Source organism: Gordonia polyisoprenivorans NBRC 16320 = JCM 10675 (genome assembly GCF_000241325.1).
Taxonomy (GTDB): domain Bacteria; phylum Actinomycetota; class Actinomycetes; order Mycobacteriales; family Mycobacteriaceae; genus Gordonia; species Gordonia polyisoprenivorans.
This window is the reverse complement of sequence record NZ_BAEI01000085.1, coordinates 1-57,671: the sequence shown is the minus strand read 5'-3', so window position 1 is coordinate 57,671 and position 57,671 is coordinate 1. Positions and strand designations below refer to the sequence as shown.

General features: G+C 67.6%; 51 protein-coding genes and 2 pseudogenes (1 of these 53 running past the window's edge). 33 read left to right on the top strand and 20 right to left on the bottom strand.

Annotation, left to right across the window (positions count from 1 at the left end):
* On the top strand, window positions 1-505 hold the 3' portion of the coding sequence (locus GOPIP_RS23225) for an ABC transporter ATP-binding protein (protein ID WP_006372276.1). 305 nt of this gene lie to the left of the window's left edge; the window shows 505 of its 810 coding nt (coding positions 306-810); its start codon lies beyond the left edge, outside the window; it ends in the stop codon at window positions 503-505.
* Here the strand turns inward: GOPIP_RS23225 and trhA are convergent.
* Window positions 472-1,137 (bottom strand): PAQR family membrane homeostasis protein TrhA, encoded by a 666-nt coding sequence (trhA, locus tag GOPIP_RS23220; protein ID WP_170320240.1) that lies wholly within the window; start codon window positions 1,135-1,137, stop codon window positions 472-474. The genes GOPIP_RS23225 and trhA overlap by 34 nt on opposite strands.
* 122 nt (window positions 1,138-1,259) lie before the next feature.
* Between trhA and GOPIP_RS23215 the strand changes: the two genes are divergently transcribed.
* Window positions 1,260-2,069 carry an isoprenyl transferase gene (locus tag GOPIP_RS23215; protein WP_006372274.1) on the top strand — a complete coding sequence of 270 codons (810 nt, stop codon included), beginning with the start codon at window positions 1,260-1,262 and terminating at the stop codon, window positions 2,067-2,069.
* Here GOPIP_RS23215 and pdxR read toward each other — a convergent pair.
* Window positions 2,028-3,562, bottom strand: a pseudogene (gene pdxR, locus GOPIP_RS23210) (MocR-like pyridoxine biosynthesis transcription factor PdxR). The gene GOPIP_RS23215 and the pseudogene pdxR sit on opposite strands and share 42 nt — an antisense overlap.
* 83 nt (window positions 3,563-3,645) lie before the next feature.
* Here pdxR and GOPIP_RS23205 point away from each other — a divergent pair.
* Both GOPIP_RS23205 and GOPIP_RS23200 read left to right on the top strand, forming a co-directional pair.
* Window positions 3,646-4,410, top strand: coding sequence for an SDR family oxidoreductase (locus tag GOPIP_RS23205; protein WP_006372271.1), 765 nt, complete (start codon window positions 3,646-3,648; stop codon window positions 4,408-4,410).
* Window positions 4,407-4,886 carry a carboxymuconolactone decarboxylase family protein gene (locus GOPIP_RS23200; protein WP_006372270.1) on the top strand — a complete coding sequence of 160 codons (480 nt, stop codon included), beginning with the start codon at window positions 4,407-4,409 and terminating at the stop codon, window positions 4,884-4,886. The genes GOPIP_RS23205 and GOPIP_RS23200 overlap by 4 nt, the downstream gene beginning before the upstream one ends.
* A 17-nt stretch (window positions 4,887-4,903) precedes the next feature.
* On the opposite strand, the gene GOPIP_RS23195 is transcribed toward GOPIP_RS23200, so the two are convergent.
* Window positions 4,904-5,356: a MarR family winged helix-turn-helix transcriptional regulator gene (locus tag GOPIP_RS23195; RefSeq protein WP_035728779.1), complete on the bottom strand. Its 453-nt coding sequence runs from the start codon at window positions 5,354-5,356 to the stop codon at window positions 4,904-4,906.
* Between the two features lie 58 nt (window positions 5,357-5,414).
* Between GOPIP_RS23195 and GOPIP_RS23190 the strand changes: the two genes are divergently transcribed.
* Complete coding sequence (locus tag GOPIP_RS23190; protein WP_014359437.1) at window positions 5,415-5,783, top strand: cupin domain-containing protein; 369 nt, start codon at window positions 5,415-5,417, stop codon at window positions 5,781-5,783.
* A 15-nt stretch (window positions 5,784-5,798) separates the two neighbouring features.
* Here GOPIP_RS23190 and coaA read toward each other — a convergent pair whose 3' ends face one another.
* Window positions 5,799-6,740, bottom strand: a complete 942-nt coding sequence (coaA, locus tag GOPIP_RS23185) for a type I pantothenate kinase (protein WP_006372267.1) — start codon at window positions 6,738-6,740, stop codon at window positions 5,799-5,801.
* A gap of 156 nt (window positions 6,741-6,896) precedes the next feature.
* Here coaA and GOPIP_RS23180 point away from each other — a divergent pair.
* The 4 genes and pseudogenes from GOPIP_RS23180 (at window position 6,897) to phoH2 (ending at window position 12,272) form a co-directional block, all read left to right on the top strand.
* A pseudogene (locus tag GOPIP_RS23180) lies at window positions 6,897-8,147 on the top strand (DUF885 domain-containing protein).
* A gap of 76 nt (window positions 8,148-8,223) precedes the next feature.
* Complete coding sequence (gene glyA, locus GOPIP_RS23175) at window positions 8,224-9,555, top strand: serine hydroxymethyltransferase (RefSeq protein WP_014359439.1); 1,332 nt, start codon at window positions 8,224-8,226, stop codon at window positions 9,553-9,555.
* 82 nt (window positions 9,556-9,637) lie between these two features.
* The gene (locus GOPIP_RS23170; protein ID WP_006372264.1) at window positions 9,638-10,510 is read left to right on the top strand and encodes an acyl-ACP desaturase; all 873 of its coding nucleotides are present in this window, start codon (window positions 9,638-9,640) and stop codon (window positions 10,508-10,510) included.
* 454 nt (window positions 10,511-10,964) lie between these two features.
* Window positions 10,965-12,272: an RNA 5'-3' helicase PhoH2 gene (phoH2, locus tag GOPIP_RS23165; RefSeq protein ID WP_006372263.1), complete on the top strand. Its 1,308-nt coding sequence runs from the start codon at window positions 10,965-10,967 to the stop codon at window positions 12,270-12,272.
* Window positions 12,273-12,329: 57 nt separating this feature from the next.
* On the opposite strand, the gene GOPIP_RS23160 is transcribed toward phoH2, so the two are convergent.
* Window positions 12,330-13,754: an NAD(P)/FAD-dependent oxidoreductase gene (locus GOPIP_RS23160; protein ID WP_006372262.1), complete on the bottom strand. Its 1,425-nt coding sequence runs from the start codon at window positions 13,752-13,754 to the stop codon at window positions 12,330-12,332.
* A gap of 132 nt (window positions 13,755-13,886) precedes the next feature.
* On the opposite strand from GOPIP_RS23160, the gene GOPIP_RS23155 reads away from it, so the two are divergent.
* From GOPIP_RS23155 to GOPIP_RS23125, 7 genes are all read left to right on the top strand, one after another.
* Complete coding sequence (locus GOPIP_RS23155) at window positions 13,887-15,002, top strand: ABC transporter ATP-binding protein (RefSeq protein ID WP_006372261.1); 1,116 nt, start codon at window positions 13,887-13,889, stop codon at window positions 15,000-15,002.
* Window positions 14,999-16,180 carry a polyamine ABC transporter substrate-binding protein gene (locus tag GOPIP_RS23150; RefSeq protein WP_006372260.1) on the top strand — a complete coding sequence of 394 codons (1,182 nt, stop codon included), beginning with the start codon at window positions 14,999-15,001 and terminating at the stop codon, window positions 16,178-16,180. The genes GOPIP_RS23155 and GOPIP_RS23150 overlap by 4 nt, the downstream gene beginning before the upstream one ends.
* Entirely contained in the window at window positions 16,177-18,033 is a 1,857-nt protein-coding gene (locus GOPIP_RS23145; protein ID WP_006372259.1) for an ABC transporter permease subunit, read from the top strand. The genes GOPIP_RS23150 and GOPIP_RS23145 overlap by 4 nt, the downstream gene beginning before the upstream one ends.
* 55 nt (window positions 18,034-18,088) lie before the next feature.
* Window positions 18,089-18,910, top strand: coding sequence for an SDR family oxidoreductase (locus GOPIP_RS23140; RefSeq protein ID WP_006372258.1), 822 nt, complete (start codon window positions 18,089-18,091; stop codon window positions 18,908-18,910).
* 57 nt (window positions 18,911-18,967) lie between these two features.
* Entirely contained in the window at window positions 18,968-20,236 is a 1,269-nt protein-coding gene (locus GOPIP_RS23135; RefSeq protein ID WP_006372257.1) for an acyl-CoA dehydrogenase family protein, read from the top strand.
* A 59-nt stretch (window positions 20,237-20,295) separates the two neighbouring features.
* Complete coding sequence (locus GOPIP_RS23130) at window positions 20,296-21,354, top strand: phosphotransferase family protein (protein WP_006372256.1); 1,059 nt, start codon at window positions 20,296-20,298, stop codon at window positions 21,352-21,354.
* A 112-nt stretch (window positions 21,355-21,466) separates the two neighbouring features.
* Window positions 21,467-22,156 (top strand): TetR/AcrR family transcriptional regulator, encoded by a 690-nt coding sequence (locus GOPIP_RS23125; protein WP_020674412.1) that lies wholly within the window; start codon window positions 21,467-21,469, stop codon window positions 22,154-22,156.
* 6 nt (window positions 22,157-22,162) lie between these two features.
* Here GOPIP_RS23125 and GOPIP_RS23120 read toward each other — a convergent pair whose 3' ends face one another.
* From GOPIP_RS23120 to GOPIP_RS23110, 3 genes are all read right to left on the bottom strand, one after another.
* A complete protein-coding gene (locus GOPIP_RS23120) occupies window positions 22,163-23,413 on the bottom strand; it encodes an MCE family protein (RefSeq protein ID WP_006372254.1) in 1,251 nt (416 codons plus the stop codon).
* Between the two features lie 148 nt (window positions 23,414-23,561).
* Complete coding sequence (locus GOPIP_RS23115; protein ID WP_006372253.1) at window positions 23,562-25,079, bottom strand: class I adenylate-forming enzyme family protein; 1,518 nt, start codon at window positions 25,077-25,079, stop codon at window positions 23,562-23,564.
* Between the two features lie 10 nt (window positions 25,080-25,089).
* Window positions 25,090-26,049 carry a phosphotriesterase family protein gene (locus tag GOPIP_RS23110; RefSeq protein ID WP_006372252.1) on the bottom strand — a complete coding sequence of 320 codons (960 nt, stop codon included), beginning with the start codon at window positions 26,047-26,049 and terminating at the stop codon, window positions 25,090-25,092.
* Between the two features lie 194 nt (window positions 26,050-26,243).
* Between GOPIP_RS23110 and GOPIP_RS23105 the strand changes: the two genes are divergently transcribed.
* Complete coding sequence (locus GOPIP_RS23105) at window positions 26,244-27,242, top strand: L,D-transpeptidase family protein (protein ID WP_035728778.1); 999 nt, start codon at window positions 26,244-26,246, stop codon at window positions 27,240-27,242.
* An 86-nt stretch (window positions 27,243-27,328) separates the two neighbouring features.
* On the opposite strand, the gene GOPIP_RS23100 is transcribed toward GOPIP_RS23105, so the two are convergent.
* Both GOPIP_RS23100 and GOPIP_RS23095 read right to left on the bottom strand, forming a co-directional pair.
* On the bottom strand, window positions 27,329-28,063 hold the full coding sequence (locus GOPIP_RS23100) for a PIG-L deacetylase family protein (RefSeq protein WP_006372250.1): 735 nt from the start codon (window positions 28,061-28,063) through the stop codon (window positions 27,329-27,331).
* A gap of 42 nt (window positions 28,064-28,105) precedes the next feature.
* Window positions 28,106-29,506, bottom strand: a complete 1,401-nt coding sequence (locus tag GOPIP_RS23095) for a class II fumarate hydratase (protein WP_006372249.1) — start codon at window positions 29,504-29,506, stop codon at window positions 28,106-28,108.
* A 222-nt stretch (window positions 29,507-29,728) separates the two neighbouring features.
* Between GOPIP_RS23095 and GOPIP_RS23090 the strand changes: the two genes are divergently transcribed.
* A complete protein-coding gene (locus GOPIP_RS23090) occupies window positions 29,729-30,679 on the top strand; it encodes a type IV toxin-antitoxin system AbiEi family antitoxin domain-containing protein (RefSeq protein ID WP_006372248.1) in 951 nt (316 codons plus the stop codon).
* A 42-nt stretch (window positions 30,680-30,721) separates the two neighbouring features.
* Here GOPIP_RS23090 and GOPIP_RS23085 read toward each other — a convergent pair whose 3' ends face one another.
* Entirely contained in the window at window positions 30,722-32,422 is a 1,701-nt protein-coding gene (locus tag GOPIP_RS23085; RefSeq protein ID WP_006372247.1) for a fumarate hydratase, read from the bottom strand.
* A 22-nt stretch (window positions 32,423-32,444) separates the two neighbouring features.
* A complete protein-coding gene (locus tag GOPIP_RS23080) occupies window positions 32,445-33,308 on the bottom strand; it encodes a LysR family transcriptional regulator (RefSeq protein WP_006372246.1) in 864 nt (287 codons plus the stop codon).
* A gap of 70 nt (window positions 33,309-33,378) precedes the next feature.
* Between GOPIP_RS23080 and GOPIP_RS23075 the strand changes: the two genes are divergently transcribed.
* Complete coding sequence (locus GOPIP_RS23075) at window positions 33,379-33,747, top strand: nuclear transport factor 2 family protein (RefSeq protein WP_020171757.1); 369 nt, start codon at window positions 33,379-33,381, stop codon at window positions 33,745-33,747.
* A 47-nt stretch (window positions 33,748-33,794) separates the two neighbouring features.
* On the opposite strand, the gene GOPIP_RS23070 is transcribed toward GOPIP_RS23075, so the two are convergent.
* Together GOPIP_RS23070 and glpX are read right to left on the bottom strand one after the other, a co-directional pair.
* On the bottom strand, window positions 33,795-33,980 hold the full coding sequence (locus GOPIP_RS23070) for a hypothetical protein (RefSeq protein ID WP_006372244.1): 186 nt from the start codon (window positions 33,978-33,980) through the stop codon (window positions 33,795-33,797).
* 30 nt (window positions 33,981-34,010) lie between these two features.
* Window positions 34,011-35,006 (bottom strand): class II fructose-bisphosphatase, encoded by a 996-nt coding sequence (gene glpX, locus GOPIP_RS23065; protein ID WP_014359458.1) that lies wholly within the window; start codon window positions 35,004-35,006, stop codon window positions 34,011-34,013.
* 168 nt (window positions 35,007-35,174) lie between these two features.
* Between glpX and GOPIP_RS23060 the strand changes: the two genes are divergently transcribed.
* Window positions 35,175-35,747, top strand: coding sequence for a DUF4245 domain-containing protein (locus GOPIP_RS23060; protein WP_006372242.1), 573 nt, complete (start codon window positions 35,175-35,177; stop codon window positions 35,745-35,747).
* A gap of 11 nt (window positions 35,748-35,758) precedes the next feature.
* On the opposite strand, the gene GOPIP_RS23055 is transcribed toward GOPIP_RS23060, so the two are convergent.
* The 4 genes from GOPIP_RS23055 to GOPIP_RS23040 are packed head-to-tail and all read right to left on the bottom strand — an operon-like array spanning window position 35,759 to window position 38,561.
* Complete coding sequence (locus GOPIP_RS23055; RefSeq protein WP_006372241.1) at window positions 35,759-36,241, bottom strand: GNAT family N-acetyltransferase; 483 nt, start codon at window positions 36,239-36,241, stop codon at window positions 35,759-35,761.
* A 30-nt stretch (window positions 36,242-36,271) separates the two neighbouring features.
* Window positions 36,272-36,583 carry an exodeoxyribonuclease VII small subunit gene (locus tag GOPIP_RS23050; protein ID WP_006372240.1) on the bottom strand — a complete coding sequence of 104 codons (312 nt, stop codon included), beginning with the start codon at window positions 36,581-36,583 and terminating at the stop codon, window positions 36,272-36,274.
* Complete coding sequence (xseA, locus tag GOPIP_RS23045) at window positions 36,580-37,872, bottom strand: exodeoxyribonuclease VII large subunit (protein ID WP_006372239.1); 1,293 nt, start codon at window positions 37,870-37,872, stop codon at window positions 36,580-36,582. Before xseA ends, GOPIP_RS23050 begins: the two co-directional genes overlap by 4 nt.
* Window positions 37,869-38,561, bottom strand: a complete 693-nt coding sequence (locus GOPIP_RS23040) for a lipid droplet-associated protein (RefSeq protein ID WP_006372238.1) — start codon at window positions 38,559-38,561, stop codon at window positions 37,869-37,871. Before GOPIP_RS23040 ends, xseA begins: the two co-directional genes overlap by 4 nt.
* Before the next feature lie 52 nt (window positions 38,562-38,613).
* Here GOPIP_RS23040 and GOPIP_RS23035 point away from each other — a divergent pair, with 52 nt between their 5' ends.
* The gene (locus GOPIP_RS23035) at window positions 38,614-39,567 is read left to right on the top strand and encodes a 4-hydroxy-3-methylbut-2-enyl diphosphate reductase (protein ID WP_014359464.1); all 954 of its coding nucleotides are present in this window, start codon (window positions 38,614-38,616) and stop codon (window positions 39,565-39,567) included.
* Window positions 39,568-39,600: 33 nt separating this feature from the next.
* Here the strand turns inward: GOPIP_RS23035 and mycP are convergent, their stop codons facing one another.
* Together mycP and eccD are read right to left on the bottom strand one after the other, a co-directional pair.
* Window positions 39,601-40,965 (bottom strand): type VII secretion-associated serine protease mycosin, encoded by a 1,365-nt coding sequence (gene mycP, locus GOPIP_RS23030; RefSeq protein ID WP_006372236.1) that lies wholly within the window; start codon window positions 40,963-40,965, stop codon window positions 39,601-39,603.
* Window positions 40,966-41,036: 71 nt separating this feature from the next.
* Window positions 41,037-42,569: a type VII secretion integral membrane protein EccD gene (eccD, locus tag GOPIP_RS23025; RefSeq protein WP_006372235.1), complete on the bottom strand. Its 1,533-nt coding sequence runs from the start codon at window positions 42,567-42,569 to the stop codon at window positions 41,037-41,039.
* 162 nt (window positions 42,570-42,731) lie between these two features.
* Between eccD and GOPIP_RS23020 the strand changes: the two genes are divergently transcribed.
* The 12 genes from GOPIP_RS23020 to GOPIP_RS22965 all read left to right on the top strand — a co-directional run.
* On the top strand, window positions 42,732-46,964 hold the full coding sequence (locus GOPIP_RS23020) for a type VII secretion protein EccC (protein ID WP_020171754.1): 4,233 nt from the start codon (window positions 42,732-42,734) through the stop codon (window positions 46,962-46,964).
* A gap of 5 nt (window positions 46,965-46,969) precedes the next feature.
* Window positions 46,970-48,295 carry a type VII secretion-associated protein gene (locus GOPIP_RS23015; protein WP_006372233.1) on the top strand — a complete coding sequence of 442 codons (1,326 nt, stop codon included), beginning with the start codon at window positions 46,970-46,972 and terminating at the stop codon, window positions 48,293-48,295.
* A 221-nt stretch (window positions 48,296-48,516) separates the two neighbouring features.
* Window positions 48,517-48,960, top strand: coding sequence for a 50S ribosomal protein L13 (gene rplM / locus GOPIP_RS23010; protein ID WP_006372232.1), 444 nt, complete (start codon window positions 48,517-48,519; stop codon window positions 48,958-48,960).
* A complete protein-coding gene (gene rpsI / locus GOPIP_RS23005) occupies window positions 48,957-49,553 on the top strand; it encodes a 30S ribosomal protein S9 (protein ID WP_006372231.1) in 597 nt (198 codons plus the stop codon). Before rplM ends, rpsI begins: the two co-directional genes overlap by 4 nt.
* A 1-nt stretch (window position 49,554) precedes the next feature.
* Window positions 49,555-50,883, top strand: coding sequence for a phosphoglucosamine mutase (glmM, locus tag GOPIP_RS23000; protein ID WP_006372230.1), 1,329 nt, complete (start codon window positions 49,555-49,557; stop codon window positions 50,881-50,883).
* 13 nt (window positions 50,884-50,896) lie between these two features.
* Entirely contained in the window at window positions 50,897-51,592 is a 696-nt protein-coding gene (locus GOPIP_RS22995) for an HAD family hydrolase (RefSeq protein ID WP_006372229.1), read from the top strand.
* A 169-nt stretch (window positions 51,593-51,761) separates the two neighbouring features.
* Complete coding sequence (locus tag GOPIP_RS22990) at window positions 51,762-52,136, top strand: hypothetical protein (RefSeq protein ID WP_006372228.1); 375 nt, start codon at window positions 51,762-51,764, stop codon at window positions 52,134-52,136.
* Window positions 52,129-53,172 carry a hypothetical protein gene (locus GOPIP_RS22985; protein ID WP_006372227.1) on the top strand — a complete coding sequence of 348 codons (1,044 nt, stop codon included), beginning with the start codon at window positions 52,129-52,131 and terminating at the stop codon, window positions 53,170-53,172. The genes GOPIP_RS22990 and GOPIP_RS22985 overlap by 8 nt, the downstream gene beginning before the upstream one ends.
* Complete coding sequence (locus GOPIP_RS22980) at window positions 53,169-53,429, top strand: hypothetical protein (RefSeq protein ID WP_006372226.1); 261 nt, start codon at window positions 53,169-53,171, stop codon at window positions 53,427-53,429. The genes GOPIP_RS22985 and GOPIP_RS22980 overlap by 4 nt, the downstream gene beginning before the upstream one ends.
* 10 nt (window positions 53,430-53,439) lie before the next feature.
* Window positions 53,440-54,381: a dienelactone hydrolase family protein gene (locus tag GOPIP_RS22975; protein ID WP_006372225.1), complete on the top strand. Its 942-nt coding sequence runs from the start codon at window positions 53,440-53,442 to the stop codon at window positions 54,379-54,381.
* 6 nt (window positions 54,382-54,387) lie between these two features.
* Window positions 54,388-56,250 (top strand): glutamine--fructose-6-phosphate transaminase (isomerizing), encoded by a 1,863-nt coding sequence (gene glmS, locus GOPIP_RS22970; RefSeq protein ID WP_006372224.1) that lies wholly within the window; start codon window positions 54,388-54,390, stop codon window positions 56,248-56,250.
* Between the two features lie 15 nt (window positions 56,251-56,265).
* On the top strand, window positions 56,266-57,671 hold a 1,406-nt coding region (locus GOPIP_RS22965), incomplete at its 3' end, for a bifunctional ADP-dependent NAD(P)H-hydrate dehydratase/NAD(P)H-hydrate epimerase (RefSeq protein WP_006372223.1).

Below are 57,671 nucleotides of genomic sequence, written 5' to 3'. Positions count from 1 at the left end.
CCCGCACGGTTCGATGTTCGGTGGCGATGACGCCGAGGTCATCATCGATCAGGCGCTGGCGAGGACGGGGTTGACCGACAAGGCCGACCGCCGGTGGCACACCTTGTCCGGTGGCGAACGGCAGCGTGCGCAGATCGCACGCGCACTTGCGCAGGAACCCGCCGAACTCCTGCTGGACGAGCCCACGAATCATCTCGACATCGCACACCAGCTCGACCTGCTCGATCTCGTCGCCCGTCTACCGGTGACCAGCTACATCGCGTTGCACGATCTCAATCTCGCGGCCATGTTCTGCACCCGCGTCCTCGTTCTCGACCACGGACGGATGGTGGCATTCGGCGCCCCGGCCGAGGTACTGACGGCCGAACTCGTCGCCGCGGTGTATGGCGTCGATGTGCAGGTGAGTACCGGCGACGACGGCGTCGTGCACGTGCGGTACCTGCGTGCGCTCGCCACCGGAGACCGGGCCGATCAGGCAGCCAGCACCAACCACACCGCGATGTAGTGCAGCAGCGCCGCGATCGCGGTGCACACGTGGAAGACCTCGTGGTGACCGAAGGTCGCCGGCCACGGGTTGGGACGTCGTAGCGCATAGAGGATGCCGCCGACGGTGTAGAAGATCCCACCGAGGGCGAGTAACACCATGACGGTGACCCCCGCGTGGGTCACCAGGCTCGGGGCGACGGCGACGATGACCCAACCGAGCAGAACGTAGAGCGCCACGCCGAGCCAGCGTGGTGCCGCGGGCCAGACGATCTTCAGCACCACCCCGGCGACGGCACCGATCCACACGATCCCGAGCACCCACCATCGCAGCGGGGACGGCAGGGCGACCACACAGAACGGTGTGTACGTGCCGGCGATGAACAGGAAGATCATCGAATGGTCGGCGCGCTTCATGCGGATCTGGGCGCGGACGGTCTTCCAGTGCACGCGGTGATAGGTCGCCGACACGCCGAAGAGACCGACGATGGTGATCGCATAGATCGCACACGCCGTCGATGCGGCGGCGCCGCGCAGGAGTGCAGCGCCGATCACCACGGCGATACCGCAGGCCGCGGCCACGAAGGCCGCGTACTGATGGATCACGCCCCGCAACCTCGGCCGATCGGCCACTGGGGTGGTCAGTACGGTCATCACAGGAACCTACGGTACCGTAACTTACGCGGTCTGCATGACGATGTGGCGATCGCCTCCCGGGCGTCCCGACGCCGACGACCGCACACGCCCGCGACCGGGCGCGGCTAATCTGGGTCGCGATGAAACTGCTTCCCGATCGCCTGCGCGGCCCGATGCTCACCGTGTACGAGCGACGTCTGGTCCAGCTGATGGACACCACCCGCCTGCCGCGCCACGTCGCGATCATCTGCGATGGAAACCGGCGGTGGGCCCGCGAAGCCGGTTTCGAGGACGTCAGCCACGGCCACCGGGTCGGTGCGCGCCGGATAGCCGACATGCTCGGATGGTGTGCCGAGCTGGGAATCGAGACGGTCACCATCTACCTACTGTCGACGGAGAACCTGCAGCGTGAATCCGAGGAACTCGACGCGCTGATGGAGATCGTGCCCGACATCGTCGACGAGATTTCCCGGCCCGCCGACGACGCCGACCCCGAGGCACCGGCCGGCGACTGGCAGGTGCGCATCGTCGGCACGCTCGATCAGCTGCCGGAGGCGGTCGCGCAGCGGCTGCGCAGTGCCTCCGAACGCACCCGGGGCCGCGACGGCATGAACGTCAACGTTGCCGTCGGCTACGGCGGGCGTCAGGAGATCGTCGACGCCGTGCGCGCGCTGCTCGCGGAGTGCAAAGCCCACGGCGGGACGCCCGAGCAGATGATCGACGCGGTCACGGTGGAGGCCATCGACCGCAACCTCTACACCAAGGGGCAGCCCGATCCGGATCTGGTCATCCGCACGTCCGGAGAGCAGCGGCTCTCCGGATTCCTGCTGTGGCAGAGCGCGTATTCGGAGATCTGGTTCACCGACGCGTACTGGCCGGAGTTCCGCCGGGTGGACTTCCTGCGCGCACTACGCGATTACGCAGCCCGGAATCGGCGATTCGGTAAGTAGCTCCGGGCACTTCGTCGGTAAGCGGTACTCGGTGATCAGGGTGGCGAGGGCGTCGACGTCGCGGACGAAGGTCGAGTTGGCCGGACTCGCGAATCCGACGACCAGCCCGCCCTGAGCGACGCCGTTCTCGTCGACGGGCGGATCGGCGTCGGGGTGGCGCATGGCGTCGAGGCCGCCGAAGGCGAAACCCCGTGCGTGACAGTCCCGCAGGAGTCGGTGCTCGACGTCGACCGGCAGCGGGATCACCGCATGCAGGCCGGCCGCGATGCCGGACACCTCGATCCCATGGGCGGCGAGCCGGGCGATGAGGTGATCGCGCCGCGCGCGATAGAACTGACGGCTGCGCCGGATGTGGGTGTCGTAGGTGCCGGCCGCGATCATGTCGGCGAGCACGAGCTGATCGACGATCGAGGCGTCCGGCTCGCGAACCCCCTTGGCCCACATGACCGACGACACCAGCCGCGGTGGCAGGACGAGCCAGCCGATCCGCACCGCGGGCGAGAGGCTCTTGCTCACCGATCCGGTCTGGATCACCGAGTCGGGTGCGAGACCCTGCAGCGCTCCCACCGGGTCACGGTCGTAGCGCAACTCGCCGTCGTAGTCGTCTTCGACGATCACCGCGTCGGTACGCGTGGCCCACTTGACGACCTCCGCGCGCCGATCCGGTGCCAGTGCCACGCCGAACGGATACTGATGACTCGGCGTCAGCACGACGGCGTCGACGCCGGAGTCGGCCAGACGCGACACGTCGGCACCCCGGGCATCGACGGGTAGCGGCGAGGTGCCGACACCGCGCCGGGCGATGACCTCCCGATGGAACGGCAGGCCGTGGCTTTCGACAGCCACTTTCCTCCCGAACACGGTGCGCGACAACAGATCCAGCGACCCACTGACCGAGGTGGTCAACACGATGCAGTCCGGGCTGGTCCGGACGCCGCGGGCACGGGCGAGGTAGGCGGCCAGTTCGGTGCGCAGTGTCTCGCTGCCGTTGGGTGCCGACGGCGCGAAGACGGAGTCGGAGGCGCCGTTCAGTACACGTCGTGTCGAGGCAGCCCACGCCGACCGCGGAAACAGCGACGGATTCGGTTGCCCGAGAGCGAAATCGTGGTCTGCAGTGGGCAGGGTGACCGTTGGTGGCGCCAGACTGCCGGCTGCGGATGTATCCCGCCGGCCACTCGTGTGCCCGAGCCCTGACGCGCGGTGAGGCGGCCCTCGGCAACGAGTTCGGCGTACACGGCCGCCACCGTGCCGCGGGCGAGTCCGAGATCGGCGGCCAGCGACCGGTACGGCGGCACCATGGTTCCCGGGGGTAGCCGACCATCGGAGATGGCGTCGCGCAGGGCGTCGGCGAGAGCGCGGCGTCGCATGGCTCCGCGTCCTCGTGCCGTCGTCGACGGGTCCGGCTGGAGATCGAGGAACAGGTCGGTGCCCAGGCGTGCCGCCACACGCTCCCACGGGTCGCCCTCGGTCGAATTGACCTTCTTTTCGGCCATCGGATTGGACCTCTTTTCCGGTGCAATTACTCCCTACCGTAGGTGACACGACACTCGAGATGTGAAACCGGAGGAGGCAAGGGATGCGGACAGTCGTGTTCGGGGCGAGCGGTGAGATCGGACGCCACCTGGGCGAAACGTTGCAGGGCAGAGGGATCGAGGTGGTCGCCGCGCAGAGGTCGGCCGGTGTCGATGCGTACACCGGCGACGGCGTGGCGCAGGCGTGCGCAGGTGCCGATGTCATCGTCGATTGTGTCAACGTCACGACCACTCGTGCCAAGGTCGCCGTCGACTTCTTCGGCACGGCTGCGCGGCGGATCGCCGAGGGGGCGGTCACCGCCGGGGTGGGCCGTGTTGTCTGCCTGTCGATCATCAATGCCGCCGATCCGGCGGTCAACGCGAAGTTCGGCTACTACCAGGGCAAGGGTGAGCAGGAGCGGGTCTACCGCGAGTTGCTCGGGCCCGAGGTGCTGAGGGTGGTGCACTCGGCCCAATGGTTCGAACTCGCCGAGCAACTGCTCGGGCGCATGAGTCTGGGGCCGGTGGCGATGGTGCCGCGCATGAGGTGTCGGCCGTTGGCTGCTGCCGACGCCGCCGACGCCGTGGCTGATGCGGCGCTCGAACCCGCACGCGGCGATGTCGAGGTGGCCGGGCCGGAGGTACTGGACTTCGCCGATCTGGCGAAAGATGTTGCTCGTCAAGACGGTTCCCCACGATGGGTGATTCCGGTGCGTATCGGGGGTCCGGCGCTTCGGACGAACGGGTTGTTGCCGCGCGACGGGTTCGTGCAGACCGACACAACCGTCGAGACCTGGCTCGCCCGGCGCGGTGAGCGGGTGTCGCGATGAGCCCGGTGACGCCTGATGGCGTGCGTTATTGGTTGCCGACGGCCAACCCCGGTGTCTACAAGGCGCTCGTCGCCCTTCAGCGCGCCTCGGCGGATGGGCTCGATCGAGAGCTGGTGGAACTCATGAAGATCCGCGCTTCGCAACTCAACGGGTGCGCGTACTGTCTACACATGCATCTCTCCGATGCGCTCGGTCTGGGCATGGATCCGATCACCCTCGGGATGGTCGGGGTGTGGCGTGAATGTCTTTCGATGTTCGACGAGAAGTCCAGAGCGGCATTGGAGTTGACCGAATACGTTACTCGAATCGGCGACGACGGGGTGCCCGATGAGGTCTACGAGCGGGTGCGTTCGGTGTTCGGTGACGAGGCCTTCGGTCAGGTGCTCGCATCGATCGCCATGATCAATGTCTGGAACCGGATTGCCCTCACCGGGGGCTATCCCGCCGGTCTCGACGAGCGCACAGTGCATTCCTGAGTTTTCGTCGACACGAGTCACCACAGGGGGCGGGGAGTGGCGTCCGCGCCGAGCCGCTGCAATGCGCCGACGACCGTCGCCATCGCGTCGTGCCCGATGTCGCGCTCGAGGTCGGCGGCGACGTCGGCGGCGCTCTGCGCGGCCAGCCGGGTCACCGCCCGACCGCGTCGGGTGAGTTCGACCAGCCGCGCCCGCCGATCGGTCGGATGCGGCCCGCGTGTGACATAGCCCTGATCCTCCAGCGTTTCCACGATCGCGGCGGCCGATTGCTTGGTGACCCCGAGATGTGCGGCGATCTCGTTGACCGTCGCCCCGGCGGAGGCGATCCGCGCAAACACCAGTCCGTGCACCGGACGCAGGCCCGGGTGTCCGTGGGCCACGATCCGGGAGTTGATGTGTTCGGTGACCGCCGACTGTGCGCGCATCAGCAAGAACGGAAGGTCGGCCATCGGGGGACCCGGGGTTGACATGTGGACAGTCTAGCTGTCTTATAAAGACAGTTTAACTGTCTGATGAGGAGTGGTTGTCATGTCTGTCGTCGTTCGACCGGTGGTTCACGGAATGCATGGTGCGCGGTTCGAGTCCTTTGTGGCGCCGTCGCGCGGTAGTGCCGAATTATGTGCGTGGCGAACGGTTCTGGAATCCGAACAGATCGGCACGGCGCATCGGGTGGATCGCGAGGAGGTCTTTCTGGTGTTGACCGGGGGGCCGGAGTGCGAGCTTGATGGTCGGCGGCACACCTTGGCGGCGGGGTCGGTCGTCCACGTGCCAGCCGGATCGCGAGTGCGGCTGGACAATCCGGGATCGGCGGAGGCGACGGTGTGGGTCACCGCACCGGCCGGCCTGACCGCGGTCACCGACTCCGGGGAGACGATCACTCCGCCCTGGGCTCGCTAGGGAGTGTCCGCGGGTTCACAACTTGCGCAGGCGAACCCGATTGATCGAGTGGTCGGCGTCCTTGCGGAGTACCAGGCTCGCTCGGGGGCGGGTCGGCAAGATGTTCTCGCGCAGGTTGGGCAGGTTGATGGAGGTCCAGATGTCGCGCGCGGCGATCATTGCCTGATCGTCGGTCAACGACGCGTAGTGGTGGAAGTGCGAATTGGGGTCGGCGAACGATGTCGACCGCATCTGCAGGAACCGGGAGATATACCATTTCTCGATGTCGTCGGTCTTGGCATCGACGTAGATCGAGAAGTCGAACAGGTCCGACACCATCAGGGTGGGGCCGGTCTGTAAGACGTTGAGCCCCTCCAGGATCAGGATGTCGGGCTGGCGGATGTAGTGGCGGACATCGGGAACGATGTCGTAGGTGAGGTGTGAATAGACCGGCGCGGTGACCTCCCGGGCGCCCGATTTCACCTCGGTGACAAAGCGCAACAGCGCCCGACGGTCATACGACTCGGGAAAACCCTTGCGGTGCATGATGGCCCGACGTTCCAACTCCGCGGTCGGCAGCAAGAAGCCGTCGGTGGTGACGAGATCGACCTTGGGGTGCGACTCCCAGCGTGCGAGTAGCGCCGCGAGCACACGCGCGGTCGTGGACTTGCCCACCGCGACACTGCCCGCGATGCCGATCACGAACGGGACCTGCTTTTCTCCGTGGCGGTCGCCGAGGAAGGTCGAGGTCGCGGCGAACAGTCGTTGTCGCGCGGCCACCTGCAGATGGATGAGTCGCGACAACGGCAGGTAGACCTCGGCGACCTCGGTCAGGTCGATCTGTTCGCCGAGGCCGACGAGCTGATCGAGTTCGTCGGAGGTCAACACCATCGGCATCGATTCACGCAGTTCACGCCACTGTTTGCGGTCGAGTTCCATGTACAGGCTCGGATCGCGATCGCTGGAGTGGCGTGCCATCAGCGCAGCACCGGATCCGTGACGGTCGCTGCATGGGTGCTCGACATGCCACCCACCCTATAAGCACCGCAGAATCGGCGGTGTCGGTGCCCTATCGGGACGAACGCGACATGACGGCGTGGCCGTTACGCGATGTGGTGGGTAGCGTGTCCGACTATGTCTCCTGCCCAGGCGAGCACCTCATCGTCCGACGTGGTCACCGCATACCTCCGGCTCGGGCTGGCCTTCGATCGCCTCGAGGAGTGATTCGTCGACGCCTACACCGGCGACCCGAACCTGCGTGCCGCGGTGGGCAATGCACCGGCACCGCAACCCGCCGAGCTCGCCGACGTCGCACGGGGACTGCTCGCCGATCTACCCGGCGACCTCGATCCGGACCGTGCCGCCTTCGTCGGCGCCCACCTGCGCGCGCTGGAGTGTTCGGCCCGCAAATTCGCCGGCGACGACATCGGTTTCGTCGACGAGGTGCGCGCGTACTTCGACGTCGACATCGAGCCGGAGGACCCGGCGATCTATCGGGCGGCGCACGCCGAACTCGCTGCGGTCCTCGGTGTTCCGGGAAGTTCGGGGGAAGCGCTGGCGGCGGCCTATGCCCGCCATCGGCGTGCCGACGAGATCCCGCCGGAGCGGGTCGACGAGTGCGTGCGTGCCTTCAGCGGCGCACTGCGTGAGCGGGTGCGCGCCACCTATCCGCTGCCCGACTCCGAGATCGTCGACTTCGAGGTGGTCACCGACAAGCCGTGGTCGGGATTCAACTACTACCTCGGCGACTATCGCTCCCGAGTGGCGATCAACGTCGATCTGACACAACACATGTCGAACCTGCCGCACCTGATCGCCCACGAGTCCTATCCGGGTCATCACACCGAACACTGCCGCAAGGAGCAGCGACTCGTCGGTGGGGGACAGCAGGAGCAGACGATCTTTCTCGTGAACACCCCGCAATGCCTCATGGCCGAGGGTTTGGCCGACCACGCCCTGCACGCGATCGTCGGGCCCGAGTGGGGTGTGTGGGCGCAGGAGATCTACGCCGATCTCGGCCTCCGGTTCGACGGGCAGCACGCACAACAGGTGAGCCGAGCGACCGCCGGGCTGCTCGGCGTGCGCCAGGACGCCGCGCTGATGCTGCACGATCAGCACCGTGACGCCGACACCGTCGCCGAATTCTTGCAGCGCTGGCTCCTCGCGCCGCCCGAACGGGCGCGGCAGATGCTGCGCTTTCTCACCTCGCCGTTGTGGCGCGCCTACATCTCCACCTACGTCGAGGGCTACCGTCTGCTGGAACGCTGGCTCGACTCCGATGCCCCCGGTATCGGCGGTGCCGATCGTGCCGCGCGCTTCGGGCGGCTGCTCGACGAGCCATTGATCCCGGCGTCGTTGCGAGCCGAACTCGGCGCGACCGCCTGACCTCGTCCCGGAGGTCCGCAGCGGAGGGTCCGGGGAGGATTCGGTCAGCGGGCGCCGGGCCCATAGACTTGCGGGCATGACCGAGAACGCCTCGTCCGCACAGTCCGTGAACTCGACGTCGGTGAACGCGATGTCGCTGGTCGACGTCGACCCCGACGTCGCCGCCGCGATGAACGGTGAGTTGAGCCGGCAGCGCGACACCCTCGAGATGATCGCGTCGGAGAACTTCGTCCCGCGCGCGGTCCTGCAGGCGCAGGGCAGCGTCCTGACGAACAAGTACGCCGAGGGATATCCGGGTCGGCGCTACTACGGCGGTTGCGAGTACGTCGACGTCGTCGAGGACATCGCGCGTGACCGGGCCAAGGCGCTCTTCGGAGCCGACTTCGCCAATGTGCAGCCGCATTCGGGCGCGCAGGCCAACGCCGCGGTGTTGATGGCGTTGATGAATCCGGGTGAGACCCTGCTGGGTCTCGACCTCGCACACGGCGGGCACCTGACCCACGGGATGCGACTGAACTTCTCCGGCAAGCTCTACGAGAACGCCTTTTACGGCGTGAGCAAAGAGGACTTCCGCATCGACATGGACGAGGTGCGCAAGATCGCCCTCGACACCCGCCCGAAGGTGATCGTCGCCGGGTGGTCGGCCTATCCGCGCACCCTCGACTTCGACGCGTTCCGCTCGATCGCCGACGAGGTCGGCGCCTACCTGTGGACCGACATGGCCCACTTCGCCGGCCTGGTCGCCGCCGGGCTGCACCCCAACCCGGTACCCGCCTCCGACGTCGTCTCCTCGACGGTGCACAAGACCCTCGGCGGACCGCGCTCGGGCATCATCCTGGCCAAGCAGGAATGGGCCAAGAAGCTCAACTCGGCGGTGTTCCCCGGTCAGCAGGGTGGTCCGCTCATGCACGTCATCGCCGGTAAGGCGGTCGCACTGAAGATCGCGGGCACCGAAGAGTTCGCCGAGCGGCAGCGTCGCACCCTGTCCGGCGCGAAGATCCTCGCCGACCGTCTCACCGGCGCCGACGTCGCCAAGGCCGGTGTCTCGGTCCTCACCGGCGGCACGGACGTGCACCTGGTGCTCGTCGACCTGCGCAACAGCCCGCTCGACGGCCAGCAGGCCGAGGATCTGCTGCACGAGGTCGGCATCACCGTGAACCGCAACGCGGTGCCCTTCGATCCGCGCCCGCCGATGGTCACCTCGGGACTGCGCATCGGTACCCCCGCGCTGGCCACCCGCGGGTTCGGCGACGAGCAGTTCACCGAGGTCGCCGACATCATCGCTACCGCGCTGGCCGCCGGGACCGGCGCCGACACCTCGGCGTTGCGGGCACGCGTGTCGCGTCTCGCGCTGGACTTCCCCCTCTACGACGGGCTCGAGTCGTGGGGGCTGATGAGCCGCATCTGATCGGCCGTCGCGGCGGGCGGCGCGCCACGCAGGCGATGTCCGGATTGCCCCCGATGGTTACGCATCCGTATCCTCTTACGCGATGAACGCACTCACCGAAGACGACCTGATCATTGCGCTCGAGAAGGCGCTTCCGGAGATCGCCGAGGATCACGCCGCGGCGGCCACGCCCTGGAACCCGCACGACTGGGTGCCGTGGGACGACGGCCGCAACTTTGCCTTCCTCGGCGGTGACGACTGGGATCCGTCGCAGGCGACGCTGTCCGACGAGGCGCGCGCCGGCACCCTCGCGCTGCTGCTCACCAAGGACAACCTGCCGTCCTACCACCGTGTGCTCGCCAAGCACTTCCCGGCGTTCTCCGACTGGCGTCAGCTCGTCGGGGTGTGGACCGCCGAGGACAACCGGCACGCCATCGTGTTGCGCGACTACCTGGTGGTGCGTCGCGCGATCGACCCGGTCGATGCCGAGGAGCGTCGTCGCGAGCACGTCACCAAGGGGTACCGCCAGCGTCCCGAGCTCGTCCGGGATCTCGGCCCGCTCGACGTCCTGGCATTGATGGCGGTGCACGAGTACCAGTGCGTGCACTACGTCAAGCGTCTGGCGACCGCGGTGACCGACGACGTCTACCAGACGATCCTCACCAAGATCGCCGGTGACGACGAACTGCAGGCCCGGACCTTCACCAACTTCCTCGGTGCCGGGCTCGTCGCCGATCAGGACGCCACCGTGATCGCCGTCGACGAGGCGCTGGCCCGACTGACCACCGAGCCCATCGGATTCGACATCGACGACTTCGACGCGGAGCGCGCGCTGATCGCCGACTACGAGAGCGGCGAGACGCACGCCGCGATCGCCGCCGCCATCGCCGACGGCCTCAAGCTCGAGAGCTTGCAGGAACTCGGTGACGACGCGCAGGCCGCACGGCAGCGCATCCAGGCGCTCGCCGGCCGATAGTCCGCCAACTCACCACACTCCCGGTACCCCGCGATCACGTGGGTGCCGGGAGTGTGTGCGTGAGCGGGTGCCGCGGTCTCGCGTCGCACGCGGTTCCGGCGCTGTCCCGGGCCAGTCACCGGCGGTGAAAACTGTTCCGGACATGCCGATTGAGCACGGCTTTTCTCCCGGTGGCGGCGCCATCGTCACTTCGCTCAAACGATACGTGCGTTTACGCGAAATTCACGCCGACACACCTTCTCCGGCGCGCCGCCACGCGCCACACCGCGTACGTTGGCGAGTGACGGGCCGCGGGGAAGCGGTTCGTCCGGGAGGTTCTCATTCGTGGTTTGCAAGAGCAGCGCGAGGGGGCCGGCCCCGGTCCCCGTCCACTTCGGCTAACCGGAGCGGACCGAGACCCAGCCGGTCGACTTGAACTGGTTTGTGCGGGCGCCGCACAAATGTAGGAGCCCACGTGACCACACGCACCTACGTCCTCGACACCTCCGTCCTGCTCTCAGATCCCTGGGCGGTCACCCGTTTCGCCGAACACCATGTGGTTCTTCCGCTGGTGGTCATCGGCGAACTCGAGGGCAAACGTCACCACCACGAGCTCGGCTGGTTCGCACGTGAGGCCTTGCGGCTCCTCGACGATCTGCGGCTGGAATACGGTCGACTCGACATGCCGTTCCCCATCGGGGACGAGGGCGGCACGTTACAGGTGGAACTCAATCACACCGATCCGGCCGTACTGCCGGCCGGATTCCGCACGGAGACAAACGATTCACGGATTCTCGCGTGTGCACTCAACCTGCGGGCCGAGGGTAAGAACGTCACCCTGGTCTCCAAGGACACGCCGCTGCGGGTGAAGGCCGGCGCGGTGGGCCTGGCCGCCGACGAGTACCACGCCCAGGATGTCGTGGTCTCCGGATGGTCGGGGATGGCCGAACTCGACGTCGACCAGCCCGCCATCGACACCCTGTTCGCCGACGGCGTCGTGGACATCGATGCAGCCCGGGAACTGCCGTGCCACACCGGGGTTCGGCTGATCGGTCAGGGCTCGTCGAGTGCGCTGGGCCGGGTGAACGACGCCAAGCAAGTGCAGTTGGTGCGCGGCGACCGCGAGGCTTTCGGTCTGCACGGGCGCTCCGCCGAACAGCGTGTGGCGCTCGATCTGCTGCTCGACGACAGTGTCGGCATCGTGTCGCTGGGCGGCAAGGCCGGAACCGGCAAGTCCGCGTTGGCCTTGTGTGCCGGACTGGAAGCCGTCCTCGAACGACGGACCCAGCGCAAGGTGGTCGTCTTCCGGCCGCTCTACGCGGTCGGCGGACAGCAGCTCGGATACCTACCCGGCGGCGCCGACGAGAAGATGGGCCCGTGGGCGCAGGCGGTGTTCGACACGCTGGAAGGCCTTGCCTCGCAAGAAGTCATCGAGGAGGTGCTGGCACGCGGCATGCTGGAGGTGTTGCCGCTCACCCACATTCGTGGCCGGTCATTGCATGACTCGTTCGTGATCGTCGACGAGGCACAGTCGCTGGAGCGCAACGTCTTGCTGACCGTGCTCTCGCGTCTGGGGTCGGGGTCGCGGGTGGTGCTCACCCACGATGTCGCGCAGCGCGACAACCTGCGCGTCGGACGACACGACGGGGTGGCGGCAGTCATCGAAAAGCTCAAGGGCCACCCACTTTTCGCGCACATCACGCTGACCCGCAGCGAACGGTCGCCGATCGCTGCGCTCGTGACCGAAGTGCTCGAGGAATTCGCGCCGGGCGCGGCGTACTGATCACCGGGTGAAAGTCAGGGTGCTCGAAACCTACTGAGTCGCACCGGGTGTCGGGGTTCAGGACCGACCCGACACCCGGTCGGCCATCCGTGCGATGACATTCGTCCGCGATGAGCCATCGGCCAGTTCACGTCGATCGGCCGTGCGGTAGGCGGCGTACATCGTCGCCACGCCGAGCCAACGAAGCGGTTCTGGTTCCCAGTTGCGTGTGCGGTGTCCGACCCACGGTAGGTCGGTGAGATCGGTGCGGTCGCCGGCGACGAGGTCGCACAGCGTTCGCCCGGCCACGTTGGTGGTGGTCAAACCTGATCCCACATATCCACTGGCAGAACCGATTCCGGTGACCGGGTCGTAGCAGATGGACGCCAACCAGTCCCGGCTCACCCCCAGCACCCCACACCAGGTGTGGGCGATCGGGGTGTCCGCGGTGGCCGGGAACATCTCGTGCAACGCGGTTATCAGGGACGCCGTCGTTCGCTCCTGGGTCCGGCCACGATCATCGATGCCGGAACCGAATCGATAGGGAACACCGCGCCCGCCCAACGCAATCCGGCCGTCGGCGGTGCGCTGCGAGTAGGTGTAGGCGTGAGCGGTCTCGCCCAGCAGCTCGCACCCGCCCCATCCGATGCGGTCCCAGATCTCGTCGTCGACTGGCTCGGTGACGATCATCGACGAATTCATCGGCAGTAGCTTGCGGTGTGTACCGGGCATGGTGGCGGTGAAGCCCTCGAGGCAGACCAGAATCGATTCGGCCCGCACCACACCGCGATCGGTGTCGACCCGGCGCGGACCGATGCCGGTGACGGTGGTGCCCTCGAAGATCTGTACGCCCCGGCGGGCCACCGCGTCGGCGACGCCCCGGGTGAGCTTTGCCGGGTTCACCCGCGCGCACTGAGATGAGTACATCGCCGATCGTGCACCCGCAACGGTGATCCGTTCGGCGACGGCGACGTCGTCGAGATACTCCCATCGACCACCGAGATGCTCCTCGTGCTCGATCTCGGCGCGTAGTCGGGCGTCCTGTGCCGCGCAACGGGCGATGTGCAGGACCCCCGACTTCACCGCGCCACACTCGATGGACTCGTTGGTGATGCGGTCGAGAACCTCGTCGACGCCGGACCGCATCGTCGCCGTGAGACGGCGATTCGCGTCGAGACCGTCGCGACCGCGGGAATCGGCGACCGCCGCGTAGGTGCGGCGATTGCCCGCGACCTCGGCCGAGAGCCATCCACCGTTGCGGCCGCTGGCGCCGAAACCGCAGAACTCGCGCTCGAGCACGACGATGCGCGCGTCGGGCAAGCGCTCGGCGAGGTAGTACGCCGACCACAGGCCGGTGAGTCCGCCGCCGACGATCGCGATGGCCGCGTCGCGATCACCCGGCAACGGTGGCCGGATGGCCGACGGTCCGGTGGTGGAGTGCCAGAAGGAGACGTCACCGTTGCGCATGTGCCCACCGTACGTCGCCGAATGTTGCGCGCGCATTAAGAATCAGTTGTTCAGCTGGCTATCGGAGACTGAATCCGTGACGATTTCTGCGAAAGACTGCCGTAATCGATACTCCCAAGGTTCGACCGACCCGCCCGCCGCCGGCGTGGTCGCCAGGAAAGGCCCACCATGACCACTGTCTCGCAGGCTCCGATCGCCGAGTCCGTGCCGACCACCCGCGGCGCGGTTGCCCTCCGGGCGATTCGCAAGGTGTATGCCAACGGCCACGTCGCGGTCACCGGCATCGATCTCGACGTCGCCGCGGGCGAGTTCGTGTCGCTGCTGGGCCCGTCGGGGTGCGGTAAGACGACGCTGCTGCGCATGCTGGCCGGTTTCGGGCGGCCCACCGCCGGTGACATTCTGCTCGACGGTGCCTCGATCGTGGACGTGCCACCCGAACGCCGCCCGGTCAACACCGTGTTCCAGTCCTATGCGTTGTTCCCGCACATGACGGTCGCGCAGAACGTGGGTTTTGGTCTGCGACAACGCAAGGTGGCGAAGAAGGAGATCGGCCAACGTGTCGCCGACGCGCTCGATCTGGTGCAGATGACGCGCTTCGCCGACCGCAAACCGGCCATGCTCTCCGGTGGTCAGCAGCAGCGGGTGGCGCTGGCCCGCGCGCTGGCGAACCGGCCCGACGTGCTGTTGCTCGACGAGCCGATGAGCGCGCTGGACCGCAAGTTGCGCGAGGAGATGCAGATCGAACTCAAACTGCTGCAGAAGGAGCTCGGCACCACCTTCATCTTCGTGACCCACGATCAGGAGGAGGCATTGTCGATGAGCGATCGGATCGTGGTGATGAGCGAGGGGCGCATCGCCCAGGTCGGCATCGGTAAGGACATCTACGCCGCGCCGACCAACCGGTTCGTCGCCGACTTCATCGGCAAACAGACCTTCTTCGACGTCACCGGCGACTACGAGGACGGACGCATCGCCACCACCGACGGGCGTTTCGCCGTCGCCGAGATCCCGGCCGACGCCACCGGTGGCCTGGTCGTCGCGGTACGCCCGGAGGCGATCTGGTTCGCCGAGAACGACTCCGACGTCGACGCCGCCGACAACATCGTGTCCGGCACCGCCGCAGGCGTGTCGTTCCTCGGCGACCTGACGCAGGTGGTGGTCACCACCGACGCCGGCACCGAGGTGCTCGTACGCGGCGCCACCCGCAACTTCCCGCCATTGCACGAGGGACAGCGTGTGCGGTGCACCTTCGCCGCCTCCGACGCCCGGGTGTACGCCAAATGACCGCCCGCACAGCGTCGGACGCATCGGACGCGGTGCGCGCACTGGTGCCGAATCGGTCCGTCGCGCGGATCACCCGTCGCAGCTTCCTCGCCGGAATCGGTGTGGCGGTCGCCGGGGTCACGGTGTCGGCGTGCGGTGGTAGTCACAAGATCGCGAGCTCGGCGCCGATGGGCGCGGCCGCCGAGGGCAGGCTGCACTACTACAGCTGGGGTGACTATGAGGACCCCAACGATCTCGACGGCTACGAGAACCGCTACGGGGTCACGCTACAGGTCGATTCCTTCGGCTCCAACGAGGAGATGATCGCCAAACTCGCTGCGGCACGCGGAACCTCGGGGTATGACGTGGTGGTGCCGACCGGGGTGTACATCCCGCAGATGGTGGAGCACGACCTGCTCGATCCGCTCGATCATGCGCGCGTGCCCAACCTCGCCAACCTGGAGGAGCGGTTCTTCGACCCGCCGTGGAATCCGCGCTCGCGCTACGGCGCCTGCAAGGACTGGGGCACCACCGGATTCATGTATCTCAAGTCGCTGACGACGAGGACGCCGACCACCTGGCGCGATTTCATCGAGCTGGCCCAGGGTCCGGCCCGGGGGAAGGTCAGTGTCCTCGAGGATCCCTGGGAGGTGGTCTCGATCGCCATGGGGGCGTTGAACATCGACCCCAACACCACCGACGAGAAGGATCTCGCCGCGGCCCGGACACTGCTCGTCAACGATCTCGCCCCGACGCTGCAGGGTTACAACTCGTCGATCACGTCGGTGGTGTCGGGCGGCGCCTACAGCTTGCTGCAGGCGTGGAACGGCGATGCGCGTCTGACGCTGACGAACGAGAGCGACCCCGACAAGTGGGGATTCGTTTATCCGCTGCCGACGGCCAACCTGTTCGTCGACAACTTCGCGATCGTGCGCGGGACCCAACACCCGGTCGCCGCACACGAATTCATCAATTACATGCTCGACCCGGAGGTGTCGTACCGGGAGATGGAGTACATCGGCTACCAGACCGGGGTGAAAGGGATGGCGGAGAAGGGCCGGGCCGCCGACCTCGACTACCCCGACCTGTTGTTCCCACCCGATGAGGTGGTCGATCGGCTGGTGTCGGCCAATGTCGACTCGGCCACCCAGGAACGCACCGAGATCCTGGGCCAGATGCAGGCGAGGAGCGCCCGATGACCACTACCGTCGACACCCCCGCGATCAACCCAGAACCGATCACCCCGGAAACGATCAGCCCGACCCCGAAACCGCCATGGCGGCAACGGTTGTTCGGTGCAGGTGGGCTCACCTTTCCGGCCTGGGCGTATCTGCTGTTCTTCTTCGTCGTCCCGGTGGCCTTGGTGGTGTGGTACAGCTTCGGCTACAAACCCGACCAGTTCACCACCTATGCCACCGACCAACTGAGCTTCGGTCGCTATTCGGAAGCCTTCGGCGCGGACTACCGGTCGACCTTCTACAACACCCTCACCATCGCCGTCACCGGAGTGGTGATCGCGCTTGCCGTCGGTGTGCCGTTCGCCTATTGGCTTGCGGTCAAATCGAATCCGCGACGCCGCCCGATCTATCTCGCCCTCATCATCATCCCGTTCTTCACCAACTTCCTGGTGCGCACCATCGGCTGGCAGATCACCCTGGCGCCGTCGGGATGGCTCTCGGGCGTGATGCAGAGCGTGGGGCTGGGCGAACTCGGCATCCTCTACACCCGCGCCGCGGTGGAGGTCGGCGTGGTGTACAACTACCTGCCGCTGATGATCTTCCCCCTGTTCGTCGCCATGGATCGGGCGGGTCTGTCGCTGCGGGAGGCCGGGCGCGACCTCGGTGCCAACCGCTGGACGACGTTCTTCCGGATCACCCTGCCGCTGGCGTCGCCGGGCATCGTCTCGGGCACGCTTCTGGTGTTCATACCGTTGATGGGCGACTACGTGACACCCTCGGTCCTCGGCGGTGCGAAGGGCACGATGGCCGGGCAGATGATCGCCGCGCAGTTCGAGACCGCCCAGAACTGGGCGCTCGGCAGTGCGATGACGGTATCGCTGATGATGATGGTGCTCGTGTGCGTGGTGCTCGCCGGTCTCGTCGTCAAAGGTGTTGCGGTGGTGCTGGATCGGCGGGTCTTCTCGGTGACGCTGCCGACCGGCGGCCCGGCCGATCTCGGCGCCCTGCCGGGTCTGGTGATGACGCCGCGGCGCACCCGGCGGGACTGGTACTCGATCTGCCTGAAGGGGTGGGCGGTCGTGGTCTATGCCTTCCTGTTCCTACCGATCCTGGTGATCGTCGCCTACTCGTTCAACACCGGGCGTGTGCTCGCCTCGTTCGAGGGATTCGGGTTCGGCGCCTACCGCGACGCGCTCACCGACGACACGATCCTGCACAGTGTGCGCATTTCCTTGGAGGTGGGCCTGCTGTCGGCTCTGCTGGCCACGCTCCTGGGGTCGTTGGCCGGCATCGCCATCGGGATGTCGCGGCGCCCGCGCTGGTGGTCGGTGGGGTTGCTGGCCCTGCTGACGGTCACCCTGGTGACGCCCGACATCGCCGATGCGGTGGCCTTCCTGCCCTGGTACGTCACGCTCGGCGTCGACTGGAATCTGTTGCCGTTCAACAACGGTCTGGTGCGGTTGGTCATCTCGCACGCAGTGGTGTCGATGGTTGTGGTGACATTCATCGTGCGAGCCCGGGTGTCGGCCCTCGATCCGGCACTCGAGGAAGCGGCCGCAGATCTCTACGCCTCGCCGCTCGCGCGGCTGCGGCACGTGATCCTGCCCGCCGCCACCCCGGGCATCGTCGCCGGGATGATGCTGGCCTTCACGTTCAGTCTCGACGACGTCGTGATCTCGACCTTCGTCCAGCAGCCGGGCTACACGCCGTGGCCGGTCTACATATTCTCCGCGGTGCGTATCGCCCTGCGGCCGGAGGTGGCCGCGATGTCGACGCTGATGCTCGTCCTGACGCTGGTGGTGCTGGCGCTGTCGGCCCTCGTGCTGCGCAGGTCGGGGGAGGATGCGACCTCGATGGCCAAGATGATCGGCTGAGGCACGACCCGACCCGAACCTTGAAGGTGAAACCGGGTTCAAGTACGGTCGGGGCATGGAGATCCAGAACACAGTTGCCGTGGTCACCGGTGCCGGCGGCGGCATCGGTGGCGCGATCGCCCGCGCGCTGAGCGTTGCCGGCGTCCGCGTGGTGCTGACCGACCTCGATTCCGACGCCGTCGCGCGCACCGCCGAGGCGATCATCGAAGCCGGTGGCCAGGCGATTGCGCTGGCCGGCGACGCTTCGGACAACGCGCACATCGACGACGTGCTCGCCACGGCCGGTGAGCATTTCGGCCCCGTTGATCTGTATTTCGCCAACGCCGGAATCGGCGGTGCGGCGGGTCTGGATGTCACCGACGACGACTGGGACACCGTCATCGACGTGAACCTGATGGCACACGTACGCGCCGCGCGTCGGCTCGTGCCCGAGTGGAGCGAACGCGGCCGCGGATACTTCGTCAGCACTGCGTCGGCGGCCGGCTTGCTCACCCAACTGGGGTCGGCGACCTACTCGGTGACCAAGCATGCGGCGGTCGGGTTCGCCGAGTGGCTCAGCGCCACCTACGGCGACGCCGGCATACGCGTCAGTTGTCTGTGCCCGATGGGCGTCGACACCAAGCTGCTGCGTCCCGACCATGCGCCGGACACCGACGGCGAGCGCCTGATGCAACGAGCGGTCGAGACCGCCGGCGCGGTGATCACCCCCGAGGAGGTCGCCGACCTCGTGCTGGCGGCGATCGCCGATGAGCGTTTCCTGATCCTGCCGCATCCGGAGGTACTCGAGATGTACCGACAGAAGGGCGCCGACTACGACAGGTGGCTGCGCGGCATGCGGCGCTATCAGGCCGCGTTGCTCGCACCGCAGGACGCCTGAAGCGCCACCGTCGGCGAATCCGTCGAGACCACAACCGCTCTCATCGAGGAGACAACCATGACATTGTTCGAGCCATCACCGCGCGCCGAGGAATACCGGCAGAAGCTGCTGGCCTTCATGGACACCTACGTCTATCCCAACGAGGCCGTCTACGACCAGCAGATGTGGGAGTCGGCCAATCCCCATGCCACCCCGGACATCCTGATCGAACTCAAGGCGAAGGCCAAGGCCGAAGGATTGTGGAATCTGTTCCACCCCTACGCCGAATGGGGGCCGGGGCTGTCGAACCTGGAGTACGCGCATCTCGCCGAGATCATGGGACGGGTCGGTTGGGCGCCGGAGGTGTTCAACTGCAACGCCCCCGACACCGGCAACATCGAGGTACTGACCCTCTTCGGCACCGACGAACACAAGCAGCGCTACCTCAAGCCCCTGCTCGACGGAGAGATCGCCTCGGCATTCGCGATGACCGAGCCCGCGGTCGCCAGCTCCGACGCGACCAACATCGAGTTGCAGATGGTCCGTGACGGCGACGAGTACGTCCTCAACGGACGAAAGTGGTTCGCCTCCAACGCGGTGCGGCCCGACTGCAAGGTACTCATCGTGATGGGCAAGACCGATCCCACCGCCCCCACCCATCGACAGCAGTCGATGATGGTGGTGCCCACCGACGCAGAAGGTCTCACCATCCTGCGCAACCTGCCGGTCTTCGGCTACGTCGACCGGGAGAGCCACGGCGAGTTGGTGTTCGAGAACGTCCGGGTGCCCGCGACCGACGTCCTCAAAGGAGAGGGTGAGGGATTCGCGATCGCACAGGCGCGTCTGGGGCCGGGCCGCATCCATCACTGCATGCGCACCATCGGGATGGCCGAGCGGGCACTGGAACTCATGTGTCGGCGAGCGGCCGCACGCTCGACGTTCGGACAGCCACTGGCCGACCGCGCCAACATCCAGGACTGGATCGCCGAGGCGCGCATCGACATCGAAATGGTGCGGCTGCTGACCCTCAAGGCCGCGTACATGATGGACACCGTCGGCAACAAGGCCGCGGCGACCGAGATCGCCGCCATCAAGGTGGCTGCACCCAACATGGCGCTCAAGATCATCGACCGCGCCATCCAGGTCCACGGAGGTGCCGGTGTCACCGACGACTTCCCGCTGGCCATGGCCTACGCGCACCTGCGCACGCTGCGCCTGGCCGACGGTCCCGACGAGGTACACAAGCGCGCGATCGCCCGCCGCGAGTTGCGCAGTTACCGGGAAGCCGCCACGGTGCCGGAGACGGTGGCCGGCGTGTCCGACGACGCGCTCTCGGCCCGGTACTGATCGAAGGCGGGAAGCCGTTGCAGCGCAAGAGAGTCCGGTGATCGAGTGGGGAGCGGGTAATGAGTGAGACCGACGTGGTGGGGGATCTGGCGGAGATCGCCGAGGTCGATCCCGTCGCCCTGCTCGGCTGGCTGCGCGGAGCGGGTATCGAGTGGGCCGGCACGGTGCGGTGTACGCGCGTCGGATTCGGTCAGTCGAATCTCACCTATCTCCTCACCGATGACGCCGATGGCCGATGGGTGCTGCGTCGTCCGCCGGTCGGCACCCTGCTGGCCTCGGCGCATGACGTGGCGCGTGAGGCGCGCATCCTCGCTGCGCTGGCCCCGACCGACGTCGCGGTTCCGGCCGTCCTCGGTGTGTGCGCCGACGAGTCGGTGAGTCCTGTTCCGCTGGTGGTGATGGAGTTCGTGGACGGTGTCGTCCTGGACCGGCTCCCGGCGGCGCAGGCGCTCTCGCCCGCGATACGGCGGGCGGTGGGGGAGTCGATGATCGACACCCTCGCCCGCATCCACGACGTGGACATCGAGCAGGCCGGTTTGGCCGACCTGGCGAGCCACACGCCCTACGCGGCACGCCAACTCAAGAGGTGGAGCGCGCAGTGGGAGAAGTCGAAGACCCGTGAGATCCCGGCGCTGGACGAGTTGACCCGACGACTGACGGCGAGTGCACCCGACCAGCAGGAGACCCGACTGGTCCATGGGGACTTCCACATTCGCAACGTCATGATCGATCCGGACAGCGGAACGGTACGGGCGGCACTGGATTGGGAGTTGTCGACCCTGGGTGATCCACTCGCCGACATCGGGAGCACCCTGGCGTACTGGCCGGCGGCCGGTGAACCGCCGCTCAGTGCCGCGCCGGTGGAGTTGCTCGAGGGGTTCCCGACCCGCGACGAGCTCGCCGAGATGTACCTCGACCGCACCGGCCGCGACGCGAGAGCCCTGCAGTTCTGGCACGCACTCGGACTGTGGAAGGTCGCGATCATCGCCGAGGGCGTGCTCCGCCGTGCGCGGGACAATCCGGCGAACCGAGCCGCTGCCGGCGTCCCCACCGACGAGGTGATCGACAGTCTGGTCGCGCGGGCCATCGCCGTCGCCGACGCGGCCGGACTCGGATGAGAGCGGGCACGGGTGAGAAGATGTCGGAATGACTGCACGTGATTCGCGCGCGGTGGGGACACAGCCGTTGGAGACACAGCCGGTGGGGACACAGCCGGTGGGGACACAGCCGGTGGGGACACAGCAGGTGGGGGAGCAGCCACTACCCCCGCTGGCGGTGACCGACGGCGACAAGGCCCCGCCGGTGACCGCGCGCGGCGAGCGCACCCGCGCCGCCCTGATCGCCGCCGCGCGAAGGATTTTCGAGCGCGACGGCTTCTCCGACGCGAGACTCACCGACATCACGGCCGAGGCGAAGTGCTCGACGGGAACCTTCTACACCTATTTCGACAGCAAGGAAGAGGTGCTCGACGCCGTCCTCGCGCTCGCCCACGAGGACATGCTGCATCCCGGGCTCCCGCACGTCGAGACCGATCCGCACGAGGATCCTTATGCGGTGCTCGAGGCCGCCAACCGCGCGTACTTCGAGGCGTACAAGCGAAACGCCAGGTTACGGCTCGTTCTCGAGCAGGTGACCGCCAACATCCCGGAGTTCCGTGAGAAGCGGCGTCAGCGTGGGCTCGTGTTCGCCACCCGAAATGCCAGGCACATCAAGGATCTTCAGGACCGCGGCCTCGCCGATCCCGAACTCGACCCGCTGGCGGCGGCGAGCGCGCTCTCGGGCATGGTCTCGCGGATGGCCTATCAGGCCTTCGCACTCGGCGACAACGCCGATCTGGACCAGATGGTGTTCACCGCAACCCGGTTGTGGGCCAACGCCATCGGTCTACGGAGTGGTGATCGCCGACCGCCTCGGCGGTGATCGCCCTCAGGCCGGCCGGACGCCCATGAGCGCGGCCAGTTGCCGGGCCAGTGGGGTCAGGTCGAGGCGGTCGGGGTCCTTCTTGGGTGTCGAATCCCACGGCTGCGGCGTGTTCGGATTGGCGTAGATGGTTCGTGCCGCACTGCGGACGCCCGTCGGATTGCCTTGTGGGACAGTGCATCCGGCGCCGGTGTTGAACGGGAAGTCGTCATAACGGATGTCGAAATCCGGGTTCGCACGTTTCATCTCGTCGATGATGCGGGTGGTGCCCTCGTATCCCTGAGTGCACGCCGGTGGGTTGTTCGTCTCGAGCACGACACCGAAATGGATCTGCCCGTCGCCGGGGGCGGTGGAGTGGCTGCCGGCCGAGATGTTGGACAGCATCGCGAACGTCAAAGATGTGGTGTAGGTGGCAGGTCGGAGCGTACGCGTCACCGACGCCAGGTCGTGGACAACCTTTGCGGCATCACCACCGTTGCGCTGCACCAGTTCTGAGAGCCGACTGGCCGAGGCGTTCCCGGTGGTCAGCAGGCGGCGCAGGTCGGGATCGGATGCCGACAGCGTCGCCGTGAGGACGTCGAGCCCATGTGACCAGGTGAGAATGGCGTCGGACTGGTCGGCCTGGGTGGCCAGTACCGAATTCGCGTCGCGAATCAATCCGATCGTCGCGGGTAGATTGTCGGCACCGTCGGCGGCCAGCGTCGACAACGAGTCGACGAGCCGGGACAGGTTGTCGCTTTGTCCGTTCAGCGCTTTCCCGAGTTCGGTGATCACGGTGTGCAGGTCGTCGAGTGGTATCGATTGCGCGAGTCGCACGGTGGAGGCCACCACCTCATCGAGGGGTGGTGGCACCGAGGACCTCGTGATCGTGGACCCGTCGTGGAGGTGCGCATCGTCATCGCCGCGGGTCGGCTGGAGGTCGATGAACTGTTCGCCGATCGCGGATCGGTTGGCGACGACCGCCATTGCCGACGCCGGGACCTTCGCCGCTCCCGAGTCCAGCTGGAGTTCGACGTCGACGCCGTCGCGCGTGAGATGTAGCGGCCCGACGCGGCCGACCGGTATGCCGAGGTAGGTGACCTCGGCATTGGTGAAGATGCCCCCGGAATCGGGGAGATGTGCGGTCACCGTGTAGACCCCGACACCGACGACGCGGTTCACGTGGACCAGCCAGATCCCCGCCACCACACTGACCACCAGTCCGAGGACGACGATCGCGGTGATCTGAAGTCGCGCAATCCGACTCAGCGGTGGCATGTGTGAGGACCCGACCCTTCCGCCTCGCGTTCTCGCGAGGCCGGTCGAACATTACTCGGGGGTAAGGTTCGGCAGCCAGGTCTCTGTGGTCAACGCCGCGATGAGCCTCCACTATGACGGGCGACATAGCGCGGTGGTGGGTCCGTGATCAGTGCGGAACCGAGGCCAACGGTGCGCGGTCGATGGCCCGCTTGAGGATCTTGCCGGTTGCCCCCTTGGGGAGTTCGTCGACGACGTGCACGATGCGCGGCACCTTGTAGGCCGACAGGCGTTCCTTTGCCCACTCGCGCAACGCGTCCTGCTCGATCGTGGCACCCGGGCGCACCGCGACGACCGCGGCGATCTCCTCGCCGTAATGGTCGTCGGGTACCCCGATGACGGCAACCTCGACGATGTCGGGGTGGGTGTAGAGGACCTCCTCGACCTCACGGGGATACACGTTGTAGCCGCCGCGGATGATGAGGTCTTTGGCGCGATCGACGATGCGGACGTCGCCGTCGGCGTCCATCGAGCCCAGATCACCGGTGCGCAGCCATCCGTCGACGAGCTCGGCCGCGGTGGCGTCGGGCCGATTCCAGTAGCCGGTCATCACCGTCGGGCCGCTGATGAAGATCTCGCCGACCTCGTCGGCGGGCAGGACGGTGCCGTCGGGGTCGCGGATCTCGATCCGGAAGCCGGGCAGCGCTGTCCCCACGGTCCCCACCTTGGGCGGACCGTCGAGATTGCGGAAGGTGGCGGTGCCCGCGGTCTCGGTGAGGCCGTAGCCCTCGAGGATGGAGCAGCCGAACCGCTCCTCGAAGACGCGGATCACCTCACCGGGAAGAGAGGCGCCGCCCGAGCAGGCCAGTCGTAGGTCGGCGAAATCGCCTGGGGTGTAGCCCCCGGTGACCTGCAGCATGGCGTTCCACATGGTGGGCACCCCGCACGCGATCGTGATGTGCTCGTCGCGCAGGCGATCCATGAACTCGGTCGCTGTGAAGGGGCTCATCAGCGACAACGTGCCCGCCCAGGTGAGTGCGCCGTGCATGACGACCACTTGACCGAAACAGTGGAACAAGGGTAACGCGGTGGCCCATCGCTCGGTGTCGTGCAGGCGCAATGGGTCGCGGAACGCCTGTGGTGCGGCGTTGACGTTCGCGATGCTCAGCTGTGCGCCCTTGGGTTTGCCGGTGGTGCCGGAGGTGTAGAGTATCACCGCGGTCTCGTGCTCGTCACGCTCGACATACGTTGTCACGCCGTCGATCTCGGTGGCATCTTCCTCGAAGGGCCGGATCTCGGCGAAGGGCAGCCCGCGCTGCTCGGCGACCGCGCGGGCATTGGTCGCACAGTCCTGCCAGGCGACGATCATCGTCGTGCCCGAATCGTCGACGACGTAATCGATCTCGGGAACCGTCGACATCACGTTCATGGTGATGACGGTGGCGCCGAGGGTGTGCAGACCGTAGTAGACGATCGGGAATTCGGGGATGGTCGGTGCGATGAGCAGGACGCGGTCCCCGGGCGCCACCCCGGCGGCGGCGAATCGGGCCGCGGCCAGGGCGATGCGGGCCCGAAGGTCGGCGTAGGTCAGCGCTCGCGGCCCGCTGCGTACCGCGATGCGATCGGGATGCTGCTCGGCGTTGTTCCACAGTGCGGCAACAGGGTTGGCTGCGACAGGGGTGTTCATGAGGTGGCTCTCACTCGAAGTAACGGCGGGGGATCTCGACGAGCATCGTGGTGATCTGCTCGTCGGAGACTCCGCGTTCACGCAGGGTCGGTAGGACGTCTTCGCTGATGTGGCGGTAATTCCACTTGGGCACCGCCTGCTTCTTGGCCTCGGGATCGAACCAGTCGATGAAGCATGCGGCGTCGTGCGCGAGACCGATGCGGTCGGCGTATCCGCGTTTGCACAGTTCGACGATGGTGTTGATGCGATCGTCGAAGGGCAACAAGACATCGAGCCCGAACCGATCCATGCCCAGGATCGACCCGGCGTCGGCGATCTTCATCAGATAATCGAGGTCGGTGCTGTCTCCGGAGTGTCCGATGACGACCTTGCTCAGATCGGCACCCTCCTCGGCGAGAACGCGCTGGGCGACGAGTCCGGATTCGGTGTGCGGATTGGTGTGCACGGTGATGGGCGCACCGGTGGCAACACTGGCCTGTCCGACCGCGCGCATCACCCGCTCGACGCCCGGGGTGAGCCCCTGTTCCTCGATGGCGCACTTCAAGAACGCCGCGCGCACGCCGGTGTCGGCGATGCCCTCGGTGAGATCGCGCACGAAATAGGTGACGAGCGGTTCGTCGACGTCGAAGAGCAAGCCCGGGCCGGTGTAATGGAACTGGAAGGGGATCTCGTTGTAGGTGTAGAGCCCGGTCGCGACGACGATGTTGAGGTCGACCTGCTCGGCGATCTTCTGGATGCGGGGGATGTACCGACCGAGACCGAGGACCGTCGGGTCGAAGATGGTGTCGATGCCCAGGGACTTGAGTTCGTTGAGGTCGCGGACGGCCTCGTCGATCTTGCGCTCTTCGTCCCAGTCGTCCTGATAGTTGAGCCGATACTCCTCGCCGACGACGAAGACGTGTTCGTGGATGAGGGTGCGACCGAGGTCGTCCGAGGAGATCGGACCGGTGACGGTGGTGACGGTGGACATGCGCTTCCCTTCGATGCGAGCGAGATCCGGTGATGCACTGTGGTCTGCATCACTGGAAGGACCCTAGTTGAGGGTGAGTTCAGATTCAAGGAGGGGGTGGTGATCGGATCCATGCCGCACCGTGACCATCGCGAGACTCATCGCCTCTTGCCTTTTGCCACACTGGTGTGGTGCAGAAGTTATTGATGAGGCGAATGAGGTTTTTGGGACTAATGGTGATTGCGGTGCTGGCCGCTTTCGCCGGTGGTGCCGGCATCGCGACTGCCGCCCCATCGACCACGCCGACGACCCCGACCACGCCGGCCACTCCCGGTGCGACGCTGCCCGGCGGCATCAGCATTCCGCAGACCGGCATCCCCGAACTCGACAAAGTCCTCGACACTCTCTCCGGGACCGGCTCGTCCGGCGGTGGGACGCAGTCGAGTCAGACAAGTCAGCTGATCGTGGTGACCGCACCCAAGGCGAGTGACCAGAAGGCGACGCTCACGGCGTTCGAACGCGACTCCGCCAGTGGTAGCTGGAAGCCGGTGTTCGGGCCGACCCAGGCGTTCCTGGGGGAGGTGGGAATGGGCGAGCCCGCCGACAACGTCTACCGCACCCCGCAAGGCACCTTCGCGCTCGACCAGGCCTTCGGGCGGCTGGCCAATCCCGGCACCAAGATGCCGTATTTCCAGGTGACACAGCAGGATTGGTGGGACTCCAACATGAAGTCACCCACCTACAACACGCACGTGCACCAGGCGCAGAGTCCCGGCGGGGACAGTGAGAACCTCTACGACGCCGGACCCGCGTACGACTACGCGGTCAACATCGCGTCCAATCCGCAGCGCATCCCCGGCAAGGCGTCGGCGATCTTCCTGCATGCCAGTACCGGCGAGCCGACGATGGGTTGTGTGGCGATCGACAAGGATGTGCTGCGCAACATCTTGACCTGGCTGGATCCCGCCAAGAGCCCGAAGATCGCCATCGGTGTCAATCAGGCTGCGCCCACGGGTAATGCGCCGGCGCTGACGACACCGCAGTCGACCACACCGCAATCAACGCCCCAGTCGGGAACCCCCCAATCAGGAACCCCGCAGTCGGGAACCCCGCAGTCGGGCACCACGAGTGGACTCCTCGACGACAATGCCCTGACCCAGTTGCTCAATCAACTCGTCGGCATCCTGCCGTCGATGCTGGGAGTCGGTGGCTGACAACCACATCCGTGAGGTGACGAGGCGACGCCGTCGATCCATGTGGGATCGGCGGCGTAGCCGTGTCAGTGGTCAGTGGTCAGTGGTCAATGGTCGGGGTCGGTGTCACCGTCGCGCACCAGTGTGAAAGCGACCGCACGTCGGCCCCCGAAATCCTCCCTGGGCGCGGTGACCTTCTCGATCTGGGCGCGGGCCTGCTCGTCGACCGGAGTGTCGGGGTCGAGGACCTCCAGATACCTCCGATGCGCGGCAAGGGATCTCACTGCAACCTCGACCTCGTCGCCGACCTCGACGGCATGGCTGGCGTTCGGACCGTTCTCGAACAGCCACCGCTGATGTGCGCGCGGTAGGAGCGCGTCGTAGGCGTCGACGACCGCAGCGGCGAACTCGATGTGGTCGCGTTGGTTGGGCGCGCCGGGTGCCCAGTGGTCGCCACCGAAGAGCGAGATGATCACGTCGGGGTCGACGGCCATGATCGTCTCGGTGATCCGGGCGCGCAGGGCCTCACTGTTGGCGATGTCGCTGTCGGGGAAGCCCCAGAATTCCACCTCGTCGACCCCGACGATGGATGCGGCTTCGCGTTGCTCCTGCTCACGCAGTGGACCGGCCTCGTCCGGGTCCATCCCCGCGATGCCTTTCTCGCCGCTGGAGGCCAGCGCGTAGACGATGCGCTTGCCCTCGCCGACCCATCGCGCCACCGCGGCGGACATCCCGTATTCGGGATCGTCTGGGTGGGCGACCAACGCCAGACCGGTGTGCCACCGGGTCGGGAAGTCGGCGAGGTCGCCGGTGCTCTGCTCGGTCGTCGTTGCGTCGCCCATCTCTGAAGACCGTAGTGCGCTCCGAGGGAGATTCGTCGCCGATCAGCGTTCGCGGTCGAGATTCGCCATCTTCAGCACGTCGAGCCGCTTGTCGAGCTCGGCCTCGCTGAGCTTGTCGCCGATGAGGCCACGGTCGATGACGGTCTGCCGAATCGTCTTGCCCTCCTTGAGGGCTTGTTTGGCGACCGCGGCCGCCTCCTCGTACCCGATCGCCGAGTTGAGCGGGGTGACGATCGACGGAGAACTCTCGGCAAGCGTCCTGAGACGCTCCTCGTGGGCGACGAGGCCGGAGATGCAGCGGTCGGCGAACAGCCGGGACACGTTGGCCAGCAACTTGAGCGACTCCAGCACGTTGCGCGCCATCATCGGGATGTACACGTTCAGCTCGAAGGCGCCGTTGCCGCCACCCCAGGTGACCGCGGCGTCGTTGCCGACGACCTGTGCGGCGACCTGGGTGACCGCCTCGGGCAGAACGGGATTGACCTTGCCGGGCATGATCGAGCTGCCGGGCTGCAGATCGGGCAGCTGGATTTCGCCGAGGCCGGTGAGTGGGCCCGACCCCATCCAGCGGACGTCGTTGGCGATCTTGGTCAGCGACACCGCGACCGTCTTCAGCTGACCCGACAGTTCGACCAGCCCGTCCCGGGCGGCCTGCGCCTCGAAGTTGTCCTTGGCGAGTGAGAGGGCGTCGACGTCGGTGAGCTTGCGCAGTTCGGCGACGACCTTGGTGCCGAAGCCGGCCGGCGCGTTGAGTCCGGTGCCGACGGCCGTTCCGCCGATCGGCAGTTCGCCGACCCGGGGGAGTGTCGAGGTGATGCGTTCGATACCGGCCTCGACCTGGCGGGCATAACCGCCGAACTCCTGGCCCAGGGTCACCGGTACCGCATCCATCAGGTGGGTGCGACCGCTCTTGACGACCTCACGCCACTCGTTCGACTTCTCCAACAGGGCCAGCCGGAGATGGTCGAGCGCCGGGATCAGATCGCTGACCGCGGCCTCGGTGGCGGCGACGTGGGTGGCGGTCGGAAAGGTGTCGTTGGACGACTGCGACATGTTGACGTGGTCGTTGGGATGGACCTCGACGCCGGCCGCCTTGGCGATCGAGGCGATGACCTCGTTGGTGTTCATGTTGGAGCTGGTGCCCGAGCCGGTCTGGAAGACATCGATGGGGAACTGGTCGTCGTGGCGGCCGTCGGCGATCTCCTTGGCCGCGGCGATGATGGCGTCGGCCTTCGCCGCATCGAGTAGCCCGAGATCCTTGTTGACCTGCGCGCACGCCGCCTTGAGCAGTCCCATCGCCCGGATCTGGGTGCGCTCGAGTGGGCGGTGGCTGATCGGGAAGTTCTCGACGGCGCGCTGGGTCTGGGCCCGCCACAGCGCGTCGACGGGGACTTTGACCTCGCCCATGGTGTCGTGCTCGATGCGGTACTGCTGCTCGGTCATGGTGCTGCGTCCTCCGATGGTCGACGGCGAGTTAGGACTACCTCAATTCACGCTACTCGTCGCGTGTGCAGCCCGGCGCGCAGGCCCGTCGACAGACCATGCCGTACTTCGGTGTCACTGGGTGACACGAAAGTACGGCACAAGTGGTGGTCTCGACCGAGTTGTCCACAGATCCTCCTCGCGGGCGACCAACGGCGCCGTCGAGCGGTCACACTGTGCGCCATGACTGTTGCTGCGCCCGACACGGCTCGTCTCGACGACCTGCTCGCGTCGCAGGACGGTGTCATCACCCGCGGGCAGGTGATCGACTGTGGATTCTCCGCAGCCTTCGTCCGCCGCATGGTGCGGCGCCGGGAATGGGCGACGGTGTTCCCCGGCGTCTATGTCGATCACACCGGGCCACTGACTGCACGACAGCGCCAGTGGAGTGCGGTACTCGACGCGTTTCCGGCGGCCCTGAGTCACTCATCGGCGATACTCGACGGCGACGTGGCGCCGACCCAGCCGGTGCACATCGTCGTAGACCGACAACGCCGGGTGACCAGACGCCAGGGTGTGGTCGTCCACTACGGGTCTCGGCTGGACGACAGGGTGCTCTGGCATGCGCGTCCCCCGCGCCTGCGTATCGAGGAGGCCGTGCTCGATGTCGTCGATGCGTCGTCGTCGGCGCGCGTCGTCGCCTGCCTGGCAGATGCGGTGCAGGCTCGCCGAACCACCGCAGACCGCCTGCTCGCGGCGCTGCGCCGCCGGCCACGGATCGCGCACCGACGGTTCGTCGAGGGCGTTCTCCGTGATGTACGGGACGGCACGTGTTCGGTTCTCGAGCACGGATACCTGACGAAAGTCGAACGGGCCCATGGTCTTCCTGCGCCGATCCGGCAGGCGCCGACCACCGTGGGACGTCGGGGCCTGCGCGATGTGGAGTACGTCGACTTCGGTCTCGTCGTCGAACTCGACGGCCGACTCGGTCACGACGGTCCGGTGGCACGCGACCGCGACCTCGAACGTGACCTCGACGCCGCGGTTCACGGCGATCGGCTGACGCTTCGTCTGGGATGGGGACAGGTGTACGAACGTCCGTGTGCCACAGCGACGAAGATCGCCCGCGCGCTGCGCGACCGTGGATGGCGGGGAACCGTCGCCGGATGCCCGGCATGTCCGTCATCGCCGTAGATCGGTGTCACATGGTGGCATCGATCTACGGCGTGAGCCCGCTCAGCGCTCCTTCGACCGGATGCGCACCCCACCCAGCGGGACGGTCACCGCGCCGCCCGGGTCGGTGAAGAAGTCGTTGCCCTTGTCGTCGACGACGATGAACGCCGGGAAGTTCTCCACCTCGATCTTCCAGACGGCTTCCATACCGAGCTCGGGATACTCGATGACCTCCTGGCTCCTGATGCAATCGAGCGCGAGCCGTGCGGCCGGTCCACCGATCGAGCCGAGATAGAAACCACCATGTGCCGCACAGGCATTGGTGACCTGCTTGGAGCGGTTGCCCTTGGCCAGCATGACCATCGAGCCGCCCGCCGCCTGGAATTTCTCGACGTAGGAGTCCATGCGGCCGGCCGTGGTCGGTCCGAATGAGCCCGAGGCCATACCCTCCGGGGTCTTCGCCGGTCCGGCGTAGTAGACGGGGTGATCGCGCAGGTACTGCGGCATCGGTTCACCTGCGTCGAGGCGCTCGGCGATCTTGGCATGCGCAATGTCACGGGCGACGACGAGCGGGCCGGTGAGCGAAAGTCGGGTCTTGACAGGATATTTGGACAGCTCCGCCAGAATTTCGCTCATCGGGCGGTTCAGGTCGACGTCGACGACAGCGCCGCCCTCGATGTCCTCGGCGACGCCGGCGTCCGGCATGTACTGTGCGGGATCGGTTTCGAGCTGCTCGAGGAACACACCGTCGGCGGTGATCTTGCCCAATGCCTGGCGGTCCGCCGAACACGACACCGCGATCGCGACCGGACAGGAGGCGCCGTGGCGCGGCAGCCGGACGACGCGGACGTCGTGACAGAAATATTTGCCGCCGAATTGTGCTCCGATGCCGAAGGATTGGGTGAGCTTGAAAACCTCCTCCTCCAATTCCACATCCCGGAAGCCGTGGGCGGACATCGATCCCTCGGTGGGCAGGGTGTCGAGATAGTGAGCCGAGGCGTATTTCGCCGTTTTCAAGGCGAATTCGGCGGAGGTTCCGCCGATGACCACCGCGAGGTGATACGGCGGGCAGGCTGCGGTGCCGAGCGAGCGGATCTTCTCGTCCAGGAACTCCAGCAGCCGCTTGGGATTGAGGATGGCCTTGGTCTCCTGGAACAGGAACGACTTGTTGGCGCTACCGCCACCCTTCGCCATGAACAGGAACTTGTATTCGGGGCCCTTCGGTCCCTGCTCGGTGGAGTAGATCTCCACCTGCGCAGGCAGATTGGTGCCCGTGTTCTTCTCGTCGTAAGTGGTCAGCGGTGCCAGCTGCGAATACCGCAGATTGAGCTTGGTGTAGGCGTCATAGACACCGCGTGAGATCCACTCACCGTCGGTGACCCCGGTGAGCACCCCCTCGGACTTCTTGCCCATGACGATCGCGGTACCTGTGTCCTGGCACATCGGTAGCACGCCGCCGGCGGAGATGTTGACGTTCTTGAGCAGGTCGAGCGCGACGAAGCGGTCGTTGCCCGAGGACTCCGGATCGTCGATGATCTTGCGCAACTGCGCGAGGTGCGCGGGCCGCAGATAGTGGCTGATGTCGTGCATCGCCTCGGCGGTCAGCCGCTGCAACGCCTCGGGGGAGACTCTGAGGAAGGTCTGACCGTCGGCGGTGAAGGTCGAGACCCCCTCGGTGGTGATCAGTCGATACGGGGTGTCATCGGCGCCGGAGGGCAGCAAGTCGGCATAGCGGAACTCCGGAGCAAGGGCTGGTTTGCTCACGCGGAAATCCTAGCGCGGCACCTCAGAGCCGGAGCAGGGAGCGGAACGCCTGCGCAGCCGCCGACGGATCGCGACGCGAGACGACCCCGAGACTCGAGCGGGCTGCGGCGTCGGCCAGGGGCACCGCGACGATGCCGTCGAAGCCGGCCGCGGTGTTCTCGCTGAGTGCACCGACGCCGATGCCGCGTCGGGCCAGCAGGCTCACCTGGGCGGGCGTCGTCACCTCCCAGCGTGGGGTTGCGGTCATCCCGATACGAGCAGCTGCGGCATCGAGTGCGGTGCGTGCCCCGGTACCGACCGGTAGGGAGATCAGATCGGCGGTCAACAGTTGCGCGGTGTCCAGGGTCGTCGACGACGCCCACGGATGATCGGGGGCGAGGACCGCGCACAACGCATCCTCGACGATGACGCGGGTGAGCAGGTCGGCCGGTGCGTCGCCCGCCCATCCGGCAACGGCGACGTCGAGCCCGCCGTCGCGCACCGCGCGCATCAGGTCGTCGGAGAGACCCTCGATCAGTCGGACGTCGATCCCCGGGTGACTGTCGTGCATCACCGCCAGGGCGTCGACGAGCGGATCCCACGTCAGTCCGGTGACGGCTCCGACACGCAGCGATCCGGTCATCACACCGCGGATCGCGTTGGCCGTGTCGGTGACGGCGTCGATGCCGGTCAGGGCCTGGCGAATCACCGGCAGCAGTGTGCGGCCCTCCGCGGTGAGCGACACCCGCCGCGATGTGCGATCGAAGAGTGTCACGCCCAGTTCGCGTTCGAGCTTCGCGATCTGGGTGGACACCCCGGACTGGCTGACACGCACGGTCTGCGCGCCGGCGGTGAACGTGCCGGCGTCGACGACCGCGGTCACGTATCGCAACTGATGCAGTTCCATTGCTGAAAATGATAGATGCTATCCGAAAGATCTGTTGGACGGATGGACTCTCGGACTCCACCATGGAGTCATGACAGAGATGATCTCCACCACCGAGACCACCCGTACCGTCGCCGAGACCTACTTCGATGCTTGGCGCACAAGAGATTTCGACCGGTTGCGGTCGGTGCTCGCCCCCGACGTGAGCTTCGTCGGCGTCATGGGTGTCGCCGACGGCGCCGACGCCTGCCTCGCCGGACTGCGGGGCATGGCCGAATCGATCATGGATGACCTCGTCCTGCACGCCCGAGTGGCCGACGGCGACGACGTCATCACCTGGTTCGACCTGGTGACCAAGGACGGCGCCACGTTGCCGACCGCCAACTGGAGCCATGTCGAGGACGGACTGATCACCCGCATCCGGGTCACCTTCGATCCGCGGCCACTCGGAAACGGTTGAGCCTCAGGGGTAGTGGCGCACCGGCCCGAACTGGGGCCGGTGCGCTTTCAGACGCAGTGTTCGATGTCGGCGTAGTCGCCGATCTCAGCAGCGAGAAGCTCGGCTATGCGGTGTCCCTCGGTTCGCCAGCGTGCCTCGATGGCTGAATCGCACTCCTCCGTGCTCACCGCCGTCCAGGCCGGCAGGGCCGGCTCACCGTCGGCGGCCGCCGGCTCGGTTGCGTACAGAACCACGTGTGTCGTCCGGGTGCTCCTCGCGAGGACTCAGATGCTCAGGCGTGCGTACTCGCGGAGCTTGGCGGTCTTGTGGACGGCCTCGATCCGGCGAATGGTGCCCGACTTGGAGCGCATGACCAGCGAACGCGTGGTGGCGCCGCCGGGTCGGTAGGTGACGCCGCGCAGCATGTCGCCGTTGGTGACGCCGGTCGCGCAGAAGAACGAGTTCTCACCGCTGACCAGATCGTTGGTGCCGAGCACACGGTCGAGATCGTGGCCGGCGTCGAGTGCCTTCTTGCGCTCTTCCTCGTTGCGCGGCCAGAGCTTGCCCTGGATCTCGCCGCCCATGCACTTCATCGCGACAGCGGTGATGATGCCCTCGGGGGTACCACCGACACCCATCAGCATGTCGACGGTGCTGTAGTCGCCCGCAGCGGCGATCGACCCCGCGACGTCGCCGTCGGAGATGAGGCGGATCTTGGCGCCGGCCTGTCGGATCTCGCCGATCAGATCGGCGTGGCGCGGCCGGTCGAGCACGACGACGGTCAGGTCGGCGACGTCGATGCCCTTGGCCTTGGCGACCGAGTTGATGTTCCACTCCACCGATTCGTCGATGTTGATGGCGCCCTTGGCCTCCGGCCCCACGGCGATCTTGTCCATGTAGAACACCGCCGACGGGTCGTACATGGTGCCGCGCTCGGACACCGCGATCACCGCGATCGAGTTGGGGCGGCCCTCGGCCATCAGGGTGGTCCCGTCGATGGGGTCGACCGCGACGTCGCAGTCGGGTCCGCTGCCGTCGCCGACCTCTTCGCCGTTGAACAGCATCGGGGCTTCATCCTTCTCGCCCTCACCGATCACCACGACGCCGCGCATCGACACCGTCGAGAGCAGCTCACGCATCGCGTCGACGGCGGCACCATCGCCGCCCTTCTTGTCGCCACGACCCACCCAGCGTCCGGCTGCCAACGCGGCGGCCTCGGTGACTCGCACCAACTCCATCGCGAGGTTGCGGTCAGGGGCCTGGGGGGTGGCTTCGGTCATGTCTTGGACTCCTCGGCGTGCGGCGGTGCGACTGCCCTCCATCCTCGCATGTCACCTCGATGCGCTGGTCACCGCCCGGTGTGATCGATCCGTGCGGTTGCGTGCGGCCGGTAAACGGCGGATGGGCGATTTGCCGAACGGCGTGTGTCGGCTGGAATACTGAGCCCCATGGCCCAGAAACCGCGCTATCTCGTCAGCGGTAAGGACATGATCTGGTCGATCATTCCGCTGTTGGCGATCTGCGCGCTCGTCGCGATCGCCTCGGGGAACTGCTCGGTGGGGCTCACCGGAAGTGCCTCCGACGACCGGCGCAGCCCGTTCGACGTGCAGGGTGCGCTGCTCTCGGACTCGCAGACGCTGCCCTTCCCGATCCGCAAGCCGCCGGACCCCGCCGGATGGAAACCGAGTTCGGGCAGCCGTGAGAACGTGGCCGGACACGTGGTCAGCAACGTCGGCTGGATCACCAACAGCGGTAGCTACGTGCAGCTGACCCAGACCGACGCGTCCGAGGACGAACTCGTCGACCATCTCGCCGATGGTTCGACCGTGGCCTCGGGGACCGGCACCCGTGAGATCGGTGGGCAGCGCTGGGTGACCTACAGCACCCACGACGGCAACAAATTCTGGATCACCGACCTCGGGTCGGTCCGAATCGCGGTCATGTCCACCGGTTCCGACAGCGGGATGGCCACGATGGCCGAATCGGTGATCGAGCAGCAGCCGCTGCCGGGTAGGGGTTGACGCGCACCGCGTCAGCAGTAGCGAACCATCAGATCGTTGTCAGTGCTGAATCCGCAACGTGCGTATAGCGGAACGGATTTCGAGGTCGGGGACAGAACGACCTTGGTGTAGCCTCGAGCGTCGGCGAATCTGAGTACCGCTTCGATGAGGTCGTGGCCGATGCCGCGGCCTCGATGTTCGGCAGCTACGAAGAGATGCCCGAGATATCCCCACGATCCCGCGGCAACAGACCTGGGACTGGGCATGCGCGTGTATTCGGTCAGACAGACCATGCCCACCGCGGCCGACGTTGTGCGATCCGCTGCCACGACCTCCGTAACGGCGGTCCACACCGACCGGTGCGGGGCAGTCATCCAGCGCTCAACCTCAGTGACGAACTCGGCATCGGCCGACCACGCCGGTATCTCCGGCGCGGTTTCCCGCGCCCAGGCCCATCGCAGCACGGCCACGTCGGTGGGACTGGTGCACTCGGAGATCATCGTCGCTTCGGCCACTGTGCTCCTCGTCTTCTTCTGACTCGAAGCTCAGTCGTCGAACTCGTCGTCATCCTCCGTGTCGTCCTCGTGATCGAGTTCCTCACCGTCGTTGAGCACCGCCTCGATGCGTTCGCGTGCGCCGGCGAGGTGAGCCTCGCAGCGATCGGCGAGTGCCTCCCCGCGTTCCCACAGCGCGAGCGACGCGTCGAGGTCGAGGCCCCCTCGCTCGAGGGTCGCGACCACCTCGGCGAGTTCGTCGCGGGCTTGTTCGTATCCGAGTTCGTCGACCGGGGTGCGTCCGTCGTCGGAGGTGTCGGCCTTCTGTGAAGCCGAATTCTTGGCTGCCCGTTGGGGACTCACTGTTCCTCCTGCGCATGGTCGTCGGTCTCGTCGTGGTGGTGAGGGGAGTGCGCGGCCGATTCGATCGAGGTGACGTCGGCGTGAATCGATCCGTCGCCCAACCGGATTCGTAGCCGCGCCGACGTCGGCAGACCGTCCACGGAGTCGAGCACGTGCGGCGGGTCGGTGTCGACGCGCTGCACGACCGCGTAGCCGCGGGCCAGCGTCTGAGCAGGCCCCAGCGTCGCCAGCCGGGCCCCGAGATGTTCGGTGCGGCGGTCCTCGGTGTCGAGTCGGCCGATGAGGGTACGACGCAGATCGGCTCGCAGTCGGTCGACGCGTTCGTTGTGTCGGTCGAGCACGGTGAACGGATCGGCGAGCACCGGGCGGGCACGAAGGCCGGCGATCACCCGGTCCTCGCGGTGCACCCAGTTGCGCAGGGCGTGCGCGCTGCGGCGGCGCAGGGCGGCGATCCCGGCGAGTTCGGCCTCCACGTCGGGGACCACGCGTTTGGCCGCGTCGGTGGGGGTGGCGGCACGGATGTCGGCGACGAAGTCCAGGAGCGGATTGTCGGGTTCGTGGCCGATCGCGCTGATCACGGGCGTCGAACACGCGGCGACCGCCCGCAAAAGCGCCTCGTCGGAGAATGGCAACAGGTCCTCGACGCTGCCGCCGCCGCGGGCGATGATGATGACGTCGATGTCGGCGTGCGCGTCGAGCTCGCGAAGGTGGCCGATGATCCGCGGTACCGCCGTCGGGCCCTGCACCGGTGCATCGCGCACATCGAAGCGCACCGCCGACCACCGCGCCGAGGCCACCGACACCACGTCGCGTTGCGCGGCACTGGCGCGGCCGGAGATCAGGCCGATGGTGCGCGGTAGGAACGGGATCGGACGTTTCAGACGCGCGTCGAAGAGTCCCTCGGCGGCCAGCAGCTGCCGTAGCCGCTCGATGCGCAACAGCAGCTGACCCACGCCGATGGGGCGAATGTCGCTGACGCGCAACGAGATCGTGCCGCGGCCGGTGTAGTAGCTGGGACGACCGAGCATCACCACATGAGCCCCATCGGTGATCGGGACCTCGGTGCGGGCCAGCAGATCGGGGCTGCAGGTCACCGAGATGGAGATGTCGGCGGCCGGATCGCGCAGCGTCAGAAACGATGTGCGCGTACCGGGGCGGCGGCTGATCTGGGTGACCTGGCCCTCCACCCAGATCTGGCCGAGCCGGTGAATCCAGTCGGCGATCTTCGTGTTGACGGTGCGCACCGGCCACGGGTTGTCGGCCGAATTCGCCGAACCGCCACCGCTCACTTCGATGGCGTGCGCTTGTTCTCGGCCGCGGTGATCCGGTTGTCGATCATGGTGATGAACGGAGCGCGGTTGCGGTTGGCCTTCTCGTAGGCGAGCAACTCGGAGAGTTCGTCGACGCCGACCGACCTCAGCTTGGCACGCAGCTGGGCCAGGGTGAGGTTGTCGTATTCGGTGTATTCGACGACCTCGGGCACCGGACCGGTGGGCGCCGGGGTGTCACTGCCGGGGCCGGTGGTCGAGGAGGTGATGACCTCCTCGGGGGCCGATGAGTACAGCGCGAATCGCCCGGCGTTGGCGCGCGGGGCCGGCGACTCGGCGGGTGTGGACTCGGACGGCGCGGGCCCGGTGTCGTCGTCCGCAGCGGTGTCGTGCTCGTCATCGGTGGTGTCGGTGAGGCTCGCCCGCCCGGACTCGATCGGCACGACGGTATCGGCGACCTCGGCGTCATCCTCGTCGAACCGCGCCCACGCGGGTTCTTCGCTGGGGCGGTCGAAGATCATTTCCAGTGCGGTGTCGCCCTTGATGGCCAACTCGGCGATGCCCTGTTGGGCGCGCATCGCCAACTGCAGCGTCTCGCTGACCGCGGTCACCGGCAGGGTGAACAGCAGAGTCGGCAACTTGCGCGTCTCTTCGACGGCCGTGACGACGAGACCTGCGGCGATACGGGCCGGATAAGGAGCACGAACCATGGGTTCACTCTGCCATCTCGCGGCGAGTGGTCCAACACGTACCCTTGGGGACATGACTGAATCCAAGCGCATCCTGCTCGCCGAACCGCGGGGATATTGCGCCGGCGTGGATCGCGCCGTGGAGACCGTCGAGCGTGCACTCGACAAGCACGGTGCGCCCGTCTACGTCCGCAAGGAGATCGTGCACAACCGGCACGTCGTCGACACTCTCGCCGAGCGTGGCGCGATCTTCGTCGGCGAGACCGACGAGGTACCCGAAGGCGCCATCGTCGTGTTCTCCGCCCACGGCGTCTCCCCGGAGGTGCATCGCACCGCCGCGCAACGCAACCTCAAGACCATCGACGCCACGTGCCCGCTGGTCACCAAGGTGCATCAAGAGGCCAAGCGCTTCGCCCGCGATGACTACGACATCCTGCTCATCGGTCACGAGGGCCACGAGGAGGTCGAGGGCACCGCGGGGGAGGCGCCGGAGCACATCCAGCTCGTGGACGGTCCCGACGCCGTCGACACCGTGAGTGTGCGTGACGAATCGAAGGTCATCTGGCTCTCCCAGACCACGTTGTCGGTGGACGAGACGATGGAGACCGTGCGCCGCCTCCGTGAGAGATTCCCCGAGCTCAACGACCCGCCGAGCGACGACATCTGTTATGCGACCCAGAATCGTCAGGTCGCGGTCAAGGCGATGGCCCCGAAGTGCGACCTGGTGATCGTCGTCGGCTCGAAGAACTCGTCGAACTCGGTGCGGCTCGTCGAGGTGGCGCTGCAGAACGGCGCGTCGGCCTCCTACCTGGTCGACTATGCGCGGGAGATCGACCCGGCCTGGCTCGACGGCGTCGAGACCGTCGGCATCACCTCGGGTGCATCGGTGCCGGAGGTCCTGGTCCGTGGGGTCATCGACTTCCTGTCCGAGTACGGCTTCGATTCCGTAGAAAAGGTCACCACCGCCGAGGAAACGCTGACCTTCGCCCTGCCGCGTGAACTGCGGCCGGCTCGAACGGCCAAGTAACCCAACACCGGATCCGTCGTACCCGGATTCCGGTTAGTACTCGTCAGGGTCGAGTCGACGGACCCGACGATGAGGCAGTGAGAGCGCCAGAACCGCAACCACCACGGCCGCGGCGAGCCCCACGCCCACCAGCGCGACGTTGCGCGGGCTGTGATCGGGTGCCGGCGCCACCGCGGGAGCCGCGATCGCCGCAGGCACCTCGGGATCGGCGAGCGGTCCCTCGGGCAGCTCAGCGGTCAGCGCCGCGACGGTGTCGATGACCCCGTGACCGATCGCCTGATCGTGGCCCGGTCCCGGGGCGTGCGCGGTGCGGACGATACGGTCCATCACCTCACCCGCCGACAACCCCGGGTACCGTGCGCGGACCAATGCCACCGTGCCGGCGACGAACGGGGTGGAGAAGCTGGTGCCCAGCAACGGAAGCGGGCCCGAGTTGCTCCGCTGCGCGTTGACCAGCGACGAACTGCGGGGAGTGCTGTCGAGACTGATGATCCCGGTACCCGGTGCCGCGACATCGACCCACGGCCCGTGCAAGCTGAACGAGCTCGGCGCTCCGGTGCCGGCATCGACCGAGCCCACCGCGAGAACATAGGGCGAGAACCAGGCGGGACTGGCCACGGTCTGGACCGATCCCCACCCGTCGGGATCGCCGGGTAGCGGTGGCGGATTCTGTTCGGCACACGCCGACCCCTGCGACAGGTTGCCTGCAGCGACCACCACGACCACGTTGCGGTCGAAGGCGTAGCGGACCGCGGCGCCCAGCGAACGGTCGGCGGGCCGGGCACCCGCCGGGGAACACGCCACCTCGGAGATGTTGATGACCGTGGCACCGAGGTCGACGGCGCGGACCACCGCGTTGGCGAGGGTGGTCACCGACCCGTATCCGCCGCCGACCGCCGGGTCCGCGTCGTCGCGACGCCGGTCCTTGGCGTCGAAGGCGCTGCTGGACTGGCGAATCGAGATGATCGAGGCATCCGGTGCGACTCCGGAGAACGCGTCGTCAGGCGACGAGGCGGCCGCGATGAGCCCGGCCACCAGCGTGCCGTGCGCATCACAGTCGGCGAGTCCGTCGCCACCCGAGACGTAGTCGCCGCCGCCGCGCAATCGAGGCAGTCGGGGATGCGGCGTGACACCGGTGTCGATCACGGCGACGCGTTGTCCCGCTCCGCGCGAAAAGCGCCAGGCCTCTTCCAGATTCATCATCTGTTGAGCAGGAGAGGGCTGGCTCGCGGCGGTGACGGCGACGGGTCGCGCGCAGAGCGTGCGTTGTTCGGTGGGTTCGGGCGGCGCCACCGGGGCGGACCGGTTCAACGCCCCCGGATCGACCTGAGGCGGACTCAGCGCGAAGGCGGGCCCACCACCGGAGACGGCGACAAGCGTGGCGACGGCCAGTGCCATGGCGAGGCCGGTCGGGAAACGACGACGACGGACAACTCCGGACGCCGGTCGCCCAGCTCCGTGACGGACCACTAGATGTCCCGAACCGTCTGGTACAGATCGAGAATCCAGACGAGCAGCGGCACGATCACCACGATCAGGGCGTACTCGCCGAGCTCGGCGAGGCGTCGCATCACCGGCGAGAACTCATGTCCGGGTGCGAGCACACCGACCACGAGTGCGACAACGAGAGCTGTTGCCGCGACCACGAATCCGACGAACGGCCACCACCCGTCGACCGCGGTCAACGAACCGACGAGCGCAGCGAGGGTCAGCACCCCACCGCCGATCAGGACACACGCCTGCACGAGGTCGCTGTGTGAGCGGCCGCGCAGGCACAACACGACGGCCAGGATGACCGCCAGTGCCATCGACTTGGCGTCGACGCCGTTCCACGGGGTCGCGGTGATGACCGCGGCGGGGCCGATCACCGCGGTGGCACCGGCCACGATGCCCGTGAGATAGGCGTTCGCCAGATACGAACGACGTTCGAGCGCATCGGCTTTCGGAAGAGCCATCGCTCCGATCGCGCCGATGCCCTCGATGGTGGGGACAGGCTGGGCGTCGTCCGGATCGAGCGGCACACCAGCCGTCGGCACCGGCGGCAGCGGTAGTTTCGCCAACACGATCGTCAGCCGGGGCGCCATCGCGACGACGAGCAACGCCGCGGCCGCGCCGACGGCGGCGACATTGCGCGTCGAGCTGTCGATGAGCAGAGCGGCCAGCGAGATCGCACCACCGATCACCGAGGCGGTCAGCAGGGCGGCGTGCACCACCGCGCCGACCGCGCTCAGCCGATAGGACACGACGCAGACGAGCACCACCACCGCGAACCCCAGCGAGAGATGCGCGGAGCCGTAGGGTCCGGGAACGGTGAGCATGCCGGCCACGAACGCCGTCGGAGCGGCCGCGGCAGCCAGGACCGTCGCCGTGGTGTCGTCGCGATATCGATGGGCGACGATGGCCGATGCGGTGACCAACGCCAGCGTCATCGTCGCGGCCGGGATCGCCGGCCACCAGACATCGGCATGCCACCGCATCCCGGCCAGGGCCACCGCGCCGACGATGCCCGCCAGGATCGCCGCGGCGAATCCGATCACCCGGGCTCCCTGCGCCGACCAGTTGGCGAAGCGCGATTCGTTCAGGCGCGCAACGGCATCGACGACGTCGTCGAACAGTGCCGGCGAATCGTCGGTGCGCACCGAGGTGACCATCAGCAGGTCGCCGTCACGCACCCCGGAGTCGGCGAGCGAACGGTTCACGGGCAGCGGCGGCTGCCCGATGCGCGACAGGGTCCATCGTGACCGCCGATCGAGCACGTTGTCGCCGCTCGGATCCGGCTCGGTGTCGTCGGGGTCTCGCCGGCGCGGGCTGCGCGACTCGATCTGGGTGACGAGATCGCCGAGGAGCGCAGCCACCGGGACTGCAGCCGGAAGTGCGACGTCGAGCTGGGTGTTGCCGCCGAGCACCGACACCCGTACCAACGCGGGTTCGATCGACGGCGCCGACGCCCGCAGCGCACCGTTCTCGGCGGGTGCCGCTGGTCGGGTATCCACAGATGACATCTCGACGTTCCTCCCCCTTGATTCGCAGTTACCATAACCACACGTTCGGCTTTGGGTGAGATGTCCTATTCGTTCCGGTGGATAACACGGTGTACGGAACGTCTCGGTGAGTCGACGGGGGACAACGCGCGAGGGGCGAGGTAGAGGGGACGAGGGGGACAGGTGAGCACAACCGATGGTTTCGTGCGGCGGCCACGGATCACGCCACCACGTGCGCCCGGTGGTGAACTGAACATCCAGCCGCCCCCGGATGTGCCGCGGGTGGTTCCGGGCGGGATGTTGCTGAAGTTGCTGCCGGTGATCATGGTGGTCGCGGTCATCGGCATGTTGGCGATGATGTTCGCGACCGGGGGTCGCAACATCCTGACCAATCCGCTGTTCATGATGTTCCCCCTGATGATGCTGATGTCGATGTTTGGAATGTTCGCAGCGGGAGGTCGTGGGGGCGGCAAGAAGGCCGCCGAACTCAACGAGGAACGCAAGGACTACTTCCGCTACCTCGCCGGCCTGCGCACGCAGGTCGGCGACACCAGTGGTGCACAGCGTGCGGCGTTGGCCTGGAGCCATCCCGATCCGCGCAGCATTCCCGATCTGATCGGGACGCGCCGGATGTGGGAGCGGCGACCGGCCGACAACGATTTCGCGCATGTGCGGGTCGGTCTGGGTACGCAGCGATTGGCCACCCGTCTGGTGCCGCCGGAGACCGGGCCGCTGGAGGATCTCGAGCCGGTGTCGATGGTCGCGCTGCGGCGATTCGTCCGGACGCATTCGGTGGTGCACCGACTGCCGACCGCGGTGTCACTGCGGGGCTTTCCGGCCATCAACATCGAGGGTGTGCGTCAGGAGACCCGAGAACTGCTGCGCGCCATGGTCATCGAGTTGTGTGCCTTCCACGGGCCGGACCATCTCCGGGTGGCCGTGGTGACCGCCGACCCGGCCGGTGAGGCCTGGGACTGGGCGAAGTGGCTGCCGCACGTCGGGCATCCCTCGTTGGCCGATGCCGTCGGACCGATGCGGATGATCTTCCCGACATTGGCGGACCTGGAGACCGCGCTCGCCACCGAACTGGCCGACCGCGGCCGGTTCTCCCGGTCGGCGCCGCCGACTCCCGGTCGGGTGCACCTGGTGGTGATCATCGACGACGGCAGGGTGACCGGAGCCGAGCGGCTCGTCAACGACGCCGGGATGGAGGGCGTCACCGTACTCGATCTGACCGCACCACCCGACGGGCTCGCCGCCAGACGCGGACTGCAGCTGGTGGTCTCCGACGGCACGGTGTCGGCGAGAAGTGCCTATGGCACCGAGGATTTCGCGACGATGGATGCGTTGGGTATCGCCGAATGCGAGGCCATGGCCCGACGGCTGGCTCGCTATCGGTTGGCGACGGCGGCCTCCCTGGCCAGTCTCGATTCCGAGGCCACCGCCCTCGACCCCGGACTACCGGCGTTACTGGGCATCGACGATGTGTCCCGCTTCGATACGGCGGTGCACTGGCGAGGGCGCACCGGGCGTGACCGCTTGCGCGTTCCGATCGGCTACACACCATCGGGTGGGACAGTCGAACTCGACATCAAGGAGAGCGCGCACGGCGGCACCGGTCCGCACGGGTTGTGCATCGGCGCAACCGGTTCGGGAAAGTCGGAATTCCTGCGCACGCTCGTGGTGGCGATGCTGGCCACCCACTCACCCGCCGAGCTCAATCTGGTCCTCGTCGACTTCAAGGGCGGCGCCACCTTCCTCGGGCTCGAACGCAGCCCCCATGTGGCGGCCTTGATCACCAACCTCGAGCAGGAATTGGCGATGGTCGACCGGATGAAGGATGCGCTGTCGGGGGAATTGAATCGTCGTCAAGAAGTGTTGCGCGCGGCCGGGAACTTCGCCAACGTCACCGAATACGAACAGGCCCGCGCCGCCGGCGCTCCGTTGCAACCCCTGCCGGCATTGTTCATCGTCGTGGACGAGTTCTCCGAATTGCTGGCGCAGAAACCGGATTTCGCCGAACTGTTCGTCGCGATCGGACGGCTCGGGCGGTCGCTGCACATTCATCTGCTGCTTGCCTCCCAACGACTCGAGGAGGGCAAGTTGCGCGGTCTCGACAGCCACCTCTCGTATCGGATCGGTCTGAAGACGTTCTCGGCGAACGAATCCCGATCGGTACTCGGGGTTCCCGACGCGTACCATCTGCCCAGCGTGCCCGGTTCGGGATACCTCAAATGCGATGCGGGCGAGCCGATCAGGTTCAACACCTGCTACGTCTCGGGTCCGTATCAACCGCCCGCCGACGTGCGAGACACCGTGACCGGGGTCGGTGACGCGCCGGGGTTACGGGGTGCGATGAAGATGTTCACCGCCCTGCCCGTCCCGTTCGACGCCGCCGACGACGCCTCGGGCCTGGATACGACGGGGACGAATCGGGTGCCGCCCGCCGCGTCCGTTGGTGCCGGTGGCTCGGTGCTCGACCAGGCGGCCGCACTGCTGTCGGCGGTGCCGCCCGCCTCCTCACCCCCTTCCGTGCCGGCCCCCACTGCGTCCACCCCACCTGCGTCGACCCCACCTGCGTCCACCGCCACCTCCGACATCCCACCGGAGCCGGCGGGCGTGACCGCCGGAACCGTGAGCGTTCCGTCCCTGCTGCAGACCCTCGTCGGACGGATCGCCGGTGCCGGGCCCAGCGCCCACGAGGTCTGGCTGCCACCGCTCGACGAGTCGCCGACCGTCGACGGGTTGATCGGCGACCGCGACTTCTCGACACCGTCGGCACCCGGCGACCTGCGGGTACCGGTCGGCATCATCGACCGGCCCTTCGATCAGCGCCGTGACCAGCACGTCCTGGACCTGTCCGGTGCGGCAGGCAACGTCGCGGTCGTCGGCGGCCCCCAGACCGGCAAGTCGACCGCGGTACGCACGCTGATCGTCGCCGCGGCCGCCACCCACACCCCCGAACAGGTGCAGTTCTACTGTCTGGACTTCGGTGGGGGTTCCCTCGCCGGTATCGCGGGCCTGCCCCACGTGGGTTCGGTCGCGACCCGCGGCGACATGGACGCGGTGCGTCGCACGGTCGCCGAGGTGACCGCGGTGGTGCGGGCGCGGGAGTTGCGGTTCGCCCGTCTCGGTATCGAGTCGATGTCCGATTACCGTGCGCGGCGCCAGGACTGGATGCGGACCGGCCGCACCGGGCCCGACGATCCGCTCGCCGATGACCCGCACGGCGATGTGTTCCTGGTTCTCGACGGGGTCGGCGTGTTGCGCGGGGAGATGGAGTTCCTGGAAGAACAGATCGGGATCATCGTCTCCCAGGGGCTTTCCTACGGCGTCCACCTGATCGTGACGGCCACCCGCTGGGCCGAGGTCCGCCCGGCGATGCGGGACCTGATCGGCAGTCGACTCGAACTACGCCTCGGTGACGCCATGGATTCCGAGCTCGGACGCAAAGCGGCCTCGCAGGTGCCGCACAACCGGCCCGGCCGTGGACTCAGCCCCGACGGTATGCATCTGCTGGTGGCATTACCGCGCCTCGACGGCGACCCCTCGCCGGCGACATTGCCGATGGGCGGACAACTCGCCCTCGACACGATCTCGCTGGCCTACCCCGACCGGCGAGCACTACCGGTGCGCAAGCTCGGCACCGAGATCTCCGCGGCACGCGTTGCCGAGCTCGTCGCCGACGCCGAGATCGTCCTCGGTCCCCACCAGGTGGCCATCGGAGTGGGGGAGCTCGAACTCGCCCCGGTCATCCTGGATTTCGGTGTGCAGCCCCACTTCATGGCCTTCGCCGACGTCGAGCACGGCAAGAGCACACTCCTGAAAACGATCATCTCGGGTTTGGTCGGCGGGGCCACGCCGGATCAGGTGAAGATCGTGCTGATCGACTACCGCCGCACCATGCTCGGCATCATCACCGGTGATCATCTCGCCGGGTACGCAAGTTCGGGGGAGAACGCGACGAAGATGATGCACCAGCTCGCCGCGTACTTCACCAAACGCCTGCCACCCGACGACCTCACCGTCGATGCGCTCAAGGCACGCAGCTGGTGGTCGGGACCGGACGTGTACATCGTCGTCGACGACTACGACATGGTCGCCACCTCGTCGGGGAATCCGTTGCTGCCCTTGATCGATCTGGCATCCCACGCCCGCGACATCGGTATGCACATCGTGTTGGCGCGTCGCTCCGGCGGACTCGGGCGGGCGCTGTTCGACCCGGTGATCGGGCGACTCAAGGATCTCTCGTCGGACATGCTGCTGATGAGCGGTGACCGCGACGAGGGATACATCACCGGACGAACCCGCATGCAGCGGTTGGTGCCCGGCCGCGGTGAACTCGTGTCCCGCACCCGCACGCAGGAGATGATCCAGGTCGCCACCTCCGACCCGACCGGTCCGCACACCCCATGACGGGAATGCTGGCCACCGACCGGGCCATCCCGGGCGCCGCGACGACGACCTCGGCGAGACCGCTCGTGATCGATCTCGCCTACGGGCACACCACGATCGGTGCCGTCGGCGGCCCGGACGTCACCGACCTCCTCGAGGCCATCGATGCGGACGTCATCGTCGCAGGCGGGGTCCGGATCGGCGTCGAACAACGCTGGCGTGAGGTGTTCGCGCAGATGATCGGCGGGTACCGCGGGCCCCTGCTCATCGGCCATCCCAGCACCTGGGGTGCCATACGTAGAGGGGTGCTCACCCGGGCCGCGGGCTCGCTGCGCCCGGACATCACGCTGGTACCCCGGGCGATCCTCGTCGCCCGCAGCCATGCCGATGCGACGGTCAGCAGGTGCGCCGTCGTCGAGACCACCCACCGGCCCACGCACCACTGCGCACCGGTGCCGCCGCGCTGGGGCGTGCAGCGTCTGCGTCGCGGGGCCGCCGGCTGGGAGATCGAGGATTCCGCGGTGCTCCGCCCGGCCGGCTCGACGGCCGCCGACGCCGCGGCGGTCGAAGAGGCGATCGACGACGGCGTCGAGGCGGTCTACGTCGACGGTGACGATCCGGCGGAGGTGGGCCGGGCCGTCGACCTGATCCTCGACCACGCTGTGGCCGGCCGGGTCGTGTCGGTCGATCGCCGACTGATCGCCCGCTGGGGTTCTCGCGTCGCCCACCTCGAGCCGCTGGATTTCGGCGACCTCGAGGCGCGGGTGGCCGCATCGTCGGGGCGCCGGCGTGTGGAGCTGACGCGATGGCAGGTGCTCGGCGCGACATTGGCGGTCGCGATGCTTGTTGTCGGTGTCGTCGCCGCGGTGGCGTTGACCCGACACGACCGGCCACCTGCGCCCGCCGACCACCGCGTCACCCAGGGGCGGACGAGTCTGCTGATCCCGACCGACTGGCAGCAGGCCGAGCAGAGTGCGCCGAGTGGTGCGACGTCCTCGTCGGTGCAGTCGCGCATCGTGTTCGTCGCCCCCGAGGACGGTAGCCGCATCCTGCTGGTCCAGAGCACCGTGCGGGCGGGCTCGACGCCGTCGTCGGTGGCGCTGAGCCTGCGCAATCGGATCGCCCAGCGTGGCGACGACGTGGTCAGTGAGTTCTCCGCGTCGACCCGCTTCGCCGGGCGGGATGTGATCAGCTACCGCGAGGCCCCGGCATCGGGTGCGCCGATCCGCTGGTACGTGCTCGTCGAGCACGATCTACAGGTGAGTGTCGGATGCCAGGCCGGCACCGGCGGTGACTCCGTCGACGAACCATGCGCGCAGGCGGTGGCCTCGGCGCGCATCGCCCCGGCCTGACCTGCGGGTGCCGACGGGTACTCCGCCGGCGCGGATGAAGCGTGTTTTGACCCTGACCTGGGCTCTCGCGTAGCCTGGATCGCTGGTACGTGGCACCTTCTCGTCGTGCTCATCGAGCGCGGTGCGAGGAGGTAGTCGAGGCCCGGGTCCCCACTGGTCGCCGGAACATCCTCTGCCGTCGTGCCCGACCAGCATCCATGACAAGAGTTGAAGGACCAACTGTGCCTACCTACACCCCGAAGGCCGGTGACATCACCCACGCGTGGCATGTCATCGACGCCACCGACGTGGTGCTCGGCCGGCTGGCCGTGCAGAGCGCGAACCTGCTCCGCGGCAAGCACAAGCCGACCTACGCCCCGCATGTCGACGGTGGCGATTTCGTCATCATCATCAACGCCGAGAAGGTCGCGCTGACCAGCAACAAGGCCGAGCGCAAGCTGAACTACCGGCACTCCGGGCATCCCGGTGGCCTCAAGGTCCAGACGACTGCCGAGTTGCTCGAGAGCCACCCCGAGCGCGTGGTCGAGAAGGCCATCACCGGCATGCTGCCGCACACCAAGCTCGGCCGCGCCATGGCGTCCAAGCTGAAGGTCTACGCCGGCCCGAATCACCCCCACGCGGCCCAGCGCCCCGTCCCCTTCGAGATCAAGCAGGTGGCCCAGTGAGCAACGAGAACATTTCCGACGAGGCCGTCGAGGCCGCCGTGGAGAACGCTGCCGAGGTCCAGGCTGCCGCCGGTGACGACACCGCAGCTGCCGAGAGCGCCGTCGAAGCCGCCGTCGAGGCTGTCGAGTCGGTCGAGCAGGCTGCCGACGACTACGACGCCGATGCCGTCGCCGAGCCCGCCTTCGATCGTGGCCCGGTCGTCATCGACCGCCCGATCCAGACCGTCGGTCGCCGCAAGGAGGCCGTGGTCCGTGTTCGCCTGGTGCCCGGCTCCGGTCAGTTCCACCTCAACGGCCGCACCATCGAGGAGTACTTCCCGAACAAGGTGCACCAGCAGCTGATCAAGGCCCCGCTGGTCACCGTAGAGCGCACCGAGTCGTTCGACATCTACGCCAAGCTCGTCGGTGGCGGCCCCTCGGGCCAGGCCGGCGCGCTGCGTCTGGCGATCGCCCGTGCCCTCATCGAGGTCACCCCGGAGGATCGTCCGGCCCTGAAGAAGGCCGGCTTCCTCACGCGCGACCCGCGTGCGGTCGAGCGCAAGAAGTACGGCCTGAAGAAGGCCCGCAAGGCGTCGCAGTACTCCAAGCGCTGACTTGGCACGCCTTTTCGGAACCGACGGCGTCCGAGGCCTGGCCAACGCCGAGCTCACCACCGAGCTCGCGTTGCGCCTGGCCTCGGCCGCCGCGTTCGTTCTCGGTACCGGCCCCCGACCCCGCGCGGTCGTCGGCCGGGATCCGCGCGCCTCGGGCGAAATGCTGGAGGCCGCGGTCTGCGCCGGGCTGGCCGCCTCGGGTGTCGATGCGATCCGCGTCGGCGTCCTGCCCACCCCGGCCATCGCCTTTCTCACCGCCGACTACGGCGCAGCGTTCGGCGTGATGATCTCGGCGTCGCACAATGCGATGCCCGACAACGGGATCAAGTTCTTCGGCGCCGGTGGCCACAAACTCGACGACGAGATCGAGGACCGTATCGCCGCGGCGATGGACACCGAGTTGCCCCGTCCCACCGGTGCCGGCGTCGGCCGACTGTCCGACGCGCCCGATGCGTCGCAGCGTTATGCCCGGCATCTGGCCGAGGCGATCGATGTGCGACTCGACTCGCTGACCGTAGTGGTCGACTGCGCCAACGGCGCAGCGTCACTCATCGCCCCGCAGGTCTACGCCGCCGCGGGGGCCACGGTCATCCCCATTCACGCCGACCCCGACGGCATCAACATCAACGAGGACTGCGGCTCGACCCACATGGGGAAGTTGCAGGCCGCGGTACTCGAACACGGCGCCGACCTCGGGTTGGCCCACGACGGTGACGCCGATCGGTGTCTCGCGGTCGATTCCACCGGCCAGATCGTCGACGGCGACCACATCATGGCGATTCTCGCAGCCGCGCTGCACCGCCACGGACGCCTGCACGAGGGCGTGCTCGTCGCCACGGTGATGAGCAACCTCGGCCTGCACATCGCGATGCGGGAAGCGGGAATCACGTTGCGCACCACCGCTGTCGGCGACCGCTACGTCCTCGAGGAACTCCGCCGCGGTGGCTTCTCGCTCGGCGGCGAACAATCCGGGCACATCGTCGTCCCGGCCTCGGGCACCACAGGCGACGGCATCCTCACCGGTCTGCTGCTGATGGCGGAGATGGTCGAGAGCTCCTCGCGACTGGCCGATCTCGCGGCCGTCATGACGGTGTTGCCGCAGGAACTGATCAACGTGCGCGTCACCGACAAGCATGCGGTCGCCACCGCGGCGGCCGTCACCGAGGCGGTCTCGGCCGCAGCGGCCGAGCTCGGTGACGGAGGTCGAATCCTGTTGCGCCCGTCCGGAACCGAGCAGTTGGTTCGCGTGATGGTGGAGGCACCGACCCCGGATCTGGCACACACGATCGCCGCGCGCGTCGCCGACGTCGTCGAGACCGCCGGCGCGTGACGCACACACGGTCATGAGCGGTGTCCCGAAGGCTGTCCTGTTCGATTTCTCGGGCACGCTCTTCCGCTTCGAGGCACGTGACGAGTGGTTCGCCGACCTCCACGACCAGCAGGGCCGGCCGCTGCACGTCGACGCGCAGGCCGAGTTGGTGCGCCGGATGACCCAGCCGGTCGGATTGCCCGCCGACATCATCGACGACGACCGGATCGCCTGGGAGCAGCGAGATCTCGATCCCGTCCAACATCGGCGCGCGTATCTGGCGATGCTGCGCACTTCTGGGCTCACCGTGCCCGGCCAGGCGGAATCGCTGTACGAACGGGTACTCGACCCGCACTCGTGGGTACCCTTCCTCGACACCGCGGCGGTCTTGACCGCGCTGTCCGCCCGGCGGATTCCCGTGGGCGTCGTCAGCAACATCGCCTTCGATCTCCGAAAAGTCTTGGCGCTGCACGACCTCGCCGACACCGTCGGCGCGTACGCGCTGTCCTACGAGGTCGGTGCGATCAAACCCAATCCCCGGATCTTCCATGCCGCGCTCGATGCGCTCGGCGTGGCGGGCTATGACTGCCTGATGGTCGGGGACAGCGAGGAGGCCGACGGCGGAGCCCGCCGGATCGGCGCCGCCTTCGAACTCGTGCACGACCTCCCGCCGGAGCAGCGGCCCACCGCGCTCGGCGACGCCGTCCGCGCGCACGGCATCGACCTCTGACGGTGCGACCGGCCCGGAGAAGAAAGCCGCGCACGTCGGCGCCCGATACGTGAGACTTGGGTCAGTTGGGTGAAACCTGGCGTGAGGGGAACCACGGGGACGTCGCGTGCGTCCAACCTCACGGTGGACATCTCGAGGCGAGTGATGATGGGCAGGGGAGGGAGTCGGTATGAAGCACGAGGCAGCCTCATCCGAGGAGGCGACCGGGGTGACGTCGAGGGCCGGGGTGTCGGTGGAAACCGACGAGGTGCTCGCCGTCGCCGACTTCTATCGCAAGACCTCGCAGGTACTCGCGGTGGCCGCGGGCGACCTCGACGAGCACCGATTCGGCACCTGGGCCGCCGACGATGACGACCACGCCCGGCTCGCCGGCCGCTTCACCGAGATCAGCCGGGTGCTGACCGGACGATTGCGTGATCAGTCGGAGTCGGCCGCGGCGCTCGCAGAGCTCCTGACGCGCGGACTCGCCGCGATCGATGCCGCCGACGACGAGGCGGCGCGAGGTGTGTCCGCCGCGGTGGCGGGAGCTGATTCGGATGGCTGATCCGTCGGAAACACTTGTCGCGCTACGTGATCGGGCGATCGCGGGCGTCGAGGACCTGATCTCGGTGCTCGGTGCCGGCCGCGTCGTCGGGGTGGCCGTCCCCGCCGACGATGAACTCCGGGCAGTACTGGCGCGGACCGGACGGCTCGACATCCCCGGGCTGGCCGCCGACGCACGCCGGCTGGCCGCCGTGCACCGGGTCGTCGCCGACCAGATGCACCGGCTGCCCGAGCAGCAGATACGTCTCGACCACGGCTGGTCGTCAGGTGCCGGAGCCGTTGCCGTCGGCCTGGTGATCGAACACCAACGCCGCGCCGAGGCCGATCTGGCGGTGGTCCGCTCCGTGGCGGAGGCGACGAGCGCCGCAGCGGCGGGAATCGATCAGATCCTGCGTACCTGGTATCGCACGGTGGCCCGGCTGTCATCGCCGCTGGTCGCAGGCGTGCCATTGCCCGAGCTACCCGCGGCGGTGCTGACCGGTCGTGTCCCGCCCGCTGTGGTCGCCGCCGACATCACCTCCCGGATCGCGCTGCTGACCACGACCGCACACGCCACTCAAAGCGGTGTGCAGGCAATTCTGTCGATCCTTACCCGATCCGCCGACGAGTGGGATCTGACTCAACGCACCGAGGCACCGGCGCGGGTGCGCGTGCCGGATGGTGACGGCGGTTCACCGGACGAGCGAGGCGATGTCCCCGTCGAGGGCAAGGTACCGACGCCCGACGCCGCGCGACCCGTGGCCGCCGGACAACCCGCGCACGTCACGGTGACCGACGGATCGCCCGCCGTCGAACCGAAGTCGAGTCCGGCCCCGGACGGCCCCGACGTACCGTTCACACTCACCGCGGAGGAGGCGGGCACTGGTCAGACCGGCTCGAGTATCCAGCCGGCCCCGAGACCCGAGCCGGCGCCGGCAGCCGAATCGCCTTCGACACCCCTAGCGGACCCAACACCCCAGTCGGCCCCGGCACCTGCGCCGAGTCCCGGAACCCAGCGGGCCCCGGCGTCGGATCTGGCTCTGGCAGGTGATCAATGAACGCGGCCGAGCAGATCGAACACCTCACCCGATCGACGATCGGGAGCCTGACCGCCGCGTCCCGCGAGTTCAGCGAGACGCAGCAGGTGCTGGTGGCCCGACTCGACGATCACCAGCACGCACACCGCACCGAGGTGTCGCAACTGCGCACCGACCTGCAGACCGCGGCCGATGCCGCCGACAACGCCACGCCGCGGATCCTGCTGCCCGCCGACATCGCCGAGGCCAGTCCCCACGGCGCGGCCGCAACCGAATAGGCTGTTTCCCGTGTCCGGCAAGAAGCGATCCAGCAAGCCGTCCAAGCCCCCTGCCAAGCAGTTCAAGGCGTTGACGAGGCGCGGTCCGCACCGTGTGCTCGCGGGCAATCTGGGCATCGTCGGAATCGAGGGGCGGGTGTTCACGCCCGCCGAGGGCACCCGGTTACCGGCCATCGCGTTCGGCCACACCTGGCTGTCCGGCGGCAACCGATACCGGGACCTGGCCTACCACCTGGCCTCGTGGGGTTTCGTCGTCGCACTCCCACAGGGGCAGCGCGGACTGATGCCCTCGGATGTGGGACTTGCCGCCGAGATGCGTTCGGCACTCGGTGTGGTCTGCAGTGCGCCCCTCGGCGACGGCGGGATCACCGTCGACGCAGCGAAGGTCGGGTTCGCCGGACACGGCTTCGGCGCCGCGGCCGCGGTGCTCGCCGCCTCCGACGAGCTGTTGCTGGGTCAGGAACCGGTGCCGACGTCGGGTGTGGTGGCGATCTTCCCCGCCCCGACGACCGCATTGCTGCCGGCCGCCGCGCCACGCGTCACCGCGCCCGGGCTCATCCTGGCCGCCGGGACCGAACTCGACACCTTCGACGCCAATGCCCGTCCGCTCGCGCGCGTGTACGGCGGTGATGTGGTGTTGCGCACTCTGCCTGCCGCAACCAGTCGCGGGCTTCTCGAACGCCGCACCTGGAAGACGATCCTCGGGGCGAACGGGGCCGACAAGACCACACATCGGCAGGTCCGCGCACTGATGACGGGATTCCTCCTGCACACCGTTGCCGGCGACACCGACTATGCCGGGTTCGGTGACCCGCAGGCCGTCATCGGCAAGAGTCTGGTTGTCGACCCCTCCGACGAGCCCGAACACGAGTTGGATCACATCTCTCGTCTGCTCGGCGCCAAGCCCCGCGAACAGCGTGGCCGGATCGCCCGCAGAATCCCGGTACCCTGACCTTCTATGTGTGGAATCGTCGGATATGTGGGAGGGCGTGACGCCCTCGACATCGTGGTCGAAGCGCTGCGGCGGATGGAGTATCGCGGCTACGACTCGGCGGGTGTGGCAATTCTCGACGGCCACGGGCATACCGCGATCGAGAAGAAGGCCGGACGGCTGGAGAACCTCGACAAGGTGATCGCCGGCGTCGGGCGGGAGAAGCTGTCGGGCACCACCGGGATGGGCCACACCAGGTGGGCGACCCATGGTCAGCCGACCGACCGCAACGCGCACCCGCACGCGAGCACCGACGGCAAGCTCGCCGTGGTGCACAACGGCATCATCGAGAACTACGCGCCGCTGCGTGACGAACTCGAGGCCGACGGTATCGAGTTCACCTCCGACACCGACACCGAGACCGCGGTCCATCTCGTCGAACGCGAGTATGTGAACGGCCCCGACGCCGGTGACTTCGTGGCGAGTGCCTACCGCGCCCTGCGCCGTCTCGAAGGTGCGTTCACGCTGGTGTTCACCCACTCCGATCATCCGGGCACGATCGTGGCGGCACGCCGCTCGACCCCGCTCGTGGTGGGCGTGGGTGTCGGCGAGATGTTCGTCGCATCCGACGTGACGGCGTTCATCGAGCACACCCGCGAAGCGGTGGAGCTCGGCCAGGACGAGGTCGTGGTGATCACCGCCGACAGCTACGCCATCACCGACTTCGACCAGAATCCCCGGGCGGGTAAACCGTTCCACATCGACTGGGACCTCGCCGCCGCCGAGAAGGGCGGCTACGACTTCTTCATGCTCAAGGAGATCGCCGAGCAGCCCGCCGCGCTGGCCGATACCCTCCTCGGCCATCTCGAGGAGGGCCGCATCGTCCTCGACGAGCAACGCCTCACCGATCAGGACCTGCGTGACGTCGACAAGGTCTTCGTCGTGGCCTGCGGCACGGCCTACCACGCCGGGATGCTGGCCAAGTACGCGATCGAGCACTGGACGCGACTGCCCGTCGAGGTCGAACTCGCCAGCGAGTTCCGTTATCGGGACCCGGTGCTGGATCGCTCGACGCTGGTCGTGGCGATCTCGCAGTCCGGCGAAACCGCCGACACCCTCGAGGCCGTCCGGCACGCCAAGGACCAGAAGGCCCGGGTGTTGGCGATCTGCAACACCAACGGCGCGCAGATCCCGCGCGAGTCCGACGCCGTGCTCTACACCCACGCCGGACCAGAGATCGGGGTGGCCTCCACCAAGTGTTTCCTCGCCCAGATCGCGGCGGCCTACATGGTCGGCCTGGCTCTGGCCCAGGCTCGCGGGACCAAGTACGCCGACGAGGTCGCCCGCGAGTTTGCGGCGATGGAGCACATGATCGAGGCGGTCCGTGACGTCCTGGGCACGATGGAACCGGTGCGCGAGCTCGCTCACTCGCTGGCCCATCACAACACTGTGCTGTTCATCGGCCGTCACGTCGGGTATCCGGTGGCGCTCGAGGGTGCGCTGAAACTCAAGGAACTCGCGTACATGCACGCGGAGGGTTTCGCGGCCGGCGAGCTCAAACACGGCCCGATCGCACTCATCGAGGACGGCTTGCCGGTGATCGTCGTGATGCCCTCACCCGACGGTCGTGCGGTCCTGCATTCGAAGATGGTCTCCAACATCCGGGAGATCCAGGCCCGCGGGGCAGTCACCATCGTGATCGCCGAGGACGACGACGCATCGGCGAAATCCGTTGCCGATCACTTCATCCCGATCCCCAAGACGCCGACGCTGTTGCAGCCGCTGGTGTCGACGGTGCCGTTGCAGGTGTTCGCCGCCAGTGTCGCGCAGGCCCGTGGCTACGACGTCGACAAGCCTCGCAACCTGGCCAAGTCGGTCACGGTCGAGTAGGTCCGGGACGCGCCCATGCCGGTCAGTCACTTCACCGCCGAGGAGGTCCGGGCCGCCGAGCGCGCCACCGGGCACCTACTGACCGACGGCACCCTGATGCGCCGCGCCTCGCACGGCGTCGCGCAGGTTGTCATCGGCGAATTCGCTTCTACGGGCGGATGTTACGGACGCCGGGTGGGGCTCGTGGTGGGTGCCGGTGACAACGGTGGCGACGCCCTGTTCGCCGGGGCGGAGCTCGCTCGCCGTGGTGTCGACGTGACCGCCGTACTCCTTGCCCCCGACAAGGCGCACCCGGCCGGATTGGCCGCGCTGCGACATCGCGGTGGGCGTGTCGTCGCGGCACTGCCCGCCGATCTCGACGCCGTCATCGACGGTGTGGTGGGCATCGGTGGGCGAGGTCCGTTGCGCGACAACGCCGCCGAGGTGTTCGCGGCGCTCGACCCGAGTGTGACCGTCGTCGCGGTCGACCTGCCCTCCGGCGTGGACGCCGACACCGGCGAGGTCCATCACCCGGCGGTGCGCGCCGATGTCACCGTCACCTTCGGCGTGCTGCGTCACGCGCACCTGCTCGCCGGACCGCAGTGCGGGCGCATCCACGTGGTGGACATCGGGCTGTCGGGAACCATCGGCCGGCAGGGCGGTCCCTTCCTGTGCTCGTTGTCGGACACCGAGATCGCCGAGGCATGGCCGATTCCGGGCGCCCACGACGACAAGTACACCCAAGGGGTCGTCGGCGTGATCGCCGGCTCGCACCGCTATCCCGGCGCGGCCATCCTCGCCTCGGGCGCCGCCGTCACCGCCACGTCGGGCATGACCCGCTACGTCGGTTCCGCGCACGCCGAAGTCGTCGAACATTTCCCGGAAGTGGTTGCGGTGCCGGATCTCTCCGATGCGGGCCGGGTACAGGCGTGGGTGATCGGGCCCGGAGCGGGCACCGACGCCGCCGCACTCGAGGTGCTGCGCACCGTGCTGGGCACCGATCTGCCCGTGCTCGTCGACGCCGACGCGCTCACCCTCGTCGCCGACCACCACGATCTCGTCGTCGGCCGTGACGCGCCGACACTGCTCACCCCGCACGCCGGCGAATTCGCCCGTCTCACCGGCGAACCGGTCGGCCCGGACCGGCTCGGCGCGGTCTCGTCGCTGGCCCGGCGGTGGGGGGTGACCGTACTCCTCAAGGGACGTATCACTCTCGTCGCCGAATCCGACGGCGTCGTTCATGGGAACGATGCCGGATCGTCGTGGGCGGCCACCGCCGGCGCGGGAGACGTGCTCTCGGGGATCGCCGGAGCACTGCTCGCGGCCGGGCTCCCGCCGATCTGGGCCGGTGCCGCCGCCGCCCGGGTCCACGCGCGCGCCGCCGCGCTGGCGGCGCGCGGCGCCCCCATCGGCGCGTCGGCTCTCCTCGGCGCACTCCGGCC

Coding starts and splice junctions, on each gene's coding strand:
- trhA (WP_170320240.1), bottom strand. CDS start 1,137: ATGACCGTACTGACCACCCCAGTGGCCGATCGGCCGAGGTTGCGGGGC.
- GOPIP_RS23215 (WP_006372274.1), top strand. CDS start 1,260: ATGAAACTGCTTCCCGATCGCCTGCGCGGCCCGATGCTCACCGTGTAC.
- GOPIP_RS23205 (WP_006372271.1), top strand. CDS start 3,646: ATGCGGACAGTCGTGTTCGGGGCGAGCGGTGAGATCGGACGCCACCTG.
- GOPIP_RS23200 (WP_006372270.1), top strand. CDS start 4,407: ATGAGCCCGGTGACGCCTGATGGCGTGCGTTATTGGTTGCCGACGGCC.
- GOPIP_RS23195 (WP_035728779.1), bottom strand. CDS start 5,356: ATGTCAACCCCGGGTCCCCCGATGGCCGACCTTCCGTTCTTGCTGATG.
- GOPIP_RS23190 (WP_014359437.1), top strand. CDS start 5,415: ATGTCTGTCGTCGTTCGACCGGTGGTTCACGGAATGCATGGTGCGCGG.
- coaA (WP_006372267.1), bottom strand. CDS start 6,740: ATGGCACGCCACTCCAGCGATCGCGATCCGAGCCTGTACATGGAACTC.
- glyA (WP_014359439.1), top strand. CDS start 8,224: ATGACCGAGAACGCCTCGTCCGCACAGTCCGTGAACTCGACGTCGGTG.
- GOPIP_RS23170 (WP_006372264.1), top strand. CDS start 9,638: ATGAACGCACTCACCGAAGACGACCTGATCATTGCGCTCGAGAAGGCG.
- GOPIP_RS23160 (WP_006372262.1), bottom strand. CDS start 13,754: ATGCGCGCGCAACATTCGGCGACGTACGGTGGGCACATGCGCAACGGT.
- GOPIP_RS23155 (WP_006372261.1), top strand. CDS start 13,887: ATGACCACTGTCTCGCAGGCTCCGATCGCCGAGTCCGTGCCGACCACC.
- GOPIP_RS23150 (WP_006372260.1), top strand. CDS start 14,999: ATGACCGCCCGCACAGCGTCGGACGCATCGGACGCGGTGCGCGCACTG.
- GOPIP_RS23145 (WP_006372259.1), top strand. CDS start 16,177: ATGACCACTACCGTCGACACCCCCGCGATCAACCCAGAACCGATCACC.
- GOPIP_RS23140 (WP_006372258.1), top strand. CDS start 18,089: ATGGAGATCCAGAACACAGTTGCCGTGGTCACCGGTGCCGGCGGCGGC.
- GOPIP_RS23135 (WP_006372257.1), top strand. CDS start 18,968: ATGACATTGTTCGAGCCATCACCGCGCGCCGAGGAATACCGGCAGAAG.
- GOPIP_RS23130 (WP_006372256.1), top strand. CDS start 20,296: ATGAGTGAGACCGACGTGGTGGGGGATCTGGCGGAGATCGCCGAGGTC.
- GOPIP_RS23120 (WP_006372254.1), bottom strand. CDS start 23,413: ATGCCACCGCTGAGTCGGATTGCGCGACTTCAGATCACCGCGATCGTC.
- GOPIP_RS23115 (WP_006372253.1), bottom strand. CDS start 25,079: ATGAACACCCCTGTCGCAGCCAACCCTGTTGCCGCACTGTGGAACAAC.
- GOPIP_RS23110 (WP_006372252.1), bottom strand. CDS start 26,049: ATGTCCACCGTCACCACCGTCACCGGTCCGATCTCCTCGGACGACCTC.
- GOPIP_RS23105 (WP_035728778.1), top strand. CDS start 26,244: ATGAGGTTTTTGGGACTAATGGTGATTGCGGTGCTGGCCGCTTTCGCC.
- GOPIP_RS23100 (WP_006372250.1), bottom strand. CDS start 28,063: ATGGGCGACGCAACGACGACCGAGCAGAGCACCGGCGACCTCGCCGAC.
- GOPIP_RS23095 (WP_006372249.1), bottom strand. CDS start 29,506: ATGACCGAGCAGCAGTACCGCATCGAGCACGACACCATGGGCGAGGTC.
- GOPIP_RS23090 (WP_006372248.1), top strand. CDS start 29,729: ATGACTGTTGCTGCGCCCGACACGGCTCGTCTCGACGACCTGCTCGCG.
- GOPIP_RS23080 (WP_006372246.1), bottom strand. CDS start 33,308: ATGGAACTGCATCAGTTGCGATACGTGACCGCGGTCGTCGACGCCGGC.
- GOPIP_RS23075 (WP_020171757.1), top strand. CDS start 33,379: ATGACAGAGATGATCTCCACCACCGAGACCACCCGTACCGTCGCCGAG.
- glpX (WP_014359458.1), bottom strand. CDS start 35,006: ATGACCGAAGCCACCCCCCAGGCCCCTGACCGCAACCTCGCGATGGAG.
- GOPIP_RS23060 (WP_006372242.1), top strand. CDS start 35,175: ATGGCCCAGAAACCGCGCTATCTCGTCAGCGGTAAGGACATGATCTGG.
- GOPIP_RS23040 (WP_006372238.1), bottom strand. CDS start 38,561: ATGGTTCGTGCTCCTTATCCGGCCCGTATCGCCGCAGGTCTCGTCGTC.
- GOPIP_RS23035 (WP_014359464.1), top strand. CDS start 38,614: ATGACTGAATCCAAGCGCATCCTGCTCGCCGAACCGCGGGGATATTGC.
- mycP (WP_006372236.1), bottom strand. CDS start 40,965: ATGGCACTGGCCGTCGCCACGCTTGTCGCCGTCTCCGGTGGTGGGCCC.
- eccD (WP_006372235.1), bottom strand. CDS start 42,569: ATGTCATCTGTGGATACCCGACCAGCGGCACCCGCCGAGAACGGTGCG.
- GOPIP_RS23015 (WP_006372233.1), top strand. CDS start 46,970: ATGCTGGCCACCGACCGGGCCATCCCGGGCGCCGCGACGACGACCTCG.
- GOPIP_RS22995 (WP_006372229.1), top strand. CDS start 50,897: ATGAGCGGTGTCCCGAAGGCTGTCCTGTTCGATTTCTCGGGCACGCTC.
- GOPIP_RS22990 (WP_006372228.1), top strand. CDS start 51,762: ATGAAGCACGAGGCAGCCTCATCCGAGGAGGCGACCGGGGTGACGTCG.
- GOPIP_RS22985 (WP_006372227.1), top strand. CDS start 52,129: ATGGCTGATCCGTCGGAAACACTTGTCGCGCTACGTGATCGGGCGATC.
- GOPIP_RS22980 (WP_006372226.1), top strand. CDS start 53,169: ATGAACGCGGCCGAGCAGATCGAACACCTCACCCGATCGACGATCGGG.
- glmS (WP_006372224.1), top strand. CDS start 54,388: ATGTGTGGAATCGTCGGATATGTGGGAGGGCGTGACGCCCTCGACATC.